Here is a 56,345-nt window from a genome sequence, read left to right on the forward strand (position 1 = left end):
TTTGTCGCTCTCGCCTCAATCAAGCTATGGATACCCTTTGTCCACGAAACCTAAGACACACGCGGAACAATCCGCCGTTTCCTTCGCTTTATTGGCTCAGGTTCAGCACCTGAGCCAATAGAGGGAGTTCGCCATGAATCTCATACTCGTGCTTATTGTCGGCGGTCTGATCGGCTGGGTAGCCAGCATGATCATGCGTACGGATGGCCAGCAGGGTCTTTTTCTCAATATCGTCGTTGGCGTGGTCGGCGCACTTATCGCCGGCTTCCTGCTCGGCGGTGGTGCGTCCATCCTGAACGCGCCGCTTAACCTCGTGACCATCCTGTGGTCGCTGCTCGGCGCGGTTGTGCTGCTCGCGATCGTCAATCTGGTTCGTCGCGGCGCTGTCCGCTAGGTCAGATTGCTGCAGATGAAAAGGGCGTCCTTTCGGGACGCCCTTTTTTTGTTCACGCTTCCGAACGGAACTTCAGGATCTTGCCGGGCTCGCGTGGCGGCTCACCCTTGGGCAGCGCGTCGATGTGCTCCATGCCCTCGATCACCTCGCCCCACGCGGTGTATTGACGGTCCAGGAACCGCGCATCATCGAAGCAGATGAAGAACTGGCTGTTTCCCGAATTCGGATTTGCACTCCGCGCCATCGAACAGACGCCCCGCACGTGGGGGATGTCGTTGAACTCCGCCTTGAGATCTGGCTTCTCCGAGCCGCCCATGCCTGTACCGGTGGGATCGCCCCCCTGCGCCATGAAACCGGGGATCACGCGATGGAACACCACCCCGTCGTAAAAGCCTTCGTCGGCGAGCGTCTGGATGCGCTCGACATGGCCCGGCGCCACATCGGGGCGAAGGCGGATTTTCACGTCGCCCGTTGCGAGCGTCATCACGAGTGTATCTGCGGTCACGGCCTGTCCTTTTTGCTGATATAGGGGCTTGCCGCGTCCCTAGCCGTTGGGCAAAAGCACGCGCAAGTGAATAAGGGCGGTTAGCTCAGTTGGTAGAGCATCTCGTTTACACCGAGAGGGTCGGCGGTTCGAGCCCGTCACCGCCCACCATTTTCTTGTTCGCAGACGTCCGCATTCGTCTGGACAAACCCCAGAAATCCTAGGATTATCGCCCCACATTGGCCGGGGGCGTTCGCAGTTGTTCGCCAGCAGCCTGTGCCATTTGGGGGTATGTTCAGGGGTATCTCGAAATACCCCGCCAGAAATACCCCCAGAAATGCATTTGGGGGATTTGAGCCATGGCACTTACCGACGTCGCGATCCGCAACGCCAAACCTGCCGCCAAGCCGTACAAGATGAGTGATGCGGCCGGACTTTACCTGCTTGTCACCCCATCGGGCGGGCGGCTGTGGCGGGTTAAGTTTCGGGTGGCAGGCAAGGAAAAGCTCCTGTCGCTGGGTGGCTGGCCGGAAGTCAGCCTGGCCAACGCGCGGAAGGAACGAGACAAGGCACGGGAGGCGCTCGCCGCTGGAGCCGATCCTGCGCGTGAGAAGCAGCACGCCAAGCACCGCGCCAAGGTTTCGGCCGCCAACACCTTTGGCGAGATCGCACAGGAGTTCATCGACAAGCGCCGCCGTGAAGGCATGTCCGCGTCCACGGCCGACAAGTCCGAATACTATATCGGGCGCATGGGGCCGGTCATCGCCCGGATGCCCATTACCGAGATTGCCGCGCCGGACCTGTTGGCGGTGTTGCGGCGTATCGAAGCGAAAGGCAACTACGAGACCGCCCGGCGCGTGCTGCAACTTTCGGGCCGCGTCTTCCGATACGCCATTGCCACCGCGCGTCTGGTATCGGACCCCAGCCGCGACTTGCGCGGCGCGCTCACCGCACCCCAGCCCAAACATTATGGCGCGATCATCGAAGCGAAACGGGCGGGCGAGCTGCTCCGGTCCATCGAAGGATACGACGGGTACGCCCTTACGAAGATCGCCATGCAGCTATCGGCCAATGTTTTCGTCCGGCCGGGGGAGCTGCGCCACGCCGAATGGTGTGAAATCGAACTGGAAGGCGCGCTCTGGACCATCCCGGCCACGAAGATGAAGATGCGTAAGGCTCACCAAGTGCCCCTCTCCCGGCAATCGGTGGAGCTGTTCCGGCAACTTTACGAGATCAGCGGACCGTCGGGATATGCCTTCCCGTCCATCCGCACCCGGACCCGCCCTATGAGTGAAAACACCATCAATGCAGGCCTGCGACGGCTGGGGTTTTCAGGCAGCGAAATGACCGCGCACGGCTTTCGCGCGATGGCTTCCACGCTGCTGAACGAAAGCGGGAAGTGGCATCCTGATGCTATCGAACGCGCCCTTGCCCATGGAGACGAAGACAAGGTCCGCGCCGCTTATCATCGCGGCACGCATTGGAAGGAGCGTGTGGAAATGGCACAATGGTGGTCGGACTATCTCGACCAGCTTCGGAATGGGGCGGAGATCGTCCCCTTGCGCAGCCAATCATTGGCCTGATTACTTCGATGGGCGCATTTCCCGAAAATAATCCGCTATTCGCGTGGAACTATTGAATATTCCTGATCTGTTCCCATACTCTTGACGGGGGATAGGCAGGCCAGCCGATAAGCGCGCATCCCACGTGTTTCCCCGCTTTAACATGGGGCCGCAAGGGAAGCGGATTGGGCAACGACACCAAGAAAACAGATTCTCCGACAGGGGCGATGCGCGAAGGCCTTTGGGGTGCAGCGCAAAAGCAGTTGACTGAACTCCGCGACCACTTGGTGGAAAACGGCGTTTCACCATTGCCCGCTCCGCTTGTTCCCAAGGATCAAAACAGGCCGGGCCGCGACTGGCTTCCTAAACCTGAATGGATCAGCGGTGGGGATGCTTTTGAAATACTTCGCCTGCAAACCGAGCCATATCAGTATGCACCTGCCATTGCGCGCATATGCAACATTATCGCCGGTCAATGGGACATCGAAGAATCCGGCCTAAATTATGCCTTGGCCAGTCTTCCACCAAGTCACAAACTTCTGCGCGATTTTGCCGTCGGCTCCAATCAGTGGTTTCTGGCGCTTTATAGGTTGCTGACTTTGAAAGGCGCTGAAATCATTGAAGATTGGGAGGGGCTAGTTTCCGACCTTTATGAGTGGATCGTAATGTATGATGACCTTCGAATACGGCTGCCCTATGTATTTGATGGGGCATTAACGCTCGACTGGCACTACCATCATTATTCACTGCCGGAGGCCAAGCAGGAACCAATCTGGTCCTTTCCCAAAGCAATGGCCTGGATCGCGACTAGGGATTATCTAGCGCTGGCACGAATGGGCCATTTCCGCCGCCCCGAAGATGACGATGAGGCAGTCGCTCAGGACGGGGTCTGCAATTATAATACACAGGCCTTAGGCTGGCTGCATACGGCTATAACATTCGCCCATTGCGAATGCGGCGCTCGTCGTGATTTTGGATTCGAAGCGATCAAGCATTGCACGTGCATCTCTGTCGCCTGGGAAGAACTGGTTCGATTCAAGGGCGGGCTCTCACCGAACACACCGGAACTTGTTTTCAATATTCAGGAGGGCTGGCTATCGATGACTTGGCCGGACGGCGCGAACGATATTCGGTTCCTTCGTCGGGATATTCTGGATCGCTGGCCTGCTTTGCCAGCCGATCAGCTGGAAGCCTCTGCAACCGAACATTCAACAATGACGGGCGAACAGCAATGCCGAGACTGGTTGGTGAAGGAGTTTGCCGCCGATCCCAATAAGCGGCGCTCAAAAGGCGACTTTCGTAAAGCCGCACTAGCGGCATTTGCAGGTCGATTGTCGGAACGCGGGTTCAATTTGCGGGTCTGGCCCGAACTGGCTCGTGAACACGGCCGCGATGGCGCTGGAGCAAAGCGAAAATCATAGCGACGAATCGAATCGCCAGTTTATCGAGACCGCTATTCGATCGATTTTCCACCGCCGATGTTTGACCTCGTTCCACATGCAACGAGGTGTTTCCATGCCGTCCGAAAAGCCCGAACTCCCCAAGATCGCCTATAGCATCCGGGAGGCCTGCCACGTGTCCAGCCTGGGCAGGACCACGATTTACCATCACATCGCTGCGGGCCGCTTGCGAGCGAATCGTATTGGTGGCCGCGTCGTCATCCCAGCGGAGAGTCTGAACGCGCTGATCGAAGGACAGGCCTAACCGCCATGCCCGCCCGCCGGGTCAACCCTAACCGGGTGAAGCTGCACCGCAGCTACAGCGTCGATGAACTCGCCCGCTGCTGCGACGTACACAAGAACACCGTGCGGCATTGGCAGGCCAAAGGGCTGGAGCCTATCGACAAAGCCCGTCCCATCCTGTTCCAGGGCAGAGCGATCCGGGCCTTCCTGTCCGAACGCAATGCCAGCCGGAAGCGCCCATGTCCGGCCGGAACGTTCTATTGCTTCCGCTGTCGCACGCCTCGCCCCCCGGCGCTGGGCATGGTGGATTTCGTGCCGATCCGCCCCGGCAGCGGCAACTTGCGGGCGCTGTGCGCGTGCTGCGAGACGATCATGCACCGGCGGGCGCGGGAAGCGGAGATCGCCAGCATCATGCCCGGCTGCACCGTCCAATTCGCGCAAGGCCAGCCAAGCCTAAGTGGGCACCCCGCCCCTTCCCTGAACTGTGACTTCAAGCGGAAAGGCTAACCATGGCAAAACACAACGCATCGAACGAACGGGTGAAGCGCGAATATTTCCGCTTTTTGGCCGAAGCGAAGGGCCGCGACACGGCGACCATCGACCGGGCGGCCAAGTCGCTGGCGCGCTTTGAAGACAGTACGGGGCATAAGGGCTTCAAGCGGTTTCACCGCGAACAGGCGGTCGCCTTCAAAAGGCGGCTGGGCCTCGCCGTGAACGCGGGGTCGGGCGAGCGGCTCAGTAAGGCGACGGTGCAATCGACCTTGCGCGATCTGAAGGCCTTTTTCGAATGGCTGGCGCGGGAGCCTGGCTTTCGCTCGCATGTCGAATACGCCGACGCGGACTATTTCAACCTGAGCGAGAAGGACTCTGCCATTGCCCGCGCCCGGCGCGAGAAGGCCGTCCCCACGCTGGAACAGGTGCGCCACGTCCTGTCCGCAATGCCGGTCGCCACCGTACTGGAACGGCGCGACAGGGCGCTGGTGGCGTTTGCCGCGATCACGGGCGCGCGCGTCATGGCGCTGGCGACCTTCCGGCTGGGGCATGTCAATCTCCAGGCTGGCTACGTGGAACAGGACGCGCGCACCGTGGCGACGAAGTTCGCCAAGACCTTCCGCACCGTGTTCATGCCCGTTTGCGAGGGCGCGCAGGAAATCGTCGCGGGCTGGGTGGCAGAGCTTCGCGAGTCGCACTTATGGGGGCCGGACGACCCTCTGTTTCCGGCTACCGCCATGGGTTTGGACGAAAGCGGCGGTTTCCGGCGGCAGGGCCTTGCCCGCCATGGCTGGGCGTCGAGCAGCCCCATCCGGGAGGTGTTCCGCAAAGCCTTCGAAGGTGCGGGCCTGCCCTATTTCAACCCGCACAGCTTCCGCGACATGCTGGTGCGCCACGCGATGATGCTGGGCCTGTCGCCTGAAGAAATGAAGGCGTGGAGCCAGAACCTTGGCCACAGCGACGTGCTGACGACGTTCACCAGCTACGGCACCGTGCCGCTGCATCGGCAGAGCGAATTGATCCGGGCGCGGGCAGCGACAGAAGACGCAGTTGGGAAATTAGCTTTGGCAGTCGATCCCGCCTTGGTGGCGCAAGTGCTCGCAGCGATACAGAATTTGCCCGGCAAGGGGCTGGGTTAACCCCTTGGCGTTCCGCCTTACTCGCTGCTAAGCCTTTCCTATATCAGGGGCAGACGCGTGCAATTATTCAATAGCAAGACGATTCAGCGCCATATCGCCCGCGCGGCGGACCCCGATCCTACGAAGATGGAAATTCTGCGCCAGTGGGGCGACATAATTCGCGACCGTTCAATTGAGACGCAAAAGGAGACCGCCCTTCACGGCAATTTCAAGCAGCGGATCATTTGTGAAGTGCTGGGCTATCAGGATTTCAATGATAGCGGCCAATGGACCGTTGACGTGGAGGCTCAGATTGGTGCGGGATCGGTTGACTTGGCATTCGGCCGTTTCAGCAAAAGCGAACGCCGGATTATTGCCCCTTTCGAACTGAAGGGCGCAAAGACCAAGAACCTAGATGCTATCATGCCCGGCCGGGCCAAAACTCCGGTACAGCAGGCTTGGGAGTACGCCAGCGACAATGTCGGCACAAAATGGGTGCTGGTCTCGAACTATCTGGAAATCCGTCTCTACAGCTATGCCGACGGGCGGCAATTCCATGAAAGCTTCGATCTGGCGAAGTTGCATGATCCCGTCGAATACCACCGTTTCATGTTGCTGCTGTCAGCCGAACACCTGTTGTCCGGGCAGACTCTGGCGATTCTGGAAGAAAGCCGGAAGGAAGACCGCGACATCACGGCACGGCTCTATGCCGACTACCGAACCCTGCGAAGCGATTTGATAGGCGCTGTTCGGACGGCCTTGCCCGAAGGCGACCCACTCGAAGCTATCCGGCTGGGCCAGACCATTCTGGACCGGGTGCTGTTCATCGCCTTTGCAGAAGACAACGGCCTGCTGCCCGATGACAGCCTATTAAACGCCTTCCAGCACCGCGACCCCTATAATCCCAAACCCGTCTGGCAAACATTTCTGGGCCTCTTTAACGCGATTGATCGGGGCAACGACCACCTTAAAATCCCGCGTTACAACGGGGGTTTGTTCCAGCCGAACACCGCGATTGATGCCCTGGCCATTCCCGACCACATTTGCGAGGGCTTCAAGCGGCTGGCGGAATATGACTTTGCCAGCGAAATTTCCGTCACCGTACTGGGCCACATATTCGAGCAATCGATTGCCGATATGGAGCAGCTTCAGGCCGAGGCGCTGGGCGAAGCGCCGGTGGAGAAGAAGGCCAGCGGCACCAGCGGGCGGCGCAAGCGTGATGGCGTGGTCTATACCCCCGACTATGTGGCACGCTTCATTGTGGACCAGACGCTTGGCGCGCACTGCAAAGAGATTTTTGCCGAAATCCTTGTGCAGTATGCGGCCAAAGGCGCGAAGGCAGGAGACAACCCAATCTCATGGAAGTCCGCCAAAGCAGAACGGGCGGCTTGGGAAGCGTATTTGAAGCGCCTCACGTCGTTGCGCATTGTCGACCCTGCGTGCGGATCGGGCGTCTTCCTGATCATGGCCTTTGATTACCTCAAGGCAGAATTACAGCAAGTGAATACCAAGCTGGCCGAACTGTCAGGTGTCGGCCAACTTTTCGATCCAGACAGCGAAATCCTGACACACAACCTGTTCGGCGTGGACGTGAACAGCGAAAGCGTCGAAATCGCCAAGCTAAGCCTGTGGATCAAGACAGCGCGGCGCGGTAAGGTACTGGACAGCTTGGATGCCAACCTACGCGTCGGCGATAGCCTGATCGAAGACAGCAGCTTTGCCTATCGCAGCCACGGCTTCGAATGGAAAACCGCCTTCCCCGACATATTCGCGGCGGGCGGCTTCGACGTGGTGCTGGGCAATCCGCCCTATGTGCGCATGGAACTGATCAAGCCCATGAAGCCGTGGCTGGAAAAGCGCTATGAAGTCGTTTCCGACCGGGCGGACCTTTATGCCTATTTCTTTGAACGTGGCATCAAGCTGCTGAAGCCCGGCGGGCGGCTAGGCTTCATAAGCAGCAGCACCTTCTTCAAGACTGGATCAGGTGCGCCGTTGCGCGATTTCCTGCGCGCCAGGGCGACGCTGGAAACCGTGGTGGACTTTGGCGACCACCAGATTTTCGAAGGCGTCACCACCTATCCCGCTATCCTGACAATGCGGGCAGGTGGCCCGCCGCCGGGCCATGATCTGCAATTCTGGAAGATTGGCGAAATGCCGACGGGCAGCTTTGCCGATGCCTTTGCCGACGCGGCCAAGCCCTTCCCGCAAGAGGCGCTGGGGCGCGGTTCTTGGGAACTCGAAGGCGATGCCCTGCGCGCCTTGCGGGCGAAGATCACGGAGGGCAAGCCGACGCTGAAGGAAGTCTATGGCTCCCCGCTTTACGGGATCAAGACCGGCCTGAATGAAGCCTTTGTCATCGACACGCCGACCAAGGAAAGGCTTTGCCTTGACGATCCGCGCTCGGCGGAACTGCTGAAGCCTTTTCTGGAGGGCAAGGACTTGAAGCGCTGGCGCGCGGAACCGCGCGGCTTGTGGATCATCTACATTCCCAAAAACCGGGTGCGGATCGATGACTATCCCGCAATCCGGGATTGGCTCCTGCCATTCAAAGACAAGCTGGAAAAGCGCGCCACCAAACAGGAGTGGTTTGAGTTGCAGCAGGCGCAGGAAGGCTATCTTCCCGGATTTGAGGGCGAGAAGATCGTCTATGGTCATTTCCAAGACGCGCCGATCCATAGTTTTGAGCGGACCGGGGCTTTGTCGAACAATAAGACTTACTTTGTGCCCACCAGCGATCGTAGCCTGTTGGCTTTTCTAAATTCCAAGGTCGCATGGTTTTGTTTCACGTCGCGCACAACAGCGGTCCGGGGAGGCTTTTTCGAGGCAACAGCACAACACATGGAAACGTTGCCAATTCCCCCAGCCACCGATTTTCAGCGAGCCGAACTCGGAGAGTTGGGGGAGGCCGCCCAAGCAGCAGCAGGGAAGCGTCGCGCTCTGCAACAGGCGATCACCCGCCGCATTCCAGACCTTGCCGCCGATCCTGCCAATGCCAAGCTGACCGCCAAGCTGAAGGAATGGTGGAACCTGCCCGACTTCACTGCCTTCCAGAAGGAAGTGGAAAAGGCGCTGAAGGCCAAAATCCCGCTTCAGGAACGCAACGAGTGGGAAAACTGGATCACCACCAACCGCGCCGAAATCCACGCCCTGACCGCCGAAATCTCCCGGCTAGAAGCTGAAATCGACGCCAAGGTCTATACCCTGTTCGATTTGACGCCCCATGAAACCGCTTTATTAGAAGCCAACGTCTGAAGCAGCGCGCAGACTGCTGGTGCCGAGCTCTCCGTTGATTCGGTCGAGATTGCCGAACCCGTATGTCCTGCTCGGTTGGGATTGCAGGCGACGCCAACCTAACAACCCGCGTTGTTCGCCTCCAATCCGAGAAAATGGGGGTATAATTGGGGGTATAACTAAATTCATATTGCTTGATAGTGGCTTTAAACTGCCATTTAATGGCATAAATGTGAGCCCGTCACCGCCCACCACCGCATCCCCTCCCGCGGAACTCCGGGACATCCAAAACCGTTGAACGTGAAAGTACAACGGAAGGATGGCGAATGACCGACGTTTTCACGCTGCTAAAGGCAGACCACGATCGTCACCGGGAAATGCTTGCCAAAATCGACGAAACGCATGGCGACAGCCCGGAGAGGCGCGAGCTCTTTGAAGCGTTCCGCATCGAGGTGAGCGCACACGCGAACGCCGAGGAACAATCTTTATACGCCGTCATGCTTGGCGACGCGGATCTTCAGGACAAAGGCCGCCATTCCGTGGCGGAGCACAAGGAGATCGACGATTTCCTGGAAGAGCTCCAGGACACGGACATGTCGAGCCCGGGATGGCTCGCGACCTTCCGAAAGATGAAGCACCGCTACGAACATCATATCGACGAAGAGGAAGACGAAATCTTCAAGGCCGCGGAAGAGGCTCTCTCTCGCTCTTGCGAAAACGACCTCGGCAAGAAATTCGCGAAGCGAAAAACGGCCGAGAAAGCCGAAATCAACGCAGCCTCTTGAAGATGGAATGGTGGGCGCGACAGGGATTGAACCTGTGACCCCTCCCGTGTGAAGGGAGTGCTCTACCGCTGAGCTACGCGCCCGCCGGGTGTACCGGACCGGCGGAGCAGATACGGGTCAGGCCGCTGCCTGTCCAGCCCGTTTCTACCCAAACATGCCCCAAAATGCGAAGGGCGCCGCAGATGCGACGCCCTTCGTTTAAAACCCTTGCGGGCGCGGCCTTAGTTGACCGCGTCCTTCAGGCCCTTGCCGGCCTTGAACTTGGGCTGCACGCTGGCGGCGATCTTCATCGTTTCGCCCGTGCGCGGGTTGCGGCCCGTCGAAGCCTTGCGCTTCGCCGTCGCGAAGGTGCCGAAGCCGACGAGACGAACCTCGTCGCCCTTCTTCAGGGCCTTCGTGATGCTCTCGAACACGGCCTCAACGGCCTTGCCCGCGTCAACGCGCGAAAGACCTGCTGCGTCCGCAACCGAGCCGATAAGTTCCTGCTTGTTCATTCCCTGTACCCCCAAGACGGAAGAGTGGTTGGATCGGCGAATAAAAGCCGGGCGCCATGTAAGTGCCCGGCTTTGTGAGAGTCAAAGGGAAAACCGCAGAAATTGGGGCTTTCCCGAACTTTTTATCGCTTTTCCGTCTCAATGGCGGACGGAAAGGTCCCCAGCCTCCGAAGCCGGCGCCACGGCGGGCGCCGGAAGCACCGGTTCGACCCACTCGATCGGCTCGATGGGGCGTGCCAGCGCCACGGAAAGCACCTGATCGACGTGACTCACGGGACGAATCGTCAGTCCCTCCTTCACGTTGGCCGGAATTTCAGCGAGGTCCTTCTCGTTCTCCGCCGGAATGAGCACGGTGGTAATCCCCCCGCGCAGCGCAGCGAGCAGCTTCTCCTTGAGACCGCCGATCGGCAGTACGCGGCCGCGCAGCGTCACTTCGCCGGTCATCGCCACCTCCTTGCGTACCGGAATCCCGGTCAGCGTCGAGATGATCGAGGTGACCATGGCGACACCGGCTGACGGCCCATCCTTGGGCGTCGCGCCTTCCGGCACGTGCACGTGGATGTCCTTCACCTGGAACACCGTCGGCTTGATGCCGTATTGCGGCGCGCGCGACTTGATGAACGAGTTCGCGGCCTCGATCGATTCCTTCATCACGTCGCCGAGCTTTCCGGTCGTGCGGATCGCGCCCTTGCCGGGCACCGTCACCGCCTCGATCGTCAGCAGTTCGCCGCCGACCTCGGTCCACGCAAGGCCCGTGGTCGCGCCGACCTGGTCCTCTTCCTCGCCGATGCCGAAGCGGAACTTGCGGACGCCCGCATAGTCGCCGAGGTTATCGGGCGTAATCGTGACCTTCTCGGCCTTGCCTTCCAGGATCTGGCGCAGCGCCTTTCGTGCCAGGCGCGCGAGTTCGCGCTCCAGCGTGCGGACGCCCGCTTCCCGCGTGTAGTAGCGGATCAGATCGCGCAGCGCTGCATCTTCGATGGCGAACTCGCCGTCCTTCAGGCCATGCGACTCGATTTGCTTGGGAAGAAGGTGCGCCTTGGCGATCTCCAGCTTCTCATCCTCGGTGTAGCCCGACAGCCGGATGATCTCCATGCGGTCCAGCAGCGGCTGCGGCATGTTGAGGCTGTTCGCCGTCGTCACGAACATCACGTCCGAAAGGTCGTAATCAACCTCCAGGTAGTGGTCGTTGAACTTGGCGTTCTGTTCCGGATCGAGCACCTCGAGCAGCGCCGACGACGGATCGCCCCGGAAGTCCTGACCGAGCTTGTCGATCTCGTCGAGCAGGAACAGCGGGTTCGAAGTACCCGCCTTCTTCAGGTTCTGGATGATCTTGCCGGGCATCGAGCCGATGTACGTGCGCCGATGGCCGCGAATCTCGGCCTCGTCGCGCACGCCGCCCAGCGACTGGCGGATAAACTCGCGCCCGGTCGCCTTGGCGATCGAACGGCCGAGCGAGGTCTTGCCGACGCCGGGCGGGCCGACAAGGCAGAGGATCGGCCCTTTCAGCTTGTTGGCGCGGCTCTGCACGGCGAGGTATTCGAGGATGCGCTCCTTGACCTTGTCGAGGCCGTAGTGATCCTCATCCAGAATCTTCTCAGCCGCCTTGATGTCCTTGCGAACCTTGGTCTTCTTGCCCCACGGCAGCGCCAGCAGCGTGTCGAGATAGTTGCGCACCACCGTGGCTTCGGCCGACATCGGCGACATCGCCTTCAGCTTCTTCAGCTCGCCTTCCGCCTTGTCACGCGCTTCCTTGGAAAGCTTCGCTTTCTTGATCTTCTCGACAAGTTCGTCAACTTCGCTGCGGCCCTCGTCATCACCGTCGCCCAGCTCGCGCTGGATCGCCTTCAGCTGCTCGTTGAGGTAATATTCGCGCTGCGTCTTCTCCATCTGGCGCTTGACGCGGTTGCGGATCTTCTTCTCGACCTGCAACACACCCATCTCGCCTTCCATGAAGCCGAAGACCATCTCCAGCCGCTTCGATGGCGAGCGCTCGGAGAGCAGTGCCTGCTTGTCGGCAATCTTGAGGCTGAGGTTGGACGCGATCGTGTCGGCGAGCCGCGAAGGCGCCTCGATCTGGCCGACCTGCACCACGACTTCCGGTGCCACCTTCTTGTTGAGACGCACATACTGCTCGAAGTGCTTCACGGCCGAGCGCACGAGCGCTTCAAGATCGGCCTCGTCGGCGTCCTCTTCCTCGACCGGGTCGACATCCGCCTCCAGATACGCGTCCTCGACGCGCACTGTTTTCACTTCAGCGCGGTGCTGCCCCTCCACGAGCACCTTCACGGTGCCGTCGGGCAGCTTCAGCAGCTGCAGCACCGTCGCGACGGTGCCGACATCATAGAGATCCTTGCCTTCGGGGTCTTCCTCGGCAGGGTCGCGCTGCGAGAGCAGCAGGACGTTCTTGTTCGCCGTCATCACCGCTTCGAGCGCCGCGACGGACTTTTCGCGCCCCACGAACAGCGGCACGATCATCTGCGGGAAAACCACGATGTCGCGCAGCGGGAGGACGGGATAGGTCTCGGTCATTCTTTCAACAACTCCACTCTCAGGCGCGTCACCAAGGGCAGCGCGCGCCTCTTTGTGTGCCAATATGGGCACGGTCGCGGCGCTGCACAATGGCGACCCTACATGCTTTCACTGAAGAGGGAGTGAATTCCTCGTTTCGCAAACGAAAAGAGCGGACCCGCCGAGCCCGCCCTTTCCCTGTCGATTACACGGCTGAAATCAGAAGGCGACCGTGACCGTGCCGCTGATCGTGCGCGGGGCGCCAATCTGCACGAACGGTGCGCTGCTGCTCTGCTGCAGGCCGCCGCCGAAACCGCCGACATAGAACTCGTCGAACAGGTTGTAGACGTTCAACTGGAAGAAGGTCTTGTCGTTAAGACCCAGGAATTCCAGGTTGAGGCGGGCATCGAGGTTGACCAGCGTGTATGCGGGCGCCTTGGCCGGGAACACTTCCACACCGCCCAGCACGAGGGGCAGGTTGGTGTCGAACAGGTAGCGCGGCCCTGTGCGCTTGGCCGTCACGCCGACATCGACCGGACCCAGCGTACCGCGAACCGTACCGCCGTAGCTGTAGGACGCGGAGCCGGATTCGCGGTTGCCCTTGGTTTCCACGAAGGTATCGGGACCGGTCTGCAAGTCGCTCTTTATCTCCGAGTCGTTCAGCGATCCGAAGACATAGAACTGCAGTTCAGGCAGTGCCTGCCAAGCGACGCTGGCGTCGATACCCCGCTTGTCGACCTTGCCGAGGTTTCGATACACAGAACGCTCCAGTTCAGGATCATAGGCCTCTGCCACGCGATCTTTGTATTTGGTCAGCCAGCCGGCGATCTGCGCCTGGATTGTCCCCGACCTGTAGCGCAGGCCAAGGTCGAGGCTATCGGTCGTTTCCGGCACCGGCTTGATGCCCTCCACGTCCGCCCCGAAGAACAGCGAGTTGTAGAGCTGGTCGGTACTCGGCACCGAGAGGCCTTTCGCGTAGCTGGCGAAGGCGCTGATGTTCGGCGTGAAGTCGTAGATCGCGCCGAGGTTCGGCAGCAGCTTGTCGTATTTGTACGTGCGCGACTGCGGCGGCGACACGGTCGGATTGGCGGCCGCATAGTCGTCGTTGACCGGCGAATCCTTGCCGAAGCAATCGACGAAGCCGTTGGCCGATGTCGTGAAGCAATACTGGTTCAACTCGCGCTTGAAGAACGGCGCGCGAAGCCCGAGGTTCACGGTCAGCGCGTCAAAGAACTCGCCGCGATATTCGGCCGAGAACTGGTTCAGGATCGCATACGACTTGCGGTCGCGCTTCATCAGGACCGTACCGTTCACGTCGACCAGCGGATCGTTGATCGGGAACACGTCGACGGGCTCGCCATTCCCCTGCAGCAAGCCGACCTGACCGGTCTGCCGGTGGCGGGCGCGGTCGTAAGTGTAAGCGAAACGGACAGTGTGGAACTCGTTGATGTCGTAACGCAGCGAGGAGATGACACCGATGCGGTTGGTGCGCGTCTGGCTCGGTGTCAGAACGCTGACTTCATCCAGAAGATCACCGTCCCCGTTCAGGTCCATTCCGAAATAGGGACGGCCGCCCATATAACCGGCGAGGCCGTTGTTCAGCCGCTCGCGCGCATTGCTTGTGCCGCCGCCATTGGCCTTCACGTACTGGAAGCTGGGATCAACCGTCAGCACCAGTCCATCCGAGAGCGTGAAGCGCGAAGACCCGCGGATGTTGCCCGTGTTCGAAGGATTGTAACGGCGGTCGAACTCGGTGCCGCAACCATTCGTCAAATCGGCGACGCCGGGTGTTGCGACCGTGTTGACCTGACACGGATAGTTGATGTCGTATTCGCGTTCGTCTTTGTTCCTCGGAAAGCGATTACTCGAACCGCTGCCGACCTCGCGATCTTCGTCCCAACGCAGCGGCAGTGAACCGAAGAAGTTGTTACGGTTCTCGTTGTAGTGGCCGGCGATGGAGACGAAATCACCCTCGGCCCCCAGCGGCTGATAGATGCGGCCGTTGATCTGCTTCTTGTCGACCTTGCCGTAGTTGTTGAACGGATTGTCGTTGGTCGTGCGGCTCGCGGAGATGAAGGCGCGCGTTCCGAACGACGTGAACGCGCCAGTATCGATGGCGGCGAACACGCGGAAGAACTCGAACTCACCCGCCGAACCGGAAACGTGGATGCCGAAATCTTCATTTGGGGCGCGTGTGCGGACGTTGACCGTGCCGCCGGTCGCCGAGGCCGTCGGGCTGTCCATGTCCGTGGTGCCGAGGTTGACGTTGACCTGTTCGATCAGTTCGGGGTCGATCATCTGGTTCGAATAGATGTCGTAGCCACCCGAATCGTTCAACGGAACGCCGTCCAGCGTCAGGCTGACCCGCTGGCTGTTGAAGCCGCGGATGTTGAGTGTACCACCGGAGGAGCCATAGGCGTCGTTGTTCTGGAAGTTGACACCCGGCAGCGTGTTGATCGTGTCGAGGATCGTCTGGCCGGGGTTCTGCCGCTCGATCACTTCCTGTGTAAGCACGCCCTTGGCCTTCGGGGTATCAGGTATGATCACGCCCGCGACATCGCGTGATACCGATCCGGTCACAATGATCACATCGTCATCGAAGTCGATCGAGCCGGTGGACTGGGCGAGCGCGGTTGCGGGCAGCAAGAATGCCGCCACCCCAACACTGCGGAGAAGCATGGACCTCATCTGGAATATCCCCTTGAATGAATACTGGCACTGGACGGCCGCGCCGACGGCGGACCCTGCCGCTTGCGCGGGCGCTTGATGACCATCAAGTTTTACAGACCGGTGACAGGATTGTGCATTGCAGCAACCCGCCACGGCTTTGAAGGGGATATTACAGGCAGTTTGTACGGACGTGACTGCGGCACAGGCAATATCCCATAAAGATCAATAGGTTATTACCTGTTACGCAAAAGCCACAATGCTCGGTAAAATCGAGCTACAAGGAAGCCGGAACGGCTGCCTCTACGATCGTCAAACGGCTCAGGCAGCGTCGCCCGAGACCTTCTCCTTGGTCTTCTTCGCGAAGACCTTCACAGGCTCCTTGTTCCCGCCGACCACATCCTTGTCGATGCGAATCTCATCGACATCGTCGAAGCTCGGCAGGTCGAACATGGTATCGAGCAGGATGCCTTCCATGATGGAGCGCAGGCCGCGCGCGCCGGTTTTGCGCTCGATGGCCCGCTTCGCGATCGCCATCAGCGCATCGTCGGTGAACGCGAGCTTCACGTTCTCCATCTCGAACAGCTTCTGATACTGCTTCACGAGCGCGTTCTTCGGCTCGGTGAGGATCTGGATCAGCGCCTTTTCGTCGAGATCCTCAAGCGTCGCGATCACCGGAAGGCGGCCGACGAACTCGGGGATCAGACCGAATTTCAGCAGGTCTTCCGGCTCGCAGTTCTTCAGCACCTCGCCCGTGCGGCGTTCGTCCGGCGCGGCGACATAAGCGCCGAAGCCGATCGACTTGCCCTGCAGACGGTCCGCGATGATCCGTTCAAGGCCCGCGAAGGCGCCGCCACAGATGAACAGGATGTTCGTGGTGTCGACCTGCAGGAACTCCTGCTGCGGGTGCTTGCGGCCGCCCTGCGGCGGAACGCTCGCGGTCGTGCCTTCCATGATCTTCAAGAGCGCCTGCTGCACGCCCTCGCCCGAGACATCGCGCGTGATCGAGGGGTTGTCGGCCTTGCGGCTGATCTTGTCGATCTCGTCGATATAGACGATGCCCCGCTGCGCGCGTTCGACGTTGTAGTCGCTCGCCTGCAGCAGCTTCAGGATGATGTTCTCGACATCCTCGCCGACATAGCCCGCCTCGGTCAGCGTCGTCGCGTCGGCCATCGTGAACGGCACGTCGAAGGTCTTGGCGAGCGTCTGCGCGAGCAGCGTCTTGCCGCAGCCGGTGGGGCCGACGAGCAGGATGTTCGATTTCGCCAGCTCGATCTCGGAGCCCTTGGCGCCGTTGTTGAGCCGCTTGTAGTGGTTATGCACCGCGACCGAAAGCACGCGCTTCGCCTGCGCCTGTCCGATCACATAATCATCGAGGACGTCGCAGATCTCGCGCGGCGTCGGCACGCTGCCGTCGCTTTTCTTGGCGAGCGCACCCTTGGTTTCCTCGCGGATGATGTCGTTGCAGAGCTCGACGCATTCATCGCAGATGAACACCGTCGGCCCCGCGATCAGCTTCCTGACCTCGTGCTGGCTCTTCCCGCAAAAAGAGCAGTAGAGCGTATTCTTGGAGTCGCTGCCGCCGCTGAGCTTGGTCATAAAACGCCTCTTCCGGCCTCCGCGCCGGTTTCTTTGCCGCCTGCCATCCTAGCGCGCACACACGCCGCTTCAATGGTCAATGCAGTCACATTCCCGAAATATATAGCGCCGCCATGCTCAACGGAACGTGAACGGGCGGCCAGCCTGTTCACGCCGCTTTGGCTTCCTCGTCGGCGGGCGACGGGCGTGTTTCGAACACATCGTCGATAAGGCCGAATGCCTTGGCCTCATCGGCCGACATGAACTTGTCGCGCTCCACGGCAGACTCGATCGTCTCGATCGGCTGCTTGGAATATTTCGCCATCAGTTCGTTCATGCGCGAGCGGATGCGCAGGATTTCACGGGCCTGAATCTCGATGTCGGTCGCCTGCCCCTGAGCGCCGCCAGAGGGTTGGTGGACCATGATCCGCGCGTTCGTCATGGCCATCCGCATTCCCGGCTCTCCGGCCGCGAGGAGGAAAGCCCCCATCGAAGCGGCCTGGCCGATGCACACGGTGCCCACGCGCGGGCGGATGTACCGCATCGTGTCATGGATCGCCATGCCCGCCGTGACGACCCCGCCCGGCGAGTTGATGTACATGAAGATGTCCTTCTTCGGGTTTTCCGATTCGAGGAAGAGGAGCTGCGCCGTGATGAGCGACGCCATGTGGTCCTCGACCTGCCCGGTCACGAAGATGATGCGCTCCCGAAGCAGCCGCGAATAGATGTCGAAGCTGCGTTCGCCCCGGTTCGACTGCTCGATGACGATGGGGACGAGAGCGTTCGTGAGGCTGCTGACGGGATCGATCATGAGTGTCCTTCGCGGGCGTTTGTCTGTTCCGATAACGGGATAGGTCGGCACAGGCGCGCCCGCTGTCAAGTGGGCGAAGTGGAGGCGAAGGAAGCCCGGGGGTCGGCATGGCCGCCCCCCGGCGTCAGTTCGCTCGGTTCAGGCCTTCGCGGCTTTCTTGGCCGGGGCCTTTTTCGCTGGCTTTTTCTCCGGTTCCGCATCGGCTTCCGCCTTTGCAGCCGTTTTCTTGGCGGCGGGCTTCTTTTCGGCCTTCACCGCGTCTTCTTTCGGCTCGGCGTCTGCCGCCTTCGCCGTCTTCTTGGCAGCCTTTTTAGGCTTGCCCTCCCCATCCGCGTGATCGTGGTCGTGATGGTCGTGTCCGCAGCCCGGGCCATGGACGTGACCGGTCGGCGTCTCGTCGTCGTCCTCGATCGCCTGCTGCAGGTCTTCGCGGCTGACGCTGCGCTCGGTCAGTTCGGCCTTGCCGAGGAGCACGTCGACGACCTTGTCCTCATAGAGCGGCGCGCGGAGCTGCGCGGCGGCCATGGCGTTTTCCTGGAAATATTTCACGACCTGCTGCTGCTGGCCCGGATAGCGCGCGGCTTCCTGGCCGATCAGGCGGTTCATCTCGGCCTGCGTGACGTTCACGCCTTCCTTCTGACCGATTTCGGAGAGGAGCAGGCCAAGGCGCACGCGGCGCTCGGCGATGCGGCGATACTCGTCCTTGTCGTTCTCAAGCTCGGCAACCGCGGCGGCCGGGTCCGCCTCATGGCTCGCCTCGTGCTCCAGCTGCGCCCAGATCTGGCCGAACTCGGCCTCCACCATCGTCGGCGGCACGTCGAAATCGTGGTTCGCGGCGAGGTGATCGAGCAGCTTGCGCTTCAGGTGCGTGCGGGTCATGCCCTGCAGCTCGGCGGAAATCTGGTCCTTCAGGATTTCCTTGAGTTTGTCGAGGCTCTCAAGGCCGAGGTTGGTCGCGAGCGTATCGTCGATCGCGGCTTCCTGCGGCTGGCGCACTTCGGTGACGAGCACGTCGAACACCGCCGGCTTACCCTTGAGATAGGCGACGTTGTAATCTTCGGGGAAGTTCACTTCGACCTTCACCTTGTCGTTCGCCTTGACGCCGACAAGCTGGTCTTCGAAGCCGGGGATGAGGCGGCCGGAGCCGATCTCGATCTGCATCCCCTCGCCCTTGCCGCCTTCGAACTCCTCGCCCTCGACCGTGCCGACGAAGTCCATGACGACGACATCGCCCGTCTGCGCCTTGTAGGTCTTCGGCGCGGCGTCGAAACGCTTTTGCTGGTCCGCAAAGCGCTTCAGCGCGTCTTCGATCTCCGCATCGCTCGGCTCAACGACGAGCTTTTCGAGCGCGATGCCCTCGATGTTCACCGACGTGATTTCCGGGAGCACTTCAAGCTCGACCGTGAACACGACGTCCTTGCCCTGCGCGTAGTCGTCCGCGAGCGCGACCGACGGCTGCATGGCCGGGCGCAGCTGCTTGTCGGCAACGAGCTTCTGCACGCCTTCCTGCACCGCGCTGTTCAGCGCTTCGCCGTGCATCGCTTCGCCGTGCATCTTCTTCACGAGGTTCTTCGGAACCTTGCCGGGACGGAAGCCGGGCATACGAATCTGGCCGGAGACCTGCGTGATCTGGGCATCGATGCGCGATTCGAGATCCTTGGCGGGGATCGTGACTTCGTACTGGCGCTTCAGGCCTTCGTTCGTCTTCTCGGCAATCTGCATTTCGTCAGTCGGCTTTCGTTCAAGAACCCAAGTATTTGGCCAAAGTCTGGTGCGGGCGAAGGGACTCGAACCCCCACGTCTTTCGACACCAGAACCTAAATCTGGCGCGTCTACCAGTTTCGCCACGCCCGCAGGTCCACCAAGGGGTGACCCCGGCGGCTTCGGCGGCGGTCTATACGCAGGCCCGCGTAAGGTGGCAAGGCTTAGGAGGCGGGCGCTTCCCGCACCGCGCCGATCAGGAACTCGATGTTGCCTTCCGGCCCCTTGATCGGGCTTTCGGTAATCCCGAGCACACGCCAGCCGGGCAGCGCACCGAGCCACGCCTCCACCTCGGCGCAGACACGGGCATGGACGGCAGGTTCGCGCACGACGCCGCCCTTCCCGACCTCGGCTGGGCCGGCCTCGAACTGCGGCTTGATGAGCGCCACAAGCCGGGCGCCCGGCGCGGCGAATTTAAGCGGCGTTTCCAGCACCTTGGCAAGGCCGATGAAGCTGGCGTCGCAAACAATGATGTCGACGCTTTCGGGTATCTGCTCCGCCGTCAGATACCGCGCATTGGTCTTTTCGAGCACCACGACGCGCGGATCCTGCCGCAGCTTCCACGCAAGCTGGTTCGTGCCGACGTCGACCGCATAGACCTTCGCCGCGCCGCGCGTGAGCAAAACGTCGGTAAAACCGCCGGTCGAGGAACCCACATCCATCGCGACCCGCCCCGCGGGATCGATGCCGAAATGGCCGAGCCCCTTTTCGAGCTTGAGCCCGCCCCGCGAGACCCACGGATGATCCTTGCCGCGCACCTCGAGCGCCGCATCCTCAGCGACCGCCTCCCCCGCCTTGGCAACCTTGCGCTCGCCCACAAACACCAGCCCCGCCATGATGAGCGCCTGTGCCTTCGCCCGGCTCTCCACGAGCCCGCGCGAGACGAGAAGCTGATCAATGCGAGTTTTGGGCATCGGCCGTTGTCAGGCCCGCGCGCCCTCGGTGACGTTCGCGCTATTGTGTCGAAGCGCGCTGAGCACCGTCTTCACGATGCCTGCCGCGTCGAGTCCCGCCTCGGCGTACTGTTTTTCCGGGCTGTCCTGCTCCTGGAACACGTCCGGCAGGCGTATGGTGCGGATCTTGAGGCCCGCATCGAGCAGGCCGGTATCCGATGCCATGGTGAGGACATGCGCACCGAGCCCGCCGATGGCGCCCTCCTCCACCGTGACCACCACGTCGTGCGTGGCGGCGAGCTTGCGGATCAGCGCTTCGTCGAGCGGCTTTGCGAAGCGGAGGTCGGCGACCGTCGTCGAGAGCCCCTTGGCATCGAGTTCGTCCGCCGCTTTCAGCGCTTCGCCGAGACGGGTGCCGAGCGACAGGATTGCGACCTTGCGGCCTTCGCGGACAATACGGCCCTTGCCGATCTCCAGCCGCTCCGGCGTTTCCGGGAGCGCGAGGCCGACACCGCTTCCGCGCGGATAGCGGAATGCGATCGGGCCATCATCGTGGAGCGCGGCCGTGTGGACCATGTGAACGAGTTCGACCTCGTCCGCCGCCGCCATCACCACCATATTCGGCAGCGTGGCGAGATAGGTGACATCGAAGGAACCTGCGTGCGTGCTACCGTCCGCACCCACGAGGCCCGCGCGGTCGATCGCGAAGCGCACCGGCAGGTTCTGGATCGCGACGTCGTGCACGACCTGATCGTAGGCGCGCTGCAGGAAGGTCGAGTAGATCGCGCAGAACGGCCGATACCCCTGCGCGGCGAGGCCCGCTGCGAAGGTGACGGCGTGCTGTTCGGCGATGCCGACATCAAAGCTGCGGCTCGGGAACTTGTGCTGGAACTTGTCGAGACCGGTACCCGACGGCATCGCTGCGGTGATCGCGACGATCTTGTCGTCCCGCTCGGCCTCCGCCATCAGCGCCTTGGCGAACACGCCTGTATAGCTGGGCGGGCCAGCTTTTGCGGGCGCCATCGCACCGGTGATGACATCGAATTTGGTGACGCCGTGATACTTGTCCGCCGAGGCTTCGGCAGGTGCGTAGCCTTTGCCCTTCTTCGTCACGACATGGATCAGGCACGGCCCTTCGGCGGCATCGCGCACGTTTTCGAGCACCGGGAGCAGGTGATCGAGATTGTGCCCGTCCACCGGCCCCACGTAGTAGAAACCCAGTTCTTCGAAGAGCGTGCCGCCCGTCGCCATGCCGCGCGCGAACTCGTCCGCCTTGCGGAGGCCCGAGTGCAGCGGACGCGGCATCTTCCGCGCAAGCCGCTTCGCGAGGTCGCGCAGGCCGAGAAACTCGCGGCTGGAGATGAGCCGCGCGAGATAGGCGGAAAGCCCGCCCACCGGCGGCGCGATCGACATGTCGTTGTCGTTGAGGATGACGACGAGGCGGTTGCCGGCGGCTTCCGCATTGTTCATCGCCTCATAGGCCATGCCCGCAGACATGGCGCCATCGCCGATCACCGCAATCGCCTTTCCGGGCGCGCCCGACAGCTTGTTCGCCACGGCAAAGCCGAGCGCCGCCGAGATCGAGGTGGAGCTGTGCGCCGCGCCGAACGGATCGTATTCGCTCTCGCTGCGCTTGGTGAAACCCGAAAGCCCGCCGCCCTGCCGGATCGTGCGCATCCGATCGCGCCGGCCGGTGAGGATCTTGTGCGGATAGGCCTGGTGCCCGACGTCCCAGATCAGCCGGTCGCGCGGCGTATCAAACACGTAGTGGAGCGCGACGCTCAGCTCGACGACGCCGAGCCCGGCGCCAAGGTGGCCGCCCGTCTGGCTCACGGCGTCGATCATCTCGGCGCGCACTTCGCCCGCCAGCTGCCGGAGCTGCGATGGCGCAAGTTTCCGTAAGTCTGCCGGGTCTTTGACCGTGTCGAGCAGCGGCGTGTTCGGCGGGTTGGTCAAGGAATCCCCCAAGTGGAATGTCTTTGTTTCTTAGCCTTGCGGCGTCGTCTTGTCGATTGCGGTGCGGCGGTCAGGCGCAGCCTGCGCATGTTCCGCGGACTTCCAAAACGGGCTGCACCGGCCTGAAACCGGCCTGACGCGCACGTTCTCGAACGCTTTCGCTCAGCGAATCGTCGTCGAGGTGCGTGGTGCCCCCGCAGGCGTCGCAGACGAGGAAGATGCAGTCGTGGACGCATTCCGGGTGCGCATTGACGATATAGGCGTTCTTCGACTCGACTCGCTTGGCGAGATTGGTCGCCACGAACAGGTCGAGGATGCGATAAACGCTGTTCGCCGCGACACGCTTGTCGCGTGCTTTCGAAACCGCCTCCGCGACGTCATAGGCGGAAACCGGGCGATCAAAATCTGCAAGCGCCGCGAACACGCTCGCGCGCATATCCGTCCACTGCTCGCCAGCCGCCGTAAGCGCGCCGGCGGCGGCCGACGTCAGGCTCTCGCCGTGCGGTTCGTGATGCTTGTGCTTGGTCGCCATGCCCCGATTATGGGCATCCGCAGCCTTCGCGGCAAGTTCCGCCGTGCAGGCAGCGGATATTGAGCCAGTGCGCCCAGGCGACGAACGCAGCGCCCAGCACTGTGAAGCCGAGTTCGGCATTGCCGTGTTTCATCGTGAGCGCGAAGGCCATGAAACCGATACCGACGAGACCAAGCGCGATCACCACCCAGCGCCGATGCCGGAAAACCCCGCGCCCGAGCCCGATGACCGCAAGCGGAATCGCGAGCGCGAGGCCGATCTTGTGGATATCGTGCTGAAAGAAGCCGGTCGAGCCGACCGAAAGCAGCGCGATGACGAGCGTCGTCGCAAGACAATGCAGGAGACACAGCCCCGAAAGGCCGATCGCCGACTTGTCGATCCAGAGGTTGAAACGGTCCTGCATGGCGCGAGGATATAATGTAACATTATCACATGCGCAAGCATTTAAAGCGTTGACCATTCCTTGCAACGGAACGTCAACGAGCCGCCGATTATTTACAGCGAACAGCGTTCGAGTCTTCGGGTGGAACCGGCATGAGCAGCGGCATCGTCAGCGTTTACGTCACCTTCGCTTCGGCAGAAAGCGCGGCGCGCATCGGCCGCCAGATGGTGGAGGAACGCCTCGCCGCCTGCGTCAACGTGCTCGGTCCCACGCTTTCCATCTATCGCTGGCAGGGCAAGGTGGAGGAAGCAAACGAGGTCGCCGTGCTGTTCAAGACCACGGCGGGCTGCGCAGAGGTTCTGGCGAAACGGCTCGGCGAGGTGCACGGATACGAGAACCCGGCCGTCGCCGTCTGGCCGATCGAACACGCCCCCGCTCCCTATGTGCAGTGGGTGCGCGCGCAGGTGCGCTAAGCCGCAACGGCTCCCGGTATCACGGCGTCGGCATAGTCGCTGTCGGCAAGCGCAATGAGCTTGCGGTCATCGTGGTTCCACGGGTGGAAACCGGGCAGGAAGAATGCCGCCCACGCGGGCACCAGCTTCCGCACCACGCCCGGCCTGCCGAACCAGAACCACAGGACGCGCGCCCATGCGCCCGGCCCTTCGATACCGTCCTGCTTCAAAAGGTAGAGCATCCCCTGGAAGCGCTTCTTCCAGAATTCCTTGCTGACGAGCAGCATCATGATCGCCTTGATCTTCCACCGCTTCCAGCGCGACCAACCCTGCGTGGCGTGGAGCCAGGTGTCGTAGGCGACGCCCTTGTGCTCGATCTCCTCGATCGCGTGCCACTTCCACATCGCGACGAGCGCGGGGTCGGCATCCTTCCAGTAATCGATGTCGCCGAGCATCCGCTGCGCCATGATCGCGGTGTAGTGTTCAAGCGCCATGGTGACGGCGAGGTTCAGGATCTGCGGGCGGTCCTTCGTCATTTCGAGCGATTCGACGACGACGTCCTCAAGGTGCCCGATCTCGTAGCCCGCTTCCGCCACGCGCTTGTTGAACGACACGTGCTCGCGGCTGTGCATCACCTCCTGCTTGATGAAGGCGTTGATTTCGCGCTCCAGCTTCGGGGGCACGCCGTCGCGGAAGGCGCGGACGCTTTCCACGAAAAAGGCCTCGCCGCGCGGGAAGGTGACAGAAAGCGCATTGTAGAAAGCCGTTGCAATCGGATCGCCGCGCATCCACCACCGATCCTGCCTCAGGCCGCGTCCAAAGCGTCGGTCTCGGGGGGTGATGGTCAGATCCGCAGGCGTTTTTTCACGGGTCATTGCAGTGCTCCTCGGTGCACAGAATGGGCTTTACTTACACCAATGTCAATACAACGGAAAAGACTGAGCCCCGAAGACAGCCGCGCCGCCGCGGTTCAGGCCGCGCGTGAAATCCTGATCGAGGCGGGGCCGCAGGCGGTGACGCTGAAAGCCGTGGCGGGCCGCATCGGGCGCACGCACGCGAACCTGCTGCACCATTTCGGATCGGCGGCGGGGCTGCAGAAGGCGCTCATCGAATCGCTCGCGGACTCGGTGACGGCACAAATCGGCGAGGCCGTGCTGCGCGCCCGCGCGGAAGGCAACGACCCGCGCGAGGTGGTGGACCTCACCTTCGACGCGTTCGATCGCGGCGGCGGCGCGCTCGCGAGCTGGATGGTGCTTTCGGGAAACGAAGACGCGCTGAACCCGATCCTGGAGGCGATCCACCGCCTCGTCGACAAGCTCGGCGAAGGCCATGACACCGCTGACGCCCCGATCGCGGAGCAGACGCTGTCGCTGGTGCTCACCGCGCTTGGAAATGCGCTCCTTGGAGGGCCGATGGCTGCCGCGCTCGGGCTCCCCCGCGAAAAGGCGCGGGAGATCGCGGCAAACCAACTTCGCGCGTCGATTGCGGCGCGGCGGGAAAACTAGAACGGAAGCTTGAAGCCCGGCGGCAGCGGCAGCGCCGACTGCATCTTCTGCATTTCCTCGTTGGAGGCAGCGTCCGCCTTGGCGCGCGCGTCGTTGAACGCGGCGGCGAGCAGGTCTTCCAGCATTTCCTTGTCGTCCGGCACGAGCAGCGACGGATCGATGTCGATCTTGATAATGCGGCCCTTGGCGCTGGCGCGCACGTTCACGAGGCCGCCGCCGGCTGTACCCATCACTTCGATGGTATCGAGCTTGGCCTGCGCCTTCTGCAGCTCTTCCTGCACGTTCTGCGCGGCCTTCATGATGTCCTGAAGGTTCTTCACTGCGCGCTCCTTGATGATTCGGTTTCGGTTGGGTCGTCGATCTCATAGTCGACGAGTTCAGCGTCGGGGAAGACCTCGAACACCGCGCGCACTGCCGGATCGGCCATAACGCGTGCCCGCTTCGCCGCCGCTTCGGCTTCGGCCTGCGCCTTCAGGCTCGGCATTCCGGGCGAGGTGGTGAGCGTCACCGTCCAGCGCTCGCCCGTCCATTCCTTCAGACACGCACCGAGCCGCGAGGCGAAGTCGGCGGGCGCGTCCCCGGCGTTCAGTTCGATCGTCGGCGGCGCGTAGCGCAGCAGCTGGCAGCGGTCGTGGAGGATGGTTTCGAGCACCGATTCATGCCCGTCCTCGAACATCTTCACGAACGCCTTGAAGTCGCGCGGCGCCGCCTTGAACGCCGAAGGTGCCGACGGCGGCGGCGGTCGTAGTTCGGTGGGCGCGGACGGCGCGCTCCCCTCCCCGCGCGGCTCGGCGAGCAGGCGGCGCACGAGGTCGCCCGGATCGGGCAGCGTCGAGGCGTGGATGATCCGAAGCAGCGCCATTTCGGCCGCCTGCATCGGCATCGGCGCGCTGCGGATTTCGGAAAGCCCCTTGAGCAGAAGCTGCCACAGCCGGTGCAGAACCGGGGCGCCGAGGCTTGCCGCCCAGTCGGAAACGGCGGTGCGCTCCTCTTCGGACATCGCCGCGTCGGGCGCGCCCGTCACCTGTGCGCGGGTGACGCCGTGGACGAGTTCGAGCAGCGCTTCGAACAGCGCATCGGGGCTGGTGCCGAGCGCATATTGCGCGGCGAGGTTGTCGAGCGCGGCCTTGCCGTCCCCGCCGATCAGCGCGGCGAGAAGCTCGCGCGTGCGGCTGCGGTCGGAAAGCCCGAGCATGTCGCGCACGTCCTGCGCGGCCACCTTGCCATGGCCGTGCGCGAGCGCCTGGTCGAGGATCGAGAGCCCGTCGCGCACCGAACCTTCGGCTGCGCGCGCGATCAGCTGCAGCGCCTCGTCCTCGATCTCGGCGCCTTCTTTCGCGGTGATGCCGCCGAAGTGCGACGCGAGCAGTTCGGTCGGGATGCGTTTCAGGTCGAAGCGTTGGCAGCGCGACAACACCGTCACCGGCACCTTCTGGATTTCCGTCGTCGCGAAGATGAACTTCACGTGGCTCGGCGGCTCCTCCAGCGTCTTCAAAAGCGCGTTGAAGGCGTTGCGCGACAGCATGTGCACTTCGTCGATGATATAGATCTTGTAGCGCGCCGAAACCGCCGCATAGCGCGCCGCCTCGATGATCTCGCGCACATCGTCGACGCCCGTGCGCGAGGCCGCGTCCATCTCAATCACGTCGATGTGCCGCGATTCGGAGATCGCGACGCACGGCTCGCAGACGTTGCACGGGCTGATCGTCGCCCCGCCCTCGCCGTCCGGCCCGATGCAGTTCAGGGACTTCGCGAGCAGCCGCGCGGTCGAGGTCTTGCCCACCCCGCGCACGCCGGTCAGCAGGAACGCATGGGCAAGTCGGTCGCTGGCAATGGCGTTCGCCAGCGTTTTCACCATCGCATCCTGCCCGATGAGCGTATCGAAGCCCTGCGGACGGTATTTGCGCGCGAGAACGCGGTAGGGTTCGGGAATCAGTTCAGACATCGCGCGCAAAGTGGCCGCTGGGCGGCAGGGGCGCAAGGCCGCTTAGGGCCGCTGATGTCGATTGAGGGTGGGAGCCGGAACGACCCGTGCGAAAATCGTTACGGCTGCTTCCTTCCGGACCTGACCGGGTTGGCGACGCGCCCGTCCGCCCGACTCCCGGCGCGCATATGGCGCGGGGGGATGCGGAAAGCAAGTCCAGGGCCTCCCACCCTTCGGCATTCATACCTGCGCAGGTGATACGACAAGGGTCGCCTCAACCAATCGATGGAGTTTCATTGTTGAACACCTCCAAGACCGTCCCATAACCGATAAGATGATTTGGCCCCTCATAAAGAGCCCAGCGCATCCCTGTGGCGAGTGGCGGCACGCTTTCGGGTACAAATCTAACAACGCAATCGATGGTATTTCCGGGAAAGAGAAGTGCTTGAGCATTCTGCCGCACTTCGCCAATCGAAAAGCTGTCAGCGGTTGCAAACTTATGATTAGGTCGAAAGCTACCTCGTAGAGGGTCAAGCCGCCCACCGTCCATCGACGACAGAAGTTCGATACGGGCGCGGATTTCCATTCTTGGAGTCTACCAAGGAGAGGTCGGCTTTCCACCTGCTTTTGCAAAAAGATTGTCTAACACTCCCCAGTTGCACCACGCCACCCGCCGTGCTTTGTCCTCCCGCGATGACCGACCTTTTCGCACCCCGCTTCCCCCTCGCCCGCACCGGCCTCATCGGCTCCCCCATCGAGCGGGACGACCGCATCCAGCGCAGCCCGGAGACGCTTTGGGCGGCGCGGATGCATCCCGGCGCGCGGTGGATGGTGCTCGATGGGCTCAATCCGCTGATCGACGAGGACGGGCCGGATATCACGTGGCTGCGCCGGTCTGAAGTGCCGGAGGCTGTGGTCGAGGTTTATCTCGGCCTTGAGGACGGCAGCCCGCGCTTCGCGGTGGGCGCGAGCGCGGCGGGGCTGCCGGGGACGCCTCTCGATGCGCGCCGCGCCGCGATGCGGATGGATGATGGCCGCGCGGCGATCATCGCGCAGGCGCGCTCGCTGATCGATTGGCACCAGCGCCACGGCTTCTGCGCCAATTGCGGCGCGCCGACGGAGATGGTGAAGGCCGGTTACGGGCGCAACTGTGGCAGTTGCAACGCCGAGCATTTCCCGCGCACTGACCCCGTCGTCATCATGCTCGCGGTAGACGGCGACCGCGTGCTGCTCGGCCGTCAGTCGCGCTTTCCGCAAGGATTCCTCTCCGCACTCGCTGGTTTCGTTGAGGCGGGCGAGTGCTTCGAAGACGCCGTGCGCCGCGAAATTCGCGAGGAAGCGGGCATTCTCACCGGGCGCGTCGCCTATGTGGCGAGCCAGCCGTGGCCCTTCCCTTCGAACCTGATGATCGGCTGCCTCGCCGAGGCGCTCTCCACCGAAATCAGCATCGACGAGGTGGAGATGGAGGAGGTGCGCTGGGTGACGCGGGAGGACTGCGTCGCGGCGCTCGCCGGAAACGGCAGTTTCACCGTGCCGCCGCCGATGGCGATTGCAAGGACCCTGCTGGAGACGTGGGTGGCGGCAACCGCCTGAACCCGTTCAGGCCTGCGCGAGTGCCCCGGCCAGGCGGTCGCGGATCGCACGCAGCGAGGTCACAAACGCCGCATCCACCGCAGTCGGCGGCGTGACCCGTGCGAAAAGTTCGCCGGGCGGCGGGCTTTCGGGCGGGCTCGTCACCGCCGGAGACACGGGAAGCGTCGCGGGCTCCGCGAGCAGACCTTTCGCGCCTTTGTCCTTCAGGAGCTTCTGCACGCCCTTGATCGTGTAGCCGTCCGTGTAGAGCAGGCGGTTGATCGCGCGCAGAAGCTCAACGTCTTCAGGGCGATAATAACGCCGGTTTCCACCGCGCTTTAACGGCTTCACCGCCGGAAAGCGCGTTTCCCAGAAGCGGAGGACATGCTGTGGCACGCCGATCGTTTCGGCGACCTCGCTGATGGTGCGAAAGGCGTCGGCGCTCTTGTCCGCCATCACGCGCCTTCGTTGATGCGTTCGCGCAGGATCTGGCTGGGGCGGAAGGTGAGCACGCGGCGCGGCTCGATCGGCACTTCTTCGCCCGTCTTGGGGTTGCGGCCGATGCGGCGGTTCTTGTCGCGCAGGATGAAGCTGCCGAACGAGGAGATCTTCACGTTCTCGCCCGCGATCAGCGCGTCCGACACCTTGTCGAGCACGGTTTCGACAAGCTGCGAGGACTCGGCACGGGACAGGCCGATGGCGCTGTGGACCGCCTCGCCAAGCTCGGCGCGCGTCAATGTCGAAGACTTGTCCATGATCCGCTCCTGCGCAGAAAACTTCAATGACCCCCGCATAATAGCGCAGTTTGTTGAAGAGTCTACCAGCGCAGCGCGGCGGCGCCCCAGGTGAAGCCGCCGCCCATCGCTTCAAGGAGCAACAGGTCGCCGGTCTTGATGCGGCCGTCGCGCACGGCGGTATCGAGCGCGAGCGGCACGGAGGCCGCCGACGTGTTGGCGTGCCGGTCGACGGTGATGACCACCTGGTCGATATCGAGCCCCAACTTCTTCGCCGTGCCTTCAAGGATGCGGAGGTTCGCCTGGTGCGGGATCAACCACGCCACGTCTTCGGATTTGCAGCCCGCCGCCTCCAGCGTCTCGGTCATCACCGAGGCGAGGTTGGTGACGGCGTGGCGGAACACTTCCTTGCCCTTCATGCGGACCTTGCCGACCGTTCCGGTCGAGGATGGGCCGCCGTCTACATAAAGGAGGCTGTTGTGACGGCCGTCGGCATGGAGCCGCGCGGCGAGGATACCGCGATCGTCTGCGTCGCCATTGCCTTCGGAGCGTTCGAGCACCACAGCGCCCGCGCCGTCGCCGAAGAGCACGCAGGTTGTGCGGTCTTCCCAATCGAGGAGCCGGCTGAACGTCTCCGCGCCGATCACGAGCGCGTGGCGCATCGTCCCAGCGCGCAGCATCGCGTCCGCAACGGTGAGCGCGTAGAGGAAGCCGGAGCAGACCGCGGCGACGTCGAACGCAACGCAGTCGATGATGCCGAGCTTTTCCTGAACCGTGGTGGCGGTCGCTGGGAATGTCTGGTCGGGCGTTGCGGTGGCGACGATGATGAGGTCGATTTCCGAAGCTTCGCGCCATGCCGCCTTCAGCGCCGCGCGCGCTGCCGCGACCGCGAGATCGGAGGTGAATTCGCCCTCCGCCGCGATGTGGCGCTGGCGGATGCCCGAGCGCTCGACGATCCACTCGTCGCTGGTATCGACGGTTTCGGCCAGTTCGGCGTTGGAAACCACGCGCGCGGGCAGATAGCTGCCCGTGCCGGTGACGATGGTGCGCGCAACAGTTCCCGTCATTGCGCCGCCTGTATCGTTTTGGGCGCGCTGCGATGCGCCTGGAAGTTGTCGAGATCCTCGCGGATGCGGTGGGCGATGTCGTCCACCACGAGATCGTGCGCGACGCGTATGGCGTTGGCGAAGCCCTGCGCGGTGGCGCCCCCATGGCTCTTCACGACGAGGCCGTTAAGCCCGAGGAAAACCGCGCCGTTGTGCGCGTTCGGATCGAGGTGGCTGCGCAGCGAGCGGAGCGCGCCGCGCGACATGAAGAACCCTGCCATCGAGAAAATGCTGCTCTTGAACGCGCGGGTGAGAAGCTCGACGACGAGGCGCGCGGTGCCTTCGGCCGTCTTGAGGGCGATATTGCCCGAAAAGCCGTCGCTGACGATAACGTCGACGTCGCCCCTGCCGATCTTGTCGCCCTCGACAAAGCCGGCGAACTGCATGGGAAGGTCTGCGGAGCGCAGCAGCGCGGCGGCGTGCTTCAACTCGTCGGTACCCTTGAGGTCTTCCTCGCCGATGTTGAGCAGCGCGACACGCGGCGAGGCAAGGCCGAGCACGGTGCGCGCGAAGGCGGCGCCCATCACGGCGAACTGGACGAGGTTCTCGGCGTCGCACTCGGCATTGGCGCCGAGGTCGAGCATCACGGAATCGGTCTTGGCGGTCGGCAGCAGCGCGGCGAGCGCGGGCCGGTCGATGCCGGGCATGGTACGCAGGCCGAGCTTGGCGATCGCCATCAGCGCGCCGGTGTTCCCGGCAGAGACGGCGGCGTGCGCCTCCCCCGCCTTTACGGCGTCGACGGCAAGGCCCATCGAGGAATGGCGCGCGCGGCGGAGCACCTGGCTCGGCTTGTCGGTGCCGAGGATTTCGCCATCTGTATGGATGACGGCCGCGTCCTTCGCAACGAGCGGCGCTTTCGCCAGCTCGGCACGGATCGCGTCCTCGCGACCATACAGCCGGAAGCGGATATTGGGGTGGCGCGTGCGTGCAATTTCGGCGGCGGCGATGGTCACTGCCGGACCGCCGTCGCCACCCATGACGTCAAGCGCGATGACAGGCGCGGCCGTCATCGGACACCCCCCAAAGCGTTGTCCACCGGTTTAGGCGCCGGCTTCGACAACCTCTCGACCGTTGTAGAAGCCGCAGGCTCCACACACGTTGTGCGGAAGCTTGAGCTCGCCGCAGTTCGGGCATTCCTGGAACGTCGTTGCGCTGAGCGCATGATGGCTACGACGCATATTCCGCCGCGACGGCGAGGTTTTTCTCTTAGGGACAGCCATGCGGCACCTGTTACTTTCAACGTGGATTTTCGTGTACCAGCCAGCCTTTCAGGACAATAGAAATTGCCCCGGAAACCCGCCGGATTCGGTTGAGCGCGCGAACATAGCGATTCACCGCCGCGATGCAAGTGGGCTTTCTGTTGCACGGTTCGTCTATATCAGGCGCGCGCCAGAACCGCATCCGCGACGAACGGATTCGATTGCCGCTCCTGCCCGAACGTGGACATCGGGCCGTGCCCCGGCACGAACGCGGTCTCGTCGCCGAGCGGCCAGAGCTGCGTGCGGATCGAGTCGATCAGCGCCTGGTGGTTGCCCTTCGGAAAGTCCGTGCGGCCGATAGACCCCTGGAACAGCACGTCGCCGACGATGGCGAGGCGGCTTTCGGGATGATGGAAGATCACGTGGCCAGGCGTATGGCCGGGGCAGTGATAAACGTTGAGCGTCAGCTCGCCCACCGTCACGCTGTCGCCGCCGGAAAGCCAACGGTCGGGCGTGAACGAGGCAGCGCCGGTGATGCCGTATTGCTGGCCGACGCTGCTTGCCATGTCGATCCAGAACTTGTCGTCGGGGTGCGGCCCCTCGATCGGCACGCCGAGTTCGGCAGCAAGCACGCCCGTAAGCCCGCAGTGATCGATATGGCCGTGCGTCACCAGCAGCTTTTCGATGGTGACACCGTACTGCGCCGCCGCCGCTTTCAGCTTGTCGAGGTCGCCGCCCGGATCGACGAACGCGCCGCGCATGGTGCGCGTGCACCAGAGCAACGTGCAGTTCTGCTCCAGCGGCGTGACCGGAACGATCGCTGCGGCGAGGGGGCGAGACTCTGACGTCATGCGCGCAGCAATGCGGCCCGCAAGGGTGGAATGTCAACGGCTTGCAAGGGCATCGGCAGCGGTGCCCAGCAGGTAGCGTTGCCAGAACAGCACAGTCGCCAGAAACTGATAGTCGGCATTCGGCTTCTTCTCGAAGCCATGCCCTTCGTCCGCCGCGACGACGTGCCACGCCGTCCCGCCGCGCGCGCGGAGCGCCGCGACGATCTGGTCCGCCTCCGAAGGCGGCACGCGCGGGTCGTTCGCTCCCGTGATCACCAACAGGGGCGCGCGAATCTTGTTCACCTTTGTGAGCGGCGAGATCGCCTTCAGCTTGCGCCGCTCAGCGGGATCGCGCTCGTCTCCGTATTCGAGGCGGCGGAGGTCGCGGCGATACTCGCCGGTGCCTTCGAGGAAGGTCACGAAATCGGAAATCCCGACGATGCTGACGCCTGCACGGAAGTCCTTGGGATAGCGGATCAGCGCAGCGAGCGTCATGTAACCGCCGTAAGAGGCCCCGCTCACCGCCATACGTGTGCGGTCGATGCGCGAATCATGGCGCAGGCGTTTCAGGAACGCGCCCACGTCACGCACCGCGTCCTCCCGGCGGAACGGGCCATCATCCAGCGCGACGAAACGCTTCCCGTAACCGGTAGACCCCCGCACGTTCGGGAAAAACAGCGCGACACCGAGCGCGTTCACCATGTGATTGCTACGGCCGAGAAAACCGGGTCGGGACTGCCCCTCCGGCCCGCCATGAAACACCATCACCAGCGGGCGCGGCCCCGGAAAGCGGGCCGGATCGGGCCGGTAGAGCAACCCTGAGACAAGCAGACCGTCGAAGCTCTTCACGGTGACGATCTCGGGCTCGACGCCCGGCGGCAGGTCCGCGCCGCTCTCCGTCCAGCGCGTGAGTTCAAGCCGGTCGGGGTCGAACGACCATACATCGCCCGGCCCGGACGCACTTGTCAGCGAAAAACCGACCTCGCCCCACGGCGCGATCGACAGCCCCGTGAGGATACCCCCCGGAAGCGGGGGCGCGGCGCGAATCCGCCCGGTCGCGAGATCGAGAAGGCGAAGCCGCGACAGGCCGTTCTCGTTCACAACATAGGCAAGGAAACGCCCCTCGGGGTCGATACGGAAATCCTCCACGGACCAGTCGGTTTCAGGATTGAGCCGACGCGGCAGGCCCGTCACCCGGTCGATCTCGGCCAGATAGCGGTGCTCCGCACCGAAATCGGAGACGGCGAAAATGCGTCCCCCCGGCGCATAGCGCGACGATCCGAAGGCGAAGGGCTCTGCGGTCGGCGGCACCAGCGCCCGAAGCTGGCGCGTTTCGAGGTCGATTTCGAACAATCGGCTGATCGCGACGGAGATGTAGTTGTAGAGAAGCGCGTGTTTTCCGTCCGCGGAGAAGTCTGCGAAGCTCCAGCCGCCGCCCCGCCCTTCCATCACCAGCCGGTCGGTCGCGGGGTCGCGCGGGTCCATGATGTGGAGGTCGGTGTCGAGGCCGGTGCGCCGTGTCGTCGAATAGCCGATGCGCTTGCCGTCCGCCGTCCAGCGGATGCCGAGGTTGCGCCCGTCTTCGCCAGTCAGGCTCACCATGCGGCCATCGTCGACGCGGAAGATCTGATACTGCTCGTCGCCCTGCCGGTCCGCGAGCGCCAGCGTCACATCGCCCGAAACCGGCGCGAACTCTCCCGCGATCACCGGCTCCTCGCCGAAGGTGAGCTGTCGCGGCGCGGCGCCGGGCACAGAAACCTCGTAAAGCTGGCGGTTGTCGTCGAGCCGCGCGCCGATCAGCACCGATCGCCGCACCGGGTGCCAGCCGAGCAGCCGCGCCGAGCGATATTCGAGATAGGGCTTCGCCTGCTCCATCAACGTCACGGGCACGGCGGGAACGCCGCTCACCGTCAGCGCGGCCGGCGCTTCGACTGCGGCCGCGCGGGCATCATGCGGGAGAAGGCTTGCGGCAAGCGCGGCAAGACCTGCTAAGAACCACCCCCGGACCATGACGCTTCGTTTTTTCACTTCCGCCACTCTACCGATTCCGCCGGGTTCCCGGCAACCGGTGTCGTCATGCTGAGCGCGCCCTTCGTGGCGCTCGACGATGCGCGCGGCGACGGCACGCGCCCGCTGGCGCTCTACAGCGGCGCGCACGAGATCATCACGGCGGCACGGCGGGACGAGGTCCCCCCCGTGCTTGCCGCGCTGCGGCGGCACGTCGATGCCGGTCGTCACGTCGCGGGTTTTCTCGCCTACGAGGCCGGACACGCGCTGGAGCCGCGCCTTTCCGCAATACCCGAGCGCAGCACCGAAACGCCGCTCATCTGGTTCGGCGTTTTCGATGCGCCGCAGATGGTGCCGCCCGAAACGCTGCTTGGCGGCGTCTCCGGGCGCCCCTCGGGCGTATCGACGCCGAAGCCCGGTCTGGACGCGGCGCAATACACCGCCGCGCTCGCGGAGGTGAAAGCGCTGATCGAAGCGGGGGACATCTACCAGGCCAACCTCACCTTCCCCACCCGCCTGGGAATCGAAGGCCATCCGCTCGCGCTCTATGCCCGGCTGCGGCGCGCCCAGCGCATGGGCCACGGTGCCGTCGTTTTCACCGGACAGGAATGGATTCTCTCCTTCTCGCCCGAGCTGTTCTTCAGGCTCTCCCGCGGCGCGCTCGAAACACGCCCGATGAAAGGCACCGCGCCGCGCCGACCGCTCGCGGCGGAGGATGCCGCCATGGCCGCCGCGCTCGCCGCCGACCCCAAGAATCGCGCCGAAAACCTGATGATCACCGATCTCATCCGAAACGACCTCGCGCGCGTTGCCGAGGCGGGCTCGGTGACGGTGCGGGATGCGTTCGCGGTCGAGCGCTATCCCACGGTCCACCAGATGACGACGACGGTGGAGGCACGGCTCCGCCAGGGCCTCGACGCCTTCGATGTGCTGGAGGCCCTGTTCCCTTGCGGCTCCATCACCGGCGCACCCAAGATCCGCGCGATGGAGGTGATCGACACGGTCGAGGCGCGCCCGCGCGGGGTCTACACGGGGTCGATCGGCGCGATCGGATCCGGCGCCGCGCATTTCAATGTCGCGATCCGCACGATTGAAATTCGGAACCAAAACGTCACAATGGGCATTGGATCGGGCATTGTCGCTGATAGCGACGCTGTGTCCGAGTGGCGCGAGTGCGGAGAGAAGATGGCGTTCGTCAGCGCGTCGGGACGGCCGTTCCACCTCATCGAAACGATGGGCTTCACGCCCGACGAGGGCATCGCCCATCTATCGCTGCATCTCGAGCGGCTGGAGCAATCCGCCGCGTGGCATGATTTCCGCTTCGATCGGCACGAGGTCCGCAACCTGCTGCAGGCCGCTGTCGGCGCGCTGAGAGCGCCTGCACGCATCAAGCTGGTGCTGGCGGCAGGCGGAGCGGCGGCGGTGAGCTGCACGCCCCCGCCCGCCCCGCCCGCTTCGGCGCGCGCCGCCATCGTGCCGCTGCCGGTGATGCCCGGCGATCCCCGCCTCGCGCACAAGACGAGCGACCGCGCCTTCTACGACGCTGCCCGCCGCGCCTCCGGCATGGATGAGGTGATCTTCGAGCGCAGCGACGGCCGCCTCACCGAGGGCAGCTTCACCAACCTGTTCGTGGAGCAGGGCGGCGTGCTGCTGACGCCTCCAGCGTCGGACGGCCTCCTTCCCGGCGTGCTCCGCCGCCACCTTCTCGAAACGGGCGCAGCCCGAGAGGCGTCTCTCACGCGCGCCGATCTCGAAGATGGATTCCTGCTTGGAAATGCGCTGCGCGGACTTTTTCGCGCCGCGCTGGTTGCCCCCGCAGGCGAGTGATTCTAAGAGGCCCGCGCACCTCTCATGCGGAGCCTCCCGATGACCTTCCTCTCCGACGCCATCCAGCGCATCCAGCCATCCCCCACGCTCGTCGTCACGCAGAAGGCGGCGGCGCTCAAAGAGGCGGGGCGGAATGTCATTGGTCTCGGCGCGGGCGAGCCGGACATGCCGGTGCCGGATTTCGTCGCCGAGGCCGCCATCGCGGCCATTCGCGGCGGACAGAACAAATACACCAACGTCGATGGCACCAACGCGCTCAAGGAAGCCGTGCGCGGCAAGTTCAAGCGCGACAACAACCTCGATTACGGTCTCGATCAGGTCACGGTGAACGTCGGGGGCAAGCACACGATCTTCAACGCGCTGCTCGTGACGCTCAACCCCGGCGACGAGGTGATCGTGCCCGCGCCCTATTGGGTGTCCTACCCCGATATCGTGCAGTTCTGCGGCGCGAAGCCGGTGTTCATCTCAGCCGGGATCGAGGCGGGCTTCAAGATCACGCCCGCGCAGCTTGAAGCGGCGATCACGCCGAAAACGCGCTGGCTGATCCTGAATTCGCCTTCGAACCCCACCGGCGCCGTCTACACGCGCGATGAAATCGCCGCGCTCGGCGAGGTTCTGCGCCGTCATCCGCACGTGTGGATCCTCTCGGACGATATGTACGAGCACATCATCTACGACATCGCATTCGCAACGATCGCCGACGTTTGCCCTGACCTTTACGACCGCACGCTCACTGTGAACGGCGCGTCCAAGGCCTATTCGATGACCGGCTGGCGCATCGGCTTCGCGGGCGGCCCCGCGCAGCTCATCAAGGCGATCGCCAAGATCCAGTCGCAGTCGACCACGAACCCCTGCGCCATCGCGCAGGCCGCAGCGACGGCAGCGCTGAACGGCCCGCAGGATTTCCTGAAGGCGCGCGTCGAAACCTTCCGTGGCCGCCGCGACCTCGTCGTCTCGATGCTGAACCAGACCGACGGCCTGAAGTGCGCGACGCCCGACGGCGCCTTCTACGTCTATCCGGACTGCACGGGCCTCATCGGCCGCAAGACGCCCTCGGGCACGACGCTCGCAACCGACGAAGACGTCGCGGGCTATCTGCTGGAGGCAGAGGGTGTCGCGGTGGTGCATGGCGGCGCGTTCGGCGTTTCGCCCGCGTTCCGCATCTCCTATGCGACCTCGACGGAACTTCTGGAAGACGCCTGCGCCCGCATCCAGCGTGCGTGCGGCGCGCTGAAGGCGGCGTAGCCTAAAGCAACTCCGTCACCGCATGGATGGTGAGGCCGACGAGCCCGCCGACCAGCGTGCCGTTGATGCGGATGAACTGCAGGTCGCGGCCCACTGCGGCTTCGACGCGCTCGGTGACGGTATCCGCGTCCCAGCTCCGCACGGTGTCCGAAACGATGCGCACAAGCTCATCGCCGTAATCGGCGACAACGCCCACGATCGCGCGCCGCGCGTATTTGTTGAGCGCGTTCCGCAGCACCGGGTCGTTCTCGATGGTCTTGCCGATATGGCGCGCGGCCTCTCCGACGCGCCCCGCGAGCGCCTGCTCCGGGTCGGCGAGCGACGCGCGCAGCGATGTCTTGGCGTTCGTCCAGATGCCGTCGAGGAAACCGCCAAGTTCGGGATTGTCGATTACCTCGAGCTTCAGCGTCTCGATGCGCGCCTGCGTTTCCGATTCGAACTGCATGTCGAACGCGAGGTCCTTCAGCGCCACCATCACCTTCAGGCGCAGCGGGTGCTCAGGATCGGCCGACATCTCGTTCAGCAGCCGCCGCAAGGCCTCGATGATCGAGTTCGCCAGCCGCTCGTCGAGCGAGGCCAGCCGCAGCAGCCACATCGTCCGCGCCTCCACGAGATCGCGGATCAGCCCTTCGTTTTGATCGAGCACGCGCGCGAGCCACGTGATCCCCGAATCGACCAGCGGCTGCAGCCGGCCTTCGTCGATCGAGCGGTCGAGCACGCGGCCCACCAGCGGCGCCAGCTCGAAGCGGCGCAGGTTGCCGCCGATCGCGCCCCGGATCCAGCCGGAGACGGCCTCGTTGTCGAGCGCGTCGAGAAGCTGCAGGCCGAGCTTGCCGATGCTCCCGCTGAGGCGCGTTTCGGCGGGCGGTGCGGAGAGCCAGCGGCCGACGGCGCCCGCCATGTCCACGCTGCGCATCCGGCGCGCGACGATCGCGGGTTTCAGGAAGTTGGTTTTCAGGAACGTGGCGAGGTTGTCGCCGAGCCGGTCCTTGTTCTTGGGGATGATCGCCGTGTGCGGGATCGGCAGGCCGAGCGGGTGGCGGAACAGCGCCGTCACCGCGAACCAGTCCGCAAGCCCGCCGACCATCGCCGCCTCGGCGAAGGACTCGACGTAGGGTGCCCACACGTATGTTTCGCCGAGCAGGCGCGCCGCCACGAACACCGCCGCCATCAGCAGCAGCATCCCCGTCGCGACGACCTTCATGTGCCGCGCCGGGTCGGCGTTCACCCAGGTGCGCGCTGAACCGATCGCCCCGTCCTACTCGGCCGGGGCTGCGGGCGCCGTTGCCGGCTTGCCCGGATGGTCGTGCGTCAAGAGCTTGCCGAACTTCGCGCCGAGCCAGCGCTCGAAGTCATCGGCAAGGCTGAAGCCCGCGGGAACGATGACCAGCGTCAGCAGCGTCGACAGGATGAGCCCGCCAATCACCGTGATGCCCATCGGAGAGCGCCATGCGCCGTCGCCCGTCAGCGAAAGCGCTGTGGGCAACATGCCCGCGGCCATCGCCACCGTGGTCATCACGATCGGCTGTGCGCGCTTGTGGCCTGCGTCGATGATGGCCGTCACCTTGTCCACACCTTTGTTCATCTCCTCGATCGCGAAATCGACGAGCAGAATGGAGTTTTTCGCAACAATGCCGAGCAACATCAAGAGGCCGATCAGCACGGGCATCGAGATCACCTGCCCCGTGAGATGCAGCGCCACGGCACCGCCGAGCGGCGCGAGCAGCAGCGAGCCCATGTTCACGAAGGGCGGCATGATGCGCTTGTAGAGCAGCACGAGCACCGCGAACACGAGCAGGATGCCCGAAACCACCGCGATCGTGAACTGCGTGACCAGCTCGGCCTGCATCTTCGATTCGCCGAACTCGACGCGCTCGACGCCCGCAGGAAGGTTGCGAAGTGTCGGCAGGCCAAGCGCCACTTTCAAGCCTTCGCCCTTCACAAAGCCCTCGGCAAGGTCGGCGCCGACGACGATACGGTCGCGCTGGTTGTAGCGGCGAAGGATGGACGGGCCTGCCCCAAAGCCGATGTCGGCGACGACCTTCAGCGGCACGGATCCGCCGCTCGACGTCGGCACGGGCAGGTTTTCGATCGTCGTGATGTTCTTGCGCGACTCCGTCGGCAGGGCGACCCGGATCGGAATCTGCCGGTCCGACAGCGAGAACTTCGCCACGTTCTGGTCGATGTCGCCGATGGTAGCGATGCGGATCGTCTCGCTGAGGTCCGCCGTGGTGATGCCGAGTTCGGCGGCAAGATCGAAGTGCGGCGAGATGACGATTTCCGGGCGCTGCAGATCGCCTTCGACGCGCGGCGCGGTGAACATCTTCTGCGCGCGCATTTCCTCGACAATCTTCACCGCGGTATCATGCAGCAGCTCGCTGTCGTCACCGGCGATCATCACCGTCACGTCGCGCCCGCCGCTCCAGCCGTCCATCGACTGGAATGTGATCCGGGCATCCGGGATCTTCTGAAGCTCGGGCGCCAGCTGCTTCTGATACTCGATGCTCGTGCGCTTCCGCTCGTCGCGAAGCTGCGTGTAGATCATCGCTTCGCCGGGCTTTTCGATATCGATGTAGCTGAGCTGCGTTTCCGGCTCCTTCAGAAGCACTGCGTTCGCGCGCTCAGCGACGGTACGCGTCTGTTCGAGCGTCGTGCCCGGCACCATCTCGATCTTCAGCTGGGTCGAATCCTGGTCGGATTCAGGCTGGAAGGTGAATGGCAGCGTCGAGAACGACACGACCGTGAGCACCAGCGCGAGCGCGCCGATCCCCATCACCCAGACACGGTGATCGGCAAGGCGCCAGAAGTGGCGCTTCCAATCCTGCCGCGCCCGCGCCTTCTCGGCCTTCCGCGTATCGAGCGACCAGTGCAGCAGCGCGAGATAGCGGTCCATCATCGGGCCGTCGCCGTGGTTCTGCTCGCCTTGCGCCTTCAGGAAATAGGCAGCGATGAGTGGTGTAATCATACGCGCGACGGCAAGACTCATCAGCACGGCGACCACGACGGTGAGCCCGAACTGCTTGAAGAACTGGCCGGTAACGCCGCCCATCAGGCCAACGGGCAGGAACACCGCAGCGATTGCGGACGTCGTCGCCACGACGGCGAGACCGATTTCGTCGGCCGCATCCATAGAGGCCTGATAGGCCGTCTTCCCCATGCGCATGTGGCGCACGATGTTCTCGATCTCCACGATCGCGTCGTCGACGAGCACGCCGGCGACAAGGCTGAGCGCGAGCAGCGACAGGCTGTTCAGCGTGAAGCCCATCAGGTCCATGAACCAGAACGCCGGGATCGCCGACAGCGGAATGGCGGTCGCCGAAATCAGCATGGCGCGCCAGTCGCGCAGGAACAGGAACACCACGATCACGGCCAGCACGGCGCCTTCCAGCAGCGCCGCCATCGAGGCTTCATATTGCTGTTCGGTGTACTTCACCGTGGTGAACATCGGCGTGATCTTCACCTTGGGATATTCTTTGGCGAGCTGGTCCAAGACCTTGAGCGCATCGTTATAGACGGTAACGTCGGACGAGCCCTTGGCCTTCGCCAGGCGGATACTCACGACCTGCCGCCCGTCGATCAGACCGAGGCCGCGCTGCTCGCCGTAGGAATCGCGCACGTTCGCGACATCGGAAAGCCTCAGCGTGCGCCCGCCGAAGCTGAGCTGCGTCGCGCCAAGCGCAGTAGCGTCGGCCGCATTGCCGAGCACGCGCACGGACTGTTCAGCGCCCGCGATCTCGGCGCGACCGCCCGTTGCGTTGAGGTTGAGCTGACGGAGCTGCTGGTTGACCTGCGCGGCGGTGATGCCCTGCGCCTGCAGCTTCATCGGATCGAGCTCGACGCGCATTTCGCGCGAAACGCCGCCGCCACGGCTCGACACCGCCATGCCGGGCACCGATAGCAGCCGCTTCGAAGCGACGTTATCGACGAACCACGACAACTCCTCGAGCGTCATGTCGACCGACTGCACGGTCCAGTAGGCGAGCACGCCATCGATATCCTCGCGCACCACCTGCGGTTCGAGAATACCTTGCGGCAGGTCGCCGCGAACCTTCTGCACCGCGTCACGCACGTCGTTTACAGCGCGGTCGATCGGCGTACCGATGTCGAACTGCACCATCGTCGTCGATGTGCCCTCGGTCACCCACGACGTGATCTCGTCCACGCCGCTCACGTTCCGTACCGAGGCTTCGACGATCTGCGTGATCTGCGTCTTCATTTCCGAAGGCGCAGCGCCCGGCTGGGTAATGATCACCTGCGCGATCGGGAAACTCACGTCCGGGTTGTTGTTGATGTCCATGCGAATGAAGCTGACGATGCCCGCCAGCGTCAGCGCCACGAACAGCACGATCGGCGGAACCGGGTTCCGGATCGACCAGGACGAGATATTCCGCATCGTTTCTTTTCCTGTCGGCGGTGACGTGTTTCGCGTCGCTTATTTCTGCGGCGTGTTCAGAACCGGGCGGACCTTTTCGCCCGGATTGAGGAAGGCGCCGGCCGACTGCACGACCTGCTCCTGGCCCGAGAGACCGCTCGAAATCCCGACGCCGCTCGAAGAGACCGCGCCGACCTCGACGTTGCGGCGCTCGACTGTGCCGTCCTTCGCCACAACGTAGACATAGCTGCTGTCGGCATCGCCCATCACAGCGGATTCGGGCAGCAGCGGCCGGTTAGCCTTGCCCACCTCGATCTTGCCCGACGCAAAGCCGCCGGGGCGCAGCGCGGGATCAGCCGGAAGCGCGATGCGAACGAGGCCCTGGCGCGTCTGCGGGTTGATCACCGGCTCAACCATCCAGACCTGGCCCGCGTAGACGGTCTGGGAGCCGATCATCTGTACCGTCGCCGACTGTCCCGTCGTGATACCGGCGAGGTCCTGTTCGGCGACCAGCGCGCGCATTTCCATCGCGCCGTCCTGCGCCATGCGGAACACGGCGGAGCTGCCCGAGCTCACGACCTGACCCGCCTCGACGTTCCGTTCGAGGATGAGACCGGATTCCGGCGCACGAATGTCGAGCCGCCCAAGCCGCGCCTGCGTTTCGCGAAGCTGCGCGATGGCAACGTTCACGTTCGCATTTGCGCTGTCGCGGGTGGCGGTGCGGCGTTCGATGTCGGCCTTGGAGATGAACCCGCGCGCCACAAGAGACTGCGCGCGGTCAAGCTCGGACTGAGCAAGCGCGGCGTCGGCACGGGCACGAACGGCTGACGCCTGAAGCTGGTTCACCTGCTGCTCCAGAACCGAGCGGTCGATGCGCGCCAGCACCTGGCCTTTCCGCACATAGTCGCCTGCATCGACGAGAACCGCGACGACCGCACCGCCCTCGCCCTGTACACCGACAGGCATGTCGCGGCGCGCGGCAATGCTGCCCACCGCCTTTACGCTGTCCGCGATCTGCGTGGTGCCCGGCACGATCACCGTGATGGAGGGGTGGCCGGCGTCCGGATTCTGCGGCGGCGCCTTCGGGCTGCCGCCGAAGATCAGCCACGCGGCGACGGCGCCCGCGACGAGGATCGCCGCAAGGATCAGCAGACGGCGCCGACGTCCGTCATCGGCCGATGCCCACGACCGGGAAACGCTGCTCCTGAAAGAGCTATCAACGGGTTGGTGCATGTTCATCGCCAGTGACTGTGCCTGTTTTGTATCGAAGGGTGTATTACCCGAATAGGTCAGTTAGCGCAAGGTCCGCATGACGGAACCGGAATTCGAGTTTTGCTCGAAACAATGTAAAGTTGGGGGCAATTAGCACGTTTGCAGCAGTCAAACGAGCCGATAACCGAATATTTCGAGACACGTTGCCTAGACTCCACACCAAGTTTCGGCTCGACACCAATTCGATAAACGGATTTTATCATCGACGAACGCACGACAGGAGGGTGCGTTCGCGGATCGCCCGTGCGGCATCCAGTCGCTCAGGCCCGCCCGCAGGAAACGTCAGGCACATCTACGGTTGTTCTGAAAACAACAGAGGGAGTGAGCAGATGGACTACGGTTTTCTCGGTTGGATCGTTGTCGGCCTCATCGCCGGCGCGCTCGCGAAGTGGATCATGCCGGGCAAGGATCCCGGCGGCATCATCGTCACCATCCTGATCGGCATCGCCGGTGGTCTCCTCGGCGGCTACATCGGCAGTATGCTTGGTTTTGGCGGCGGCAACAGCAATATCATCAACATCCTGATCGCCACGGCAGGCGCGATCCTGCTTCTCTGGATCTATCGCATGATCAAGGCCCGGCAGGCGTAAGCACCTTCCGGTTTTTTCAACTTCGGTTCATGTCAGGCGGCGGATAGGGCAACTTGTCCGCCGCTGATCCGTTGGGGCGGAAAACGAAAGGAATGAAACACATGCGTACTGCAACGCTTCTCGCCTTTGGCGCACTTGCCGCCGCTGCCGCGACCCCGGCCGCTGCACAGACGGCGCCGAGCGTCCCCGCCGAAACCCTCCTGTCGCTGACGGCGACCGGCGAGAGCACCCGCGTTCCCGACATCGCCGTCATTTCGGCGGGTGTCGTCACGCAGGCGGTCGAAGCGCGCGCCGCGCTCACCGCCAACAACAGCCAGATGACCCGCGTCGTCGCCGCGCTCAAGAAAGCCGGCATCGCCGACCGCGACATCCAGACCTCCAACATCAACCTGAACCCGCAATACACCTACGAGGAGCGCAAGGCCCCGCAGCTGATCGGCTATCAGGCGAACAACACCGTGACGGTGAAGCTGCGCAAGCTCGCGAGCGCCGGCGACGTGATCGATGCGCTTGTTACGCAGGGCGCGAACCAGGTGAACGGGCCGACGTTCGGCCTCGACAAGCCCGAGGAAGCCACGAACGAGGCACGGCTCGACGCCGTGAAGAAGGCCCGCTCGCGCGCCGACCTCTATGCGGGCGCTGCCGGAATGCGCGTGAAGCGCATCGTCTCCATCAGCGAAGGCGGCGGCTACCAGCCGCCCTACCCGATGCCGAAGGTGCAGATGATGCGCGCCGAATCCGCCGACATGGGAGCGGCACCGCCCGTGGAAGCGGGTGAGGTCGGCACCAACGTCACCGTGACGGTGGTGTTCGAGCTTCAGTAGAACGGGCCGGGCAGGGCTTCAGACGACGGTCGCGCCGCCGTCGATTACGAAGCCCTGCCCGCTCGTGAACCCGCCCGCCTTTGCGGCAAGGAACACCGCCATGCCCGCGATCTCGTCGGGCTCGCCGATGCGTTGCAGCGTCGAATGCGCGGTCGCCTGCTTCAGGATTTCGGGATTGTCCCACAGTGCCTTTGCGAAATCGGTCTTGATGAGGCCGGGGCAGATCGCGTTCACGCGCACGTTCGCGGGGCCATATTCGGCGGCGTAGTTGCGCACCAGCTGCAGGTCCGCCGCCTTCGAGATGTTGTAAGCGCCGATCATGGTCGAGGCCTTGAGCCCGCCGATCGACGAAATCACGATGATCGCCCCGTCCTTGCGCTCAACCATCTGCGGCGCGGCCATCTGGATCAGCCAGTGGTTCGAAACGATGTTGTTGTGCAGGATCTTTGTAAACTGGTCGTCGGCGATCTCCGCCATAGGCCCGAAATACGGGTTTGAGGCGGCGTTGCAGACGAGGATGTCGACCTTTCCGAGCTTCGCCGTCGCGCCACTGATCAGCGCCTGAAGCTCTTCCTTCACGGAAATGTTCGCGGGGATCGCGATCGCCGCGTCGCGGCCCACGGCGGCATTGATCTCCGCCACCGCCGCCTCGCACGCCTCCAGCTTACGGCTGGAGACGACGACATTCGCGCCGTGTTCCGCCATGCGGTGGGCGATCGCCTTGCCGATACCACGCGAAGAGCCGGTGATGACGGCAACCTTGCCGGTCAGGTCGAAAAGTGCAGGTATGCCCATGGTGTCTCTCCCTCAGACGCGTTCGATGATGATTGCAGGTGCCATGCCGCCGCCCGCGCACATGGTGACGAGCCCACGTTTCAGGTCGCGCCGCTCCAGTTCGTCGAGGATCGTGCCGATGAGGATCGATCCGGTCGCGCCGATCGGATGGCCGAGCGCCATCGCACCTCCGTTGACGTTCACCCGGTCACGGTCGAGCTTCAGGTCGCGGATGAACTTCTCGGCGACCACGGCGAACGCTTCGTTGATCTCGAAGAGATCGATGTCGTCCACGGTAAGACCCGCCTTCGCCAGCACCTTCTTCGCGGCCGGAACCGGCGCGTTCAGCATCAGCGTCGGGGAATCGCCCATGTTCGCCATCGCCACCACCCTGGCGCGCGCCTTCAGGCCCCGCTTGGCCGCATAGGCCGGCGAGGCGAGCAGCAGCGCCGCCGAGCCATCGACGACGCCTGACGAGTTGCCCGCGTGGTGCACATTCTCGATTTCCAGGTCGGGATAGGCTTGGCGCACAAGGCTGCGATACGTCAGCCCTTCCTCGTCGAGGGGCATGTCGATCAGCCGCGCGAACGCGGGTTGCAGCTGCGCGAGGGTTTCGAGGGTCGTGCCGGGGCGCGGGAACTCTTCCCGGTCGAGCGCGAGGCTGCCGTCTTCGCGGTAGACCGGCACGAGGCTCTTGGCGAAATGCCCGCCCGCGATGGCCGCCGCTGCGCGTTCCTGGCTGACGACGGCAAGCGCATCGAGGTCGCGGCGGCTGATGCCTTCCAGCGTCGCGATCGCGTCGGCGCAGACGCCCTGGTGCGGCTGTGGGTGACGGTCGCGCAGGCGCCGGTTGCCGCGGTCCATGGTGCGGGGCGCATCCGCGGAAATACCCTGCCCGGTCTGCGACATCATCTCGGTGCCGCCCGCGATCACGCAATCCTCCATGCCCGACATGATCGAGGCCGCAGCTAGGTTCACCGTCGTGATGCCCGATCCGCAGAAGCGGTCCAGCGTCACCCCCGAGGAACGGACGTCGTATCCGGCGTCGAGCGCCGACATGCGGCCGAGGTCGCCCGCTGCCGCGCCGGTCTGCGAGCTGGTGCCCCAGATGATGTCGTCGACTTCGGCGGTATTGAGCTCATTCCGCTCGGCAAGCGCCCTCAGCACCGTCGCGCCCACCTGCTGCGGGTGGATATCCGCAAGCGATCCCTTGCCGACCTTGCCAATGCCGCGCGGAGTCCTCACGGCGTCGATGATCAGTGCTTCGGCCATGTGCGTCTCCTGTTTTCGTCTCCACGGGCCGCTCTAAAGGAAAGCGCGGGCTCCCGGATACCGCTTCAAACTCACAGCCTGTTTGCATCCTATCCGCCTTTGGGCCACGGTCGCCCTTGAAACCGCTGGGAGAGATCGTGCGCCGGTTCAGACGCCTGCCGCCCCTTGAACCGCGCCTCCAGAGCGAAGCGCTGTCCGATACCGAAGGCACGCGGCTCGGGCGCAGTATCGAGCAGGAAGCCGCGGCAAGGCCGGGCCTTTCAGGCATCCATTTGCTTGCCGACGCGCATCAGGCGTTCGCCGCGCGCATCCTCCTCGCCCGCGCGGCCGAGCGCAGCCTCGACGTGCAATACTACATATGGCGCGCAGACCTCTCCGGGATGCTGATGCTCGAAGCGCTGCGCGAGGCGGCAGACCGGGGCGTGCGCGTTCGCCTGCTGCTCGACGACAACGGCATCGCCGGCCTCGACAACCTGCTCGCCGCGCTCGACGTCCATCCGATGATCGAAGTGCGCCTGTTCAACCCGTTCTTCGTCCGCCGCCCCAAGGCCCTCGGCTATCTCACCGATTTCAAGCGCCTCAACCGGCGGATGCACAACAAGAGCTTCACTGCCGACAGTCAGGCGACGATCATCGGCGGCCGCAACGTCGGCGACGAGTATTTCGCCGCGCGCGACGGCGACCTTTTCGCCGACCTTGATGTCCTGGCGATCGGCGCGGTGGTGAACGACGTCTCGCGCGATTTCGACCGCTACTGGAACTGCGCCTCGGCGTGGCCCGCCACGCGCCTGCTCCCCGTAGTCGGCGTCGAACAGCTCGAAGAGCTGGCGGAGCGCTCGGCGGCCGTCCACGCCGACCCGCGGGCGCACACCTACGTGGAAACCGTCCGCTCCCTGCCCTTCATCACGCACATGCTGGATGGCTCATTGCCGTTGGTATGGACGCGCGTGCGGATGGTCAGCGACGATCCCGCGAAGGTGCTCGACAAGGCGAGGCCGGGTACGTCGCTCGGCGAGCAGTTGCAGGAAGCGGTCGGCCGCCCCTCCCGCGAGATGGCGCTGGTTTCCGCCTATTTCGTGCCGACCGCCGCCGGTGTCGAAGCGTTCGCCGAACTTTCGCGGGAAAAAATCAAGGTCAGCGTGCTGACGAACGCGCTCGAATCCACCGATGTCGCCATCGTCCACGCGGGCTATGCGAAGCGCAGGGAAGCGCTGATCCGCGCCGGGGTTCGGCTTTACGAGATGCGACGCCCGCGTGCGGGCACGCGGCGGAAGCGCCGCCTCCCGCTCGGCGTCGGCGGGTCGGCCGCAAGGTCCGTCACCGGCTCGATCCTGCGTTCGAGCGGCTCGATGCTGCACGCCAAGACCTTCACGGTAGACCGCGAGCGGCTCTTCGTGGGTTCGTTCAACTTCGATCCGCGTTCGGTCGCGCTCAATACAGAGCTGGGCTTCGTTATCGAAAGCCCGGAACTCGCCGCAGACGTGCAGGACGCCTTCGAGAGCGTGATCCCCATGAGCGCCTATGAGGTGACGCTCAGCGACAAGGGTCGCCTGCGCTGGATCGAGCGCGAGGAAGATGGCGGCGAGATCGAAATCCACGACGTCGAACCCGGCACGACGCGGCTGCAACGCCTCGCCATCCGGGTTCTGTCGCGCCTGCCGATCGAGTGGCTGCTTTAGTAGACGACGACCGAGCGGATCGATTTGCCCGCGTGCATCAGGTCGAAGCCCTTGTTGATCTCTTCAAGGCCCATGACGTGGGTGATCATCGGATCGATCTCGATCTTGCCGGTCATGTACATGTCGACGATCTTGGGAACGTCGGTGCGGCCCTTGGCCCCGCCGAACGCCGTGCCGCGCCAGTTGCGCCCGGTGACGAGCTGGAAGGGTCGCGTGCTGATTTCCTTGCCCGCCTCGGCCACGCCGATGATGATGCTCGTGCCCCAGCCGCGATGGCAGGCTTCGAGCGCGGTGCGCATCACTTCGGTGTTGCCGGTCGCGTCAAAGGTGTAATCCGCGCCGCCATCGGTCATCGCGACGATCTTCGCGACGACATCCTCGCGGCTCATCCCCTTGGAGTTGAGGAAGTCCGTCATGCCGAACTTGCGGCCCCATTCCTCGCGGTCGGGGTTGACATCGACGCCGATGATCTTGTTGGCGCCGGCCATCCGCGCGCCCTGCAGCACGTTGAGGCCGATACCGCCGAGACCGAACACGACGACATTGTCGCCGACCTGCACCTTGGCCGTATTGATGACCGCGCCCACACCCGTCGTCACGCCGCAGCCGATGTAGCAGCTCGACTGGAACGGCGCGTCCTCGCGGATCTTCGCCACGGCGATCTCCGGCAGCACCGTGAAGTTCGAGAAGGTCGAGCAGCCCATGTAATGGAAAATCGGCTGGCCCTTGTGGCTGAACCGCGTCGTGCCGTCCGGCATCAGCCCCTTGCCCTGCGTGGCGCGGATCGCGGTGCAGAGGTTGGTCTTGCCCGAAAGGCAGCTTTTGCACTGGCGACATTCCGGCGTGTAGAGCGGGATCACGTGGTCGCCCGGCTTCACCGAAGTAACGCCCTGCCCCACTTCGCGCACGATGCCTGCGCCTTCGTGGCCGAGCACGCTGGGGAAGATGCCTTCGCTGTCGAAGCCGTCGAGCGTGTAGGCGTCCGTATGGCAGATGCCCGTCGCCATGATCTCGACCAGAACCTCGCCCGCCTTCGGGCCTTCAAGGTCGAGTTCCACGATCTCAAGAGGCTTCTTCGCCTCGAAAGCCACAGCCGCGCGCGTCTTCATGAATCACCCCTCCGTCAGCGTACACCAGTGTATGTTTACCCGTCTAAGCCGGGAACCTCCACCGCGCCAACCCCTGCCGCCTCGAAACTGGCGATGGGGTACGCGCAATAGTCCGCTGCGTAATACGCACTTGGGCGATGATTTCCAGAGGCCCCGAGTCCGCCGAACGGCATATTCGCCGCCGCGCCCGTCGTCGGCCGGTTGCGATTGACGACGCCCGCGCGGCTTTCCTCGATGAAACGCGTCCATAGATCGGCGTCTTCGCTGATGAGCCCGGCGGAAAGCCCGAAAACCGTATTGTTCGCAGCGCGCATCGCCGCGTCGAAGTCGCCCACGCGGATCACCTGCACCACCGGCGCGAAAATCTCGGCGTCCGGCACATCGATACCGGTCACGTCTAAGATCGCGGGCGTCACGAACGCGGCCGAACGCCCCTCGATGCCCGCGAACGGCCGAATCACCTTCGCTCCGCGCGCCACGATCCCGTCCACCGCAACCCGCGCACCGCCAGCGGCGGCCTCGGACACGAGCGGCCCCATGAACGCTGCGCCCGCCTCATCCCACGCGGCGATGCGCAACCGCCCGGCCATCGCGTCCACCGCCTCCACGATCGCGTCACCCACCTTGCCTTCGGGCACGATCAGCCGCCGCGCGCACGAGCAGCGCTGGCCGGTGGTCACAAAGCTCGACTGCACGATGATCGATGCGGCAGCCTCCGGCGAATCCCACGCGACAAGCGGATTGTTGCCGCCGAGTTCAAGCGCGAGGCTCACATGCGGACGGTCGATCAGCGCGCGCCGCAGCGCCGCGCCCGCCCCCGCAGAGCCCGTGAACAACAGCCCATCGATATCGCCTGCAACCAGCGCTTCGCCCGTCGCCCGCGCACCCTGCACGATATTGAGCACGCCTTCGGGAAGCCCCGCCTCGGCCCACGCCGCGACGATCGCCTCGCCGATGGCGGGCGTGATTTCAGATGGCTTGAACACAACCGTGTTCCCGGCAAGCAGTGCCGGGATGATGTGCCCGTTCGGCAGGTGGCCGGGGAAGTTGTACGGCCCCAGCACCGCCATCACGCCGTGCCCGCGATGACGCAGCACGGCGCGCCCGAACGGCATGTCCGCCGCCCGCTCGCCGGTGCGCTCGGCAAACGCGCGGATCGAAACCTCGACCTTGCCGATCATCGATCCGATCTCGGCCTCGGTCTCCCACAGGAGCTTGCCCGTCTCGCGCGAAATCAGCCGCGAAAGCTCCGCCTTGCGGCTGCCGAGCACTTCGCCGTAGCGCCGCGCAAGCGCGATCCGCTCCTCGAGTGGGCTCGATCGCCACGCGCCGAGTGCAGCGCGTGCCTTTGCGATGGCGGCATTGCAATCGTCTGCGCTTGCGGCCGGGCCTTCCCATACGGTTTCGCCCGTCGCCGGATCGATCGAATGGAAAATCGTCATGCAGAGACCCTCACCGCGTCGCCGTTGCTCAGCTTCAGCGCATCGGCCGCTTCTTTGGTGATCGTCACGGCGGTCTCGCCAACGCGGGCCGCCGCGCGCACCGATCGGAACCCGTCGATCTGTGTCGTCGATAGCAGCGCTTGGCGCTCACCGGGCTCGCCGATCTCCAGCCGCAGCGTTTGCGTTGCGCGGATCGTGGCGACCTCGGCTGCCGAACAGGTCATCGTCGGCCCGCCGTCGAAAATGTCGATCAGGCCCGAGCGTTCGAAGCCTTCCTTCTCCAGCAGCGTCAGCGCCGGCTCGCCGTCGCGATGAACACGCCCGATCGCCGCGCGCGCGTCCGCATCGATGAGGTCGACATAGATCGGGTGGCGCGGCGCGAGGTCGAGGATGAACTGACCATCCGTGGAGGTCACCATGCGGTCCGCCTCCTCGAACGGCAGCCGAAAGAACTTGGAGGCGACACCTTCCCAGAACGGCGAATGGCCGGTCTCGTCGAACCAGCCGCGCAGCTCCGCCATGATGGTGTGCGAAAAGCGCGTCGGCTCGGCGCCGATCAGCATGTAGCGCGAGCGCGCGAGCAGGCTCCCCGCACCGCCGCTGCGCCGCTCGGGCCGAAGGAACAGCGATCCCACCTCGGTCCACCCGCCGCACTCGTTCACCAGCACCAGCGCCTGATGGTCGAAGCGCGTCCCGATGGCCGACGAATATTGCGCGAGCGTCATCACGCGGAACGAAAAGTGCGGGCGTTTCAGTCCCACGGCGGCACGAACCCCGGCCAGCCCCTCGACCCGTCCGGTCTCGGTGTCCTCCAGCATGATCGTGTACCACGCCTCGGCAGGCGCGATGGCGCCCGTGAAGCTCGCCTCCGCGAGTTCAAGGCGCGCCGCAAGCGTCGCCTCGTCCTCAGGCAGGCTGGTGAACCCGCGGCCTGAAAGCACCGCGAGTTCCATCATCACATCAAGGTCGGCCGGGCCTGCCGGCCGGATCACCAGCATCAGGCCGCCTTGGCGAGGCGCGTCCGCGCATCCGCGAACGCCGCGTCGAGCCGCTTCACGACCTCCGCCGCCTCGGCGCTGGAAAGCAGCAGCGAAGGCAGCAGGCGCACGCAGTTTTCGCCGCCGCCCGCAACAAGAATGCCGTGATTGCGCGCCAGCGCCATGAACTCGCGGTTGTTGGGCACGAGCTTCAGGCCGATCAGCATCCCCTTGCCGCGGACTTCGACGATCAGATCGCTGTGCTTGTTTTTAAGCGCGTTCAGTTGCTCCACGAGTTCGGCCGAAACAGCGCGGGCGTGCGCCAGCGTCTCTTCCTTGGAGATTTCGTCGAACGCCGCGATGCCCACGGCCATGGCGAGCGGATTGCCGCCGAAGGTGGAACCGTGCGTGCCGACGACCATGCCCTTCGCCGCTTCTCGCGTAGCGAGGAACGCGCCGACCGGGAAACCGCCGCCGAGCGCCTTGGCGATCGCCATGATGTCCGGCTCCACGCCTTCGAACCACTGGTGCGCGAACAGCTTGCCCGTGCGCCCCATGCCGCTCTGCACCTCGTCATAAATGAGGAGCACGCCGTGCTGCGTGCAGAGGTCGCGCACGCGCTTCAACCATTCGCCGGTCAGCGCCCGTGCGCCGCCCTCGCCCTGCACGGGCTCCACGATCACCGCCGCCGTCGTCGGCCGCGCAATCGCTTCGGCAATGCCCGCCTCGTCGTCGAGGGTCAGCTGCACGTAGCCCGGAAGCCGGGGTCCGAAGCCGTCGAGATACGATGCGTTGCCCGATGCGTTCACTGCCGCGTAGGTGCGGCCGTGGAACGAGCCCGCGAAGCCGATCACGTCGATCCGCTCCGGCGCGCCGTTCACATGGTGATATCGCCGCGCGGTCTTCAGTGCGCCTTCGATCGCCTCGGACCCAGAATTGCCGAAGAACACGACGTCCGCGAACGTCGAATCGATCAGGCGCTCAGCCAGCGCCTCCTGCCCCGGAATGCGGAAGATGTTGGAAACGTGCCACAGCTTCTTCGCCTGTGCTTCGAGCGCGGCGACCAGCTTCGGGTGCGCGTGGCCAAGCCCGTCGGTCGCAATGCCCATCACGCAGTCGAGCCAGCGGTTGCCGTCGACATCATAGAGCCACGACCCCTCACCGCGATCGACGACGAGCGGTGCCCGGCTGTAAACCCCAAGCAAATTGTCGGACATGGTCTTCTCCATCAAAAAGAGTTCGGCGCTGCTTACCGCGTTACGCTGCGCGCGTCATCGCGAAGATGCCGGTCGCGTTGCCGCTGTCGAAACGCAAGTCGAGTGCGCCGCTCGCGGGGTCCGCGTCGCGCGTGATGAACTCGTAGAACGAGCCCGGCACGGTGCGGCGCACGCCGCCCGCGAACTTGCGCTCAAACGTATCGGCGCGGAATGCCGTCTGCCGCACGCGCCCACTGCTCGACACTTCCACCGCGTCCTTCATCGGCCGGCCTTCGGCCTTCAGCCGCGCGGCGAGCGCATCGACATCGGCCACGCGGTCGGTCGCGTGGTTGAAAGCGTTACCCTCCGTCGCGATCCACGCCGCTTCGCCCGAGCGCGCGAGCAGCGCCTCATAGTCGCCGAGCGTCACGGGGTCGTGATGGCAGTCGAAACAGGCGACGATGGCCGGCAGTGCCACCAGCGCATCGGCGAGCGGTACGCTGCCGTCCGTCGCGAAAGCCGCGAGCACGTCCTGCGCGTCGGCGTTCAGCGGATCGCGCGTCGTGCCGAAAACACGCTCGGCGGCGCGCACGAAGCCCTCGTCGAAGCGCTCGACATGAAGCTCGCTCACGAAGAACTGCGGGATCGCCTCCGGTGCGTCGAGATGGCAGTAAGCGCGACCCGTCATCCGCAGCGCGGGCAGCGGATACGTGTCGGCCACGCGGTAGCCGAGCGGCTCCAGGATGCGCTGGAACGCGTCCTGTCCGGCGGGGAGCGCACCGGTCGGGCCTTCCCGGAAGCGCACGGTGCGCAGCGCGCCGTGGTCGAATGTGATGCGCTCGCCGCGCGCCACCGTATCCGCCACATAGGCCGCGCCGCTCGGCACGCGCCTCAGCAGGTCGTCGAACAGCAGCACGTTCAGCGCCATCGCAAATGCCGCGCGTGAGACGGTCTCGCCGGTTTCCGCAAGAAGCGCCGCATCGATGGAGAGTGCGCCGAGCGCCTTCGCGCCGCCTTGCGGTCCCAACGTATCGATCACCAACCGTTCGACCGCGCCTACATTCGCATTCGACATGATAAAACTCCCAACGTTCCAGAGCCGATTGTCAGGAAATCACAAAGATGGCAAACAAGGAGCCTTCATCTACTCATGCGATTTTGGAATGAATGAACGCCGCCACCTGCCGCCGATCGGCGCGCTCACCAGCTTCGCCGCCGCCGCGCGTCACGGCAGCTTCTCGCGCGCCGGGGAAGAGGTCGGACTGACGCAGAGCGCCGTAAGCCGCCAGATTGCCCTTCTGGAAGACTGGCTGCAGACGCCGCTGTTCGACCGCACGGGCCGCCGCGTCGCGCTGAATGCCGACGGCCGCGCTTATGCCGACGAGATAACCCCCGCGCTCGATCGCATCCGCCGCGCCACCGCCCGTCTCGCCTCGCGGCGGCCGGACAATGCTCTCAGCATCGCCACCCTGCCCAGCTTCGGGATGCGCTGGCTCGCGCCCCGCCTCCCCCGCTTCACGGCCGAACACCCCGACCTCGTCGTCAATTTCGCCGCGCGGTCGGACACGTTCGATTTCGCTGAGGAGGATTTCGACGCCGCGATCCACTTCGGCCTGCCCGATTGGCCCGGCGCGGCGCACGATTTCCTGTTCCGCGAAACCTCGATTCCCGTCTGCGCGCCCGCATGGCTCGCCGCAAACCCGCTCGCCGCGCCCGCCGACCTCATCGGCAAGCCACTCTTGTTCCAGACCTCGCGCAAGGACGCATGGACCCGCTGGTTTCGCCTCGCCGGAGTAACCACGCCCACCGTATCCGGCCCGACCTTCGAACATTTCCTGATGCTCGCGCAGGCCGCCGCGGCGGGCGCGGGCGCCGCGCTCATCCCCAGCTTCCTCATAGAGCCGGAGCTTGCATCGGGCGCCCTCGTCTCGCCCTTCGATCTGCCGCTCGCCACTGACGACGCTTATTATCTCGTCTCCCCCGAAAGCGGCGGCAACGAAGCCCTCGCCCGCTTCCGCGACTGGGTGGTGCGCGAGGCCGCGTCATCGTAGCGCTTGGCGCGCCCTGCGCGCTGCATTAATCCCGCCGCATGACCTCTCCTGCCCGCCCCCGCGCCATTGCGCTCTGGCTTTATGTCGTCGCAGCGCTCGTCTTCGCGATGGTCGTCGTCGGCGGCATCACGCGTCTCACCGAATCCGGCCTGTCGATGGTCCGCTGGGAGCCGATCTCGGGCGTCGTCCCGCCCTTGAATGATGCGGAGTGGCACGCAGAATTCGAAGCCTACAAGGCCTACCCCGAATACCAGAAGGTCAACCGGGGCATGTCACTGTCCGAGTTCAAGGCGATCTTTTTCTGGGAATATCTGCACCGCGTGCTCGGCCGCTTCATCGGCCTCGCCTTCTCGTTGCCGCTCGCGTGGTTCTGGGTTCGCCGGGCGATCCCCGAAGGCTACAAGCCGCGCCTGCTCGCGCTCCTGTCGCTCGGCGCCTTACAGGGGGCGATCGGCTGGTGGATGGTCGCCTCCGGCCTCATCGACCGGCCGGACGTCGCGCACGACCGCCTCGCCGTGCATCTCGGCACCGCACTTTTCATCCTTGGCGGGCTCGTCTGGACCGCGCGCGATCTCATGGCGCTCCACCGCCGCGAAGGCCGCTCGCGGCTCACAGGTTTCGCCGTGCTGGCGCTTTCGGCGCTGGCGATCCAGATCGTCCTCGGGGCGTTCGTCGCCGGGCTCAATGCCGGGCACGCCTTTGCCGAATGGCCGCTCATGGGCGGGCGCTTTTTCCCCGAAGGCGTGCAGTGGCTGGAGCCGCTTTGGCGCAACGTCGTGGACAACCCCGTCGTCGTGCAGTGGGTGCACCGCTGGTGGGCGTGGATCGCCGCGGCGCTGCTCGTCCTGCTTTCCGTGCGCACGGCGCGTGAAAGCGGGGGCAGCGCGCCACGTCTGGTGCTGCTTCTGCTCACTGCGCAGATCATCCTCGGCATCGCCACGCTGCTCACCGGCGTGGCGCTCCACGTGGCGGTCGCGCATCAGGCGGTCGCCGCGCTGCTGGTGTGGACGGCGGTTTCGTGCGCGCATGGCCTCGGCAGGCCGGGATACCGGA

At 64.2% G+C, this 56,345-nt stretch carries 50 protein-coding genes, 3 tRNA genes and 1 other RNA gene (1 of these 54 running past the window's edge); 19 read left to right on the forward strand and 35 right to left on the reverse strand.

Annotated elements, in window-relative coordinates; all coding sequences use genetic code 11:
* Positions 1-133: 133 nt before the first annotated feature.
* Positions 134-394, forward strand: a complete 261-nt coding sequence (locus AAC014_RS16400; protein ID WP_339710626.1) for a GlsB/YeaQ/YmgE family stress response membrane protein — start codon at positions 134-136, stop codon at positions 392-394.
* A 52-nt stretch (positions 395-446) separates the two neighbouring features.
* On the opposite strand, the gene AAC014_RS16405 is transcribed toward AAC014_RS16400, so the two are convergent.
* On the reverse strand, positions 447-899 hold the full coding sequence (locus AAC014_RS16405; RefSeq protein WP_339710629.1) for a peptidylprolyl isomerase: 453 nt from the start codon (positions 897-899) through the stop codon (positions 447-449).
* Positions 900-973: 74 nt separating this feature from the next.
* On the opposite strand from AAC014_RS16405, the gene AAC014_RS16410 reads away from it, so the two are divergent.
* From AAC014_RS16410 to AAC014_RS16445, 8 genes are all read left to right on the forward strand, one after another.
* Positions 974-1,049: transfer RNA gene (locus AAC014_RS16410), tRNA-Val, on the forward strand.
* Between the two features lie 188 nt (positions 1,050-1,237).
* Positions 1,238-2,461: an integrase arm-type DNA-binding domain-containing protein gene (locus AAC014_RS16415; RefSeq protein ID WP_339710632.1), complete on the forward strand. Its 1,224-nt coding sequence runs from the start codon at positions 1,238-1,240 to the stop codon at positions 2,459-2,461.
* Positions 2,462-2,625: 164 nt separating this feature from the next.
* A complete protein-coding gene (locus AAC014_RS16420; RefSeq protein WP_339710635.1) occupies positions 2,626-3,861 on the forward strand; it encodes a hypothetical protein in 1,236 nt (411 codons plus the stop codon).
* A complete protein-coding gene (locus tag AAC014_RS16425; RefSeq protein ID WP_339710638.1) occupies positions 3,833-4,144 on the forward strand; it encodes a helix-turn-helix domain-containing protein in 312 nt (103 codons plus the stop codon). The genes AAC014_RS16420 and AAC014_RS16425 overlap by 29 nt, the downstream gene beginning before the upstream one ends.
* A gap of 5 nt (positions 4,145-4,149) precedes the next feature.
* Entirely contained in the window at positions 4,150-4,629 is a 480-nt protein-coding gene (locus AAC014_RS16430; protein ID WP_339710641.1) for a helix-turn-helix domain-containing protein, read from the forward strand.
* A gap of 2 nt (positions 4,630-4,631) precedes the next feature.
* Positions 4,632-5,753: a site-specific integrase gene (locus AAC014_RS16435; protein ID WP_339710643.1), complete on the forward strand. Its 1,122-nt coding sequence runs from the start codon at positions 4,632-4,634 to the stop codon at positions 5,751-5,753.
* Between the two features lie 57 nt (positions 5,754-5,810).
* Positions 5,811-8,984, forward strand: a complete 3,174-nt coding sequence (locus AAC014_RS16440; RefSeq protein ID WP_339710646.1) for a DNA methyltransferase — start codon at positions 5,811-5,813, stop codon at positions 8,982-8,984.
* 305 nt (positions 8,985-9,289) lie between these two features.
* A complete protein-coding gene (locus AAC014_RS16445) occupies positions 9,290-9,748 on the forward strand; it encodes a hemerythrin domain-containing protein (RefSeq protein WP_339710649.1) in 459 nt (152 codons plus the stop codon).
* Positions 9,749-9,756: 8 nt separating this feature from the next.
* Here AAC014_RS16445 and AAC014_RS16450 read toward each other — a convergent pair.
* The 12 genes from AAC014_RS16450 to AAC014_RS16505 form a co-directional block, all read right to left on the reverse strand.
* A tRNA-Val gene (locus AAC014_RS16450) sits at positions 9,757-9,831 on the reverse strand.
* A gap of 138 nt (positions 9,832-9,969) precedes the next feature.
* On the reverse strand, positions 9,970-10,242 hold the full coding sequence (locus tag AAC014_RS16455; protein ID WP_121049309.1) for an HU family DNA-binding protein: 273 nt from the start codon (positions 10,240-10,242) through the stop codon (positions 9,970-9,972).
* A 138-nt stretch (positions 10,243-10,380) separates the two neighbouring features.
* A complete protein-coding gene (lon, locus tag AAC014_RS16460; protein WP_339710656.1) occupies positions 10,381-12,774 on the reverse strand; it encodes an endopeptidase La in 2,394 nt (797 codons plus the stop codon).
* A 198-nt stretch (positions 12,775-12,972) separates the two neighbouring features.
* A complete protein-coding gene (locus AAC014_RS16465) occupies positions 12,973-15,441 on the reverse strand; it encodes a TonB-dependent receptor (RefSeq protein WP_339710659.1) in 2,469 nt (822 codons plus the stop codon).
* A 300-nt stretch (positions 15,442-15,741) separates the two neighbouring features.
* On the reverse strand, positions 15,742-17,019 hold the full coding sequence (gene clpX / locus AAC014_RS16470; RefSeq protein ID WP_339710661.1) for an ATP-dependent Clp protease ATP-binding subunit ClpX: 1,278 nt from the start codon (positions 17,017-17,019) through the stop codon (positions 15,742-15,744).
* A 148-nt stretch (positions 17,020-17,167) separates the two neighbouring features.
* The gene (clpP, locus tag AAC014_RS16475) at positions 17,168-17,809 is read right to left on the reverse strand and encodes an ATP-dependent Clp endopeptidase proteolytic subunit ClpP (protein WP_339710662.1); all 642 of its coding nucleotides are present in this window, start codon (positions 17,807-17,809) and stop codon (positions 17,168-17,170) included.
* A 138-nt stretch (positions 17,810-17,947) separates the two neighbouring features.
* A complete protein-coding gene (tig, locus tag AAC014_RS16480; RefSeq protein WP_339710664.1) occupies positions 17,948-19,531 on the reverse strand; it encodes a trigger factor in 1,584 nt (527 codons plus the stop codon).
* A gap of 47 nt (positions 19,532-19,578) precedes the next feature.
* Positions 19,579-19,663, reverse strand: a tRNA-Leu gene (locus tag AAC014_RS16485).
* A gap of 71 nt (positions 19,664-19,734) precedes the next feature.
* Positions 19,735-20,484, reverse strand: coding sequence for a TlyA family RNA methyltransferase (locus AAC014_RS16490; protein ID WP_339710666.1), 750 nt, complete (start codon positions 20,482-20,484; stop codon positions 19,735-19,737).
* A gap of 9 nt (positions 20,485-20,493) precedes the next feature.
* Entirely contained in the window at positions 20,494-22,419 is a 1,926-nt protein-coding gene (gene dxs, locus AAC014_RS16495) for a 1-deoxy-D-xylulose-5-phosphate synthase (RefSeq protein ID WP_339710669.1), read from the reverse strand.
* A 70-nt stretch (positions 22,420-22,489) separates the two neighbouring features.
* The gene (locus tag AAC014_RS16500; RefSeq protein ID WP_339710672.1) at positions 22,490-22,951 is read right to left on the reverse strand and encodes a transcriptional repressor; all 462 of its coding nucleotides are present in this window, start codon (positions 22,949-22,951) and stop codon (positions 22,490-22,492) included.
* A gap of 7 nt (positions 22,952-22,958) precedes the next feature.
* On the reverse strand, positions 22,959-23,354 hold the full coding sequence (locus AAC014_RS16505) for a MerC domain-containing protein (protein WP_339710675.1): 396 nt from the start codon (positions 23,352-23,354) through the stop codon (positions 22,959-22,961).
* Positions 23,355-23,485: 131 nt separating this feature from the next.
* On the opposite strand from AAC014_RS16505, the gene cutA reads away from it, so the two are divergent.
* On the forward strand, positions 23,486-23,806 hold the full coding sequence (gene cutA, locus AAC014_RS16510) for a divalent-cation tolerance protein CutA (RefSeq protein ID WP_339710678.1): 321 nt from the start codon (positions 23,486-23,488) through the stop codon (positions 23,804-23,806).
* On the opposite strand, the gene AAC014_RS16515 is transcribed toward cutA, so the two are convergent.
* The gene (locus AAC014_RS16515; RefSeq protein ID WP_339710681.1) at positions 23,803-24,660 is read right to left on the reverse strand and encodes a metal-dependent hydrolase; all 858 of its coding nucleotides are present in this window, start codon (positions 24,658-24,660) and stop codon (positions 23,803-23,805) included. The genes cutA and AAC014_RS16515 overlap by 4 nt on opposite strands.
* 42 nt (positions 24,661-24,702) lie before the next feature.
* Between AAC014_RS16515 and AAC014_RS16520 the strand changes: the two genes are divergently transcribed.
* Entirely contained in the window at positions 24,703-25,290 is a 588-nt protein-coding gene (locus AAC014_RS16520; protein WP_339710684.1) for a TetR family transcriptional regulator, read from the forward strand.
* On the opposite strand, the gene AAC014_RS16525 is transcribed toward AAC014_RS16520, so the two are convergent.
* The 4 genes from AAC014_RS16525 to AAC014_RS16540 form a co-directional block, all read right to left on the reverse strand.
* Entirely contained in the window at positions 25,287-25,610 is a 324-nt protein-coding gene (locus AAC014_RS16525; RefSeq protein ID WP_121049349.1) for a YbaB/EbfC family nucleoid-associated protein, read from the reverse strand. The two genes, AAC014_RS16520 and AAC014_RS16525, sit on opposite strands and share 4 nt — an antisense overlap.
* On the reverse strand, positions 25,607-27,235 hold the full coding sequence (locus tag AAC014_RS16530; protein WP_339710688.1) for a DNA polymerase III subunit gamma/tau: 1,629 nt from the start codon (positions 27,233-27,235) through the stop codon (positions 25,607-25,609). Before AAC014_RS16530 ends, AAC014_RS16525 begins: the two co-directional genes overlap by 4 nt.
* A gap of 63 nt (positions 27,236-27,298) precedes the next feature.
* Positions 27,299-27,396: signal recognition particle sRNA small type (ffs, locus tag AAC014_RS16535), an RNA gene on the reverse strand.
* A 92-nt stretch (positions 27,397-27,488) separates the two neighbouring features.
* Positions 27,489-27,800, reverse strand: a complete 312-nt coding sequence (locus tag AAC014_RS16540) for a hypothetical protein (protein ID WP_339710691.1) — start codon at positions 27,798-27,800, stop codon at positions 27,489-27,491.
* Positions 27,801-27,907: 107 nt separating this feature from the next.
* On the opposite strand from AAC014_RS16540, the gene nudC reads away from it, so the two are divergent.
* Positions 27,908-28,807 (forward strand): NAD(+) diphosphatase, encoded by a 900-nt coding sequence (gene nudC / locus AAC014_RS16545; protein ID WP_339710694.1) that lies wholly within the window; start codon positions 27,908-27,910, stop codon positions 28,805-28,807.
* Positions 28,808-28,813: 6 nt separating this feature from the next.
* Here the strand turns inward: nudC and AAC014_RS16550 are convergent, their stop codons facing one another.
* From AAC014_RS16550 to AAC014_RS16580, 7 genes are all read right to left on the reverse strand, one after another.
* Positions 28,814-29,242: a MerR family transcriptional regulator gene (locus AAC014_RS16550; protein ID WP_339710697.1), complete on the reverse strand. Its 429-nt coding sequence runs from the start codon at positions 29,240-29,242 to the stop codon at positions 28,814-28,816.
* Positions 29,242-29,541, reverse strand: a complete 300-nt coding sequence (locus AAC014_RS16555; protein ID WP_293781480.1) for an integration host factor subunit alpha — start codon at positions 29,539-29,541, stop codon at positions 29,242-29,244. Before AAC014_RS16555 ends, AAC014_RS16550 begins: the two co-directional genes overlap by 1 nt.
* A 62-nt stretch (positions 29,542-29,603) precedes the next feature.
* Positions 29,604-30,587: a beta-ketoacyl-ACP synthase III gene (locus AAC014_RS16560; protein WP_339710705.1), complete on the reverse strand. Its 984-nt coding sequence runs from the start codon at positions 30,585-30,587 to the stop codon at positions 29,604-29,606.
* Entirely contained in the window at positions 30,584-31,636 is a 1,053-nt protein-coding gene (gene plsX, locus AAC014_RS16565) for a phosphate acyltransferase PlsX (protein WP_339710707.1), read from the reverse strand. Before plsX ends, AAC014_RS16560 begins: the two co-directional genes overlap by 4 nt.
* 30 nt (positions 31,637-31,666) lie before the next feature.
* Positions 31,667-31,846: a 50S ribosomal protein L32 gene (gene rpmF / locus AAC014_RS16570; RefSeq protein ID WP_121049368.1), complete on the reverse strand. Its 180-nt coding sequence runs from the start codon at positions 31,844-31,846 to the stop codon at positions 31,667-31,669.
* Between the two features lie 158 nt (positions 31,847-32,004).
* On the reverse strand, positions 32,005-32,676 hold the full coding sequence (locus tag AAC014_RS16575) for an MBL fold metallo-hydrolase (protein WP_339710712.1): 672 nt from the start codon (positions 32,674-32,676) through the stop codon (positions 32,005-32,007).
* Between the two features lie 33 nt (positions 32,677-32,709).
* On the reverse strand, positions 32,710-34,683 hold the full coding sequence (locus tag AAC014_RS16580; RefSeq protein WP_339710714.1) for a prolyl oligopeptidase family serine peptidase: 1,974 nt from the start codon (positions 34,681-34,683) through the stop codon (positions 32,710-32,712).
* 48 nt (positions 34,684-34,731) lie between these two features.
* On the opposite strand from AAC014_RS16580, the gene pabB reads away from it, so the two are divergent.
* Together pabB and AAC014_RS16590 are read left to right on the forward strand one after the other, a co-directional pair.
* Positions 34,732-36,489 carry an aminodeoxychorismate synthase component I gene (gene pabB, locus AAC014_RS16585; RefSeq protein ID WP_339710716.1) on the forward strand — a complete coding sequence of 586 codons (1,758 nt, stop codon included), beginning with the start codon at positions 34,732-34,734 and terminating at the stop codon, positions 36,487-36,489.
* 39 nt (positions 36,490-36,528) lie between these two features.
* Positions 36,529-37,734, forward strand: coding sequence for a pyridoxal phosphate-dependent aminotransferase (locus AAC014_RS16590; protein WP_339710718.1), 1,206 nt, complete (start codon positions 36,529-36,531; stop codon positions 37,732-37,734).
* A gap of 1 nt (position 37,735) precedes the next feature.
* Here the strand turns inward: AAC014_RS16590 and AAC014_RS16595 are convergent, their stop codons facing one another.
* Genes AAC014_RS16595 through AAC014_RS16605 form a run of 3 tightly spaced genes read right to left on the reverse strand, consistent with a single transcriptional unit; the run spans position 37,736 to position 43,339 of the window.
* A complete protein-coding gene (locus AAC014_RS16595; RefSeq protein WP_339710812.1) occupies positions 37,736-38,938 on the reverse strand; it encodes a DUF445 domain-containing protein in 1,203 nt (400 codons plus the stop codon).
* 54 nt (positions 38,939-38,992) lie between these two features.
* Complete coding sequence (locus AAC014_RS16600) at positions 38,993-42,127, reverse strand: efflux RND transporter permease subunit (RefSeq protein WP_339710721.1); 3,135 nt, start codon at positions 42,125-42,127, stop codon at positions 38,993-38,995.
* A gap of 39 nt (positions 42,128-42,166) precedes the next feature.
* On the reverse strand, positions 42,167-43,339 hold the full coding sequence (locus tag AAC014_RS16605) for an efflux RND transporter periplasmic adaptor subunit (RefSeq protein WP_339710723.1): 1,173 nt from the start codon (positions 43,337-43,339) through the stop codon (positions 42,167-42,169).
* 368 nt (positions 43,340-43,707) lie between these two features.
* Here AAC014_RS16605 and AAC014_RS16610 point away from each other — a divergent pair, with 368 nt between their 5' ends.
* The gene (locus tag AAC014_RS16610) at positions 43,708-43,968 is read left to right on the forward strand and encodes a GlsB/YeaQ/YmgE family stress response membrane protein (protein ID WP_339710726.1); all 261 of its coding nucleotides are present in this window, start codon (positions 43,708-43,710) and stop codon (positions 43,966-43,968) included.
* Positions 43,969-44,069: 101 nt separating this feature from the next.
* Positions 44,070-44,792: an SIMPL domain-containing protein gene (locus AAC014_RS16615; RefSeq protein WP_339710729.1), complete on the forward strand. Its 723-nt coding sequence runs from the start codon at positions 44,070-44,072 to the stop codon at positions 44,790-44,792.
* Positions 44,793-44,810: 18 nt separating this feature from the next.
* Here the strand turns inward: AAC014_RS16615 and AAC014_RS16620 are convergent, their stop codons facing one another.
* Together AAC014_RS16620 and AAC014_RS16625 are read right to left on the reverse strand one after the other, a co-directional pair.
* On the reverse strand, positions 44,811-45,587 hold the full coding sequence (locus AAC014_RS16620; protein WP_339710731.1) for a glucose 1-dehydrogenase: 777 nt from the start codon (positions 45,585-45,587) through the stop codon (positions 44,811-44,813).
* A 12-nt stretch (positions 45,588-45,599) separates the two neighbouring features.
* Positions 45,600-46,838 (reverse strand): acetyl-CoA C-acetyltransferase, encoded by a 1,239-nt coding sequence (locus AAC014_RS16625; protein ID WP_339710733.1) that lies wholly within the window; start codon positions 46,836-46,838, stop codon positions 45,600-45,602.
* Positions 46,839-46,975: 137 nt separating this feature from the next.
* Between AAC014_RS16625 and AAC014_RS16630 the strand changes: the two genes are divergently transcribed.
* Complete coding sequence (locus AAC014_RS16630) at positions 46,976-48,517, forward strand: phospholipase D family protein (protein ID WP_339710736.1); 1,542 nt, start codon at positions 46,976-46,978, stop codon at positions 48,515-48,517.
* On the opposite strand, the gene AAC014_RS16635 is transcribed toward AAC014_RS16630, so the two are convergent.
* The 5 genes from AAC014_RS16635 to AAC014_RS16655 are packed head-to-tail and all read right to left on the reverse strand — an operon-like array spanning position 48,514 to position 54,316.
* Complete coding sequence (locus AAC014_RS16635) at positions 48,514-49,626, reverse strand: S-(hydroxymethyl)glutathione dehydrogenase/class III alcohol dehydrogenase (RefSeq protein WP_339710738.1); 1,113 nt, start codon at positions 49,624-49,626, stop codon at positions 48,514-48,516. The two genes, AAC014_RS16630 and AAC014_RS16635, sit on opposite strands and share 4 nt — an antisense overlap.
* Before the next feature lie 35 nt (positions 49,627-49,661).
* Positions 49,662-51,068: a succinylglutamate-semialdehyde dehydrogenase gene (gene astD, locus AAC014_RS16640; RefSeq protein WP_339710741.1), complete on the reverse strand. Its 1,407-nt coding sequence runs from the start codon at positions 51,066-51,068 to the stop codon at positions 49,662-49,664.
* The gene (locus AAC014_RS16645) at positions 51,065-52,066 is read right to left on the reverse strand and encodes an arginine N-succinyltransferase (RefSeq protein WP_339710744.1); all 1,002 of its coding nucleotides are present in this window, start codon (positions 52,064-52,066) and stop codon (positions 51,065-51,067) included. The genes astD and AAC014_RS16645 overlap by 4 nt, the downstream gene beginning before the upstream one ends.
* Positions 52,066-53,262, reverse strand: a complete 1,197-nt coding sequence (locus AAC014_RS16650) for an aspartate aminotransferase family protein (protein WP_339710746.1) — start codon at positions 53,260-53,262, stop codon at positions 52,066-52,068. Before AAC014_RS16650 ends, AAC014_RS16645 begins: the two co-directional genes overlap by 1 nt.
* A gap of 40 nt (positions 53,263-53,302) precedes the next feature.
* Positions 53,303-54,316, reverse strand: a complete 1,014-nt coding sequence (locus AAC014_RS16655) for a DUF1338 domain-containing protein (RefSeq protein ID WP_339710748.1) — start codon at positions 54,314-54,316, stop codon at positions 53,303-53,305.
* 88 nt (positions 54,317-54,404) lie between these two features.
* On the opposite strand from AAC014_RS16655, the gene gcvA reads away from it, so the two are divergent.
* Both gcvA and AAC014_RS16665 read left to right on the forward strand, forming a co-directional pair.
* Complete coding sequence (gene gcvA, locus AAC014_RS16660; protein WP_339710751.1) at positions 54,405-55,292, forward strand: transcriptional regulator GcvA; 888 nt, start codon at positions 54,405-54,407, stop codon at positions 55,290-55,292.
* 38 nt (positions 55,293-55,330) lie between these two features.
* Positions 55,331-56,345, forward strand: the 5' portion of a protein-coding gene (locus AAC014_RS16665) for a COX15/CtaA family protein (RefSeq protein WP_339710753.1). Its footprint extends 8 nt past the window's final position; only the first 1,015 of its 1,023 coding nucleotides appear in the window; it begins with the start codon at positions 55,331-55,333; its stop codon lies off the right edge, out of view.

Origin of the sequence: uncultured Sphingosinicella sp., assembly GCF_963974575.1 — a bacterium.
In the GTDB taxonomy this organism is placed as follows: domain Bacteria; phylum Pseudomonadota; class Alphaproteobacteria; order Sphingomonadales; family Sphingomonadaceae; genus Sphingosinicella.

What these genes read in the sequence shown, in the direction of transcription:
- AAC014_RS16400 (WP_339710626.1), top strand. Translation starts at nt 134, where the DNA reads ATGAATCTCATACTCGTGCTTATTGTCGGCGGTCTGATCGGCTGGGTA.
- AAC014_RS16415 (WP_339710632.1), top strand. Translation starts at nt 1,238, where the DNA reads ATGGCACTTACCGACGTCGCGATCCGCAACGCCAAACCTGCCGCCAAG.
- AAC014_RS16425 (WP_339710638.1), top strand. Translation starts at nt 3,833, where the DNA reads ATGGCGCTGGAGCAAAGCGAAAATCATAGCGACGAATCGAATCGCCAG.
- AAC014_RS16430 (WP_339710641.1), top strand. Translation starts at nt 4,150, where the DNA reads ATGCCCGCCCGCCGGGTCAACCCTAACCGGGTGAAGCTGCACCGCAGC.
- AAC014_RS16435 (WP_339710643.1), top strand. Translation starts at nt 4,632, where the DNA reads ATGGCAAAACACAACGCATCGAACGAACGGGTGAAGCGCGAATATTTC.
- AAC014_RS16445 (WP_339710649.1), top strand. Translation starts at nt 9,290, where the DNA reads ATGACCGACGTTTTCACGCTGCTAAAGGCAGACCACGATCGTCACCGG.
- AAC014_RS16455 (WP_121049309.1), bottom strand. Translation starts at nt 10,242, where the DNA reads ATGAACAAGCAGGAACTTATCGGCTCGGTTGCGGACGCAGCAGGTCTT.
- lon (WP_339710656.1), bottom strand. Translation starts at nt 12,774, where the DNA reads ATGACCGAGACCTATCCCGTCCTCCCGCTGCGCGACATCGTGGTTTTC.
- AAC014_RS16465 (WP_339710659.1), bottom strand. Translation starts at nt 15,441, where the DNA reads ATGAGGTCCATGCTTCTCCGCAGTGTTGGGGTGGCGGCATTCTTGCTG.
- clpX (WP_339710661.1), bottom strand. Translation starts at nt 17,019, where the DNA reads ATGACCAAGCTCAGCGGCGGCAGCGACTCCAAGAATACGCTCTACTGC.
- clpP (WP_339710662.1), bottom strand. Translation starts at nt 17,809, where the DNA reads ATGATCGATCCCGTCAGCAGCCTCACGAACGCTCTCGTCCCCATCGTC.
- tig (WP_339710664.1), bottom strand. Translation starts at nt 19,531, where the DNA reads ATGCAGATTGCCGAGAAGACGAACGAAGGCCTGAAGCGCCAGTACGAA.
- AAC014_RS16490 (WP_339710666.1), bottom strand. Translation starts at nt 20,484, where the DNA reads ATGCCCAAAACTCGCATTGATCAGCTTCTCGTCTCGCGCGGGCTCGTG.
- AAC014_RS16500 (WP_339710672.1), bottom strand. Translation starts at nt 22,951, where the DNA reads ATGGCGACCAAGCACAAGCATCACGAACCGCACGGCGAGAGCCTGACG.
- AAC014_RS16505 (WP_339710675.1), bottom strand. Translation starts at nt 23,354, where the DNA reads ATGCAGGACCGTTTCAACCTCTGGATCGACAAGTCGGCGATCGGCCTT.
- cutA (WP_339710678.1), top strand. Translation starts at nt 23,486, where the DNA reads ATGAGCAGCGGCATCGTCAGCGTTTACGTCACCTTCGCTTCGGCAGAA.
- AAC014_RS16515 (WP_339710681.1), bottom strand. Translation starts at nt 24,660, where the DNA reads ATGACCCGTGAAAAAACGCCTGCGGATCTGACCATCACCCCCCGAGAC.
- AAC014_RS16520 (WP_339710684.1), top strand. Translation starts at nt 24,703, where the DNA reads ATGTCAATACAACGGAAAAGACTGAGCCCCGAAGACAGCCGCGCCGCC.
- AAC014_RS16530 (WP_339710688.1), bottom strand. Translation starts at nt 27,235, where the DNA reads ATGTCTGAACTGATTCCCGAACCCTACCGCGTTCTCGCGCGCAAATAC.
- AAC014_RS16540 (WP_339710691.1), bottom strand. Translation starts at nt 27,800, where the DNA reads ATGGAAATCCGCGCCCGTATCGAACTTCTGTCGTCGATGGACGGTGGG.
- nudC (WP_339710694.1), top strand. Translation starts at nt 27,908, where the DNA reads ATGACCGACCTTTTCGCACCCCGCTTCCCCCTCGCCCGCACCGGCCTC.
- AAC014_RS16550 (WP_339710697.1), bottom strand. Translation starts at nt 29,242, where the DNA reads ATGGCGGACAAGAGCGCCGACGCCTTTCGCACCATCAGCGAGGTCGCC.
- AAC014_RS16555 (WP_293781480.1), bottom strand. Translation starts at nt 29,541, where the DNA reads ATGGACAAGTCTTCGACATTGACGCGCGCCGAGCTTGGCGAGGCGGTC.
- AAC014_RS16560 (WP_339710705.1), bottom strand. Translation starts at nt 30,587, where the DNA reads ATGACGGGAACTGTTGCGCGCACCATCGTCACCGGCACGGGCAGCTAT.
- plsX (WP_339710707.1), bottom strand. Translation starts at nt 31,636, where the DNA reads ATGACGGCCGCGCCTGTCATCGCGCTTGACGTCATGGGTGGCGACGGC.
- rpmF (WP_121049368.1), bottom strand. Translation starts at nt 31,846, where the DNA reads ATGGCTGTCCCTAAGAGAAAAACCTCGCCGTCGCGGCGGAATATGCGT.
- AAC014_RS16575 (WP_339710712.1), bottom strand. Translation starts at nt 32,676, where the DNA reads ATGACGTCAGAGTCTCGCCCCCTCGCCGCAGCGATCGTTCCGGTCACG.
- pabB (WP_339710716.1), top strand. Translation starts at nt 34,732, where the DNA reads ATGCTGAGCGCGCCCTTCGTGGCGCTCGACGATGCGCGCGGCGACGGC.
- AAC014_RS16590 (WP_339710718.1), top strand. Translation starts at nt 36,529, where the DNA reads ATGACCTTCCTCTCCGACGCCATCCAGCGCATCCAGCCATCCCCCACG.
- AAC014_RS16595 (WP_339710812.1), bottom strand. Translation starts at nt 38,938, where the DNA reads ATGAAGGTCGTCGCGACGGGGATGCTGCTGCTGATGGCGGCGGTGTTC.
- AAC014_RS16600 (WP_339710721.1), bottom strand. Translation starts at nt 42,127, where the DNA reads ATGCGGAATATCTCGTCCTGGTCGATCCGGAACCCGGTTCCGCCGATC.
- AAC014_RS16605 (WP_339710723.1), bottom strand. Translation starts at nt 43,339, where the DNA reads ATGCACCAACCCGTTGATAGCTCTTTCAGGAGCAGCGTTTCCCGGTCG.
- AAC014_RS16610 (WP_339710726.1), top strand. Translation starts at nt 43,708, where the DNA reads ATGGACTACGGTTTTCTCGGTTGGATCGTTGTCGGCCTCATCGCCGGC.
- AAC014_RS16615 (WP_339710729.1), top strand. Translation starts at nt 44,070, where the DNA reads ATGCGTACTGCAACGCTTCTCGCCTTTGGCGCACTTGCCGCCGCTGCC.
- AAC014_RS16620 (WP_339710731.1), bottom strand. Translation starts at nt 45,587, where the DNA reads ATGGGCATACCTGCACTTTTCGACCTGACCGGCAAGGTTGCCGTCATC.
- AAC014_RS16625 (WP_339710733.1), bottom strand. Translation starts at nt 46,838, where the DNA reads ATGGCCGAAGCACTGATCATCGACGCCGTGAGGACTCCGCGCGGCATT.
- AAC014_RS16635 (WP_339710738.1), bottom strand. Translation starts at nt 49,626, where the DNA reads ATGAAGACGCGCGCGGCTGTGGCTTTCGAGGCGAAGAAGCCTCTTGAG.
- astD (WP_339710741.1), bottom strand. Translation starts at nt 51,068, where the DNA reads ATGACGATTTTCCATTCGATCGATCCGGCGACGGGCGAAACCGTATGG.
- AAC014_RS16645 (WP_339710744.1), bottom strand. Translation starts at nt 52,066, where the DNA reads ATGCTGGTGATCCGGCCGGCAGGCCCGGCCGACCTTGATGTGATGATG.
- AAC014_RS16650 (WP_339710746.1), bottom strand. Translation starts at nt 53,262, where the DNA reads ATGTCCGACAATTTGCTTGGGGTTTACAGCCGGGCACCGCTCGTCGTC.
- AAC014_RS16655 (WP_339710748.1), bottom strand. Translation starts at nt 54,316, where the DNA reads ATGTCGAATGCGAATGTAGGCGCGGTCGAACGGTTGGTGATCGATACG.
- gcvA (WP_339710751.1), top strand. Translation starts at nt 54,405, where the DNA reads ATGAATGAACGCCGCCACCTGCCGCCGATCGGCGCGCTCACCAGCTTC.